The organism is Enterobacter sp. 200527-13 (genome assembly GCF_027924865.1).
Classification (GTDB): domain Bacteria; phylum Pseudomonadota; class Gammaproteobacteria; order Enterobacterales; family Enterobacteriaceae; genus Enterobacter; species Enterobacter ludwigii.
Genome location: NZ_BSCM01000007.1, coordinates 113,268 through 170,938, shown reverse-complemented (window position 1 = coordinate 170,938; position 57,671 = coordinate 113,268). Strand labels below are relative to the sequence as shown.

Genomic DNA, 57,671 nt, shown 5'->3' with positions numbered 1-57,671 from the left:
GACATCGGCGCCATTGCCAATCCACGTGATGACACGCTCTTCGCCCGCAACGGGCAGTTCAAGAGCATACAGCGCCTGGTCTACGGCGCTGGTTAAGCCCGGCGCGCTGTCGACCAGCGTGCCGTCGAGGTCAAATGCGATACCCCGTGTTGCCTGCAATTTATCCATGACTTACCTTCGCCAGTTCACGGCGCATTTCATCAATGACTTTTTTGTAATCCGGTTGGTCGAAAATCGCTGAACCTGCAACGAACATATCCGCGCCCGCTGCCGCAATTTCACCAATGTTATTCACTTTTACGCCACCGTCGACTTCCAGACGAATGTCGTAACCTGACTCATCAATACGACGGCGCACTTCACGCAGTTTATCCAGCGTATGAGGGATAAACGACTGACCGCCAAAGCCCGGGTTAACGGACATCAGCAAAATGACATCCAGCTTATCCATCACATGGTCGAGATAGCTCAGCGGCGTAGCCGGGTTGAAAACCAGACCCGCTTTACAGCCATTCTCTTTGATGAGCTGCAGCGTGCGATCCACATGTTCAGACGCTTCAGGGTGGAAGGTGATGATACTGGCTCCCGCAGCGGCAAAATCAGGCACGATACGGTCAACAGGCTTCACCATCAGATGGACGTCAATCGGCGCGGTAATACCGTAGTTACGCAGCGCTTTAAGCACCATCGGGCCAATGGTCAGATTAGGAACGTAGTGGTTATCCATAACGTCGAAATGGACGACATCCGCGCCCGCCGCGAGTGCTTTTGCAGTGTCTTCACCCAGGCGGGCAAAATCGGCCGACAGAATTGAGGGAGCAATCAAAAACTGTTTCATCCGCATCTCCTTGAAATGTGTTTACCGGCGGGCAAAACGGCTCAGGGGCGATAAAGAGCCAGGAGTTCGTCCACCTTTTTACGTGTGCCGCCGTTGCTGCTTATGCTACGCCGCACTTTGACCTGAAAATGCTTCGCGGCTTTGTACCATTCGCGCGTATCAGGGGTATCGTGATTCGAAATTAACACCGGAATTCTTTTGCTGACCAGCTTTTCCGCCATCTCCGCCAGACGGGCCTGCTCGGCCGGACTGAAGCTGTTGGTGTGATAAGCGGTGAAATTTGCCGTCGCAGACAGCGGTGCGTAAGGCGGGTCGCAATAGACCACCGAGTTTACGCCTGCCAGCTCCATGCACTCTTCATAGGAGAGGCAGTGGAATTCGGCATTCTGCGCTTTTTTAGCAAAGTGATACAACTCATCCTGTGGGAAATACGGACGCTTATAACGGCCAAACGGCACGTTAAATTCACCACGAAGATTATACCGGCACAGGCCGTTGTAGCCGTGTCGATTGAGATAGAGGAACAACAGCGCCCGACGGAACGGATCCTGACTCTGATTAAATTCAGTGCGGAACTGGTAGTAAACGTCCGGATTATTGTGCTCGGGTGTAAACAGCTTCCGAGCCTCTTCCACGTACTCGTCGGTCCGCAGCTTGACGATGTTGTAGAGGCTAATGAGGTCGCTGTTGATATCCGCCAGGATATAACGAGAAAAATCGGTATTCAGGAATACCGATCCAGCGCCCACAAAGGGCTCGATAAGACACTCGCCTTTCGGCAGGTGCTTTTTAATATCATCGAGCAGGGGGTATTTCCCCCCTGCCCATTTCAGAAAAGCGCGATTTTTTTTCATGCTGACTAACTGATTACACCTTCTCCGGCTGTGGAGAAAGCTCCGACAGCATCCTGCGCTTTAAACATTACTTCAGATCAGCCTGAACCTGATGAATTGGCTTAGCCCATGGGTTTTTCGCCTGAACGTCGGCGGGCAGCGTTGCGACAGCACGTTTCGCTTCATCTTTTGAAGCATAAACGCCACTTACCAGCACGTACCACGGCTGACCATTACGGGTCGTCTGATAAACCACATAGTTTTTCAGATTTGTTTTCTTCGCCCAACCGTTGAGGTTGTCATAGTTAGACGAACTGCTCAGCTGCAGCGTGTAATTGCTGGACGGGGCTGACTTCAGTGAACCGACGTTACCTGCAGTCTTGCCTGCTGCGGCGCTGGTTGTTGCCGTTGCTGCAGGTGCAGTTGCAGTTGCAGTAGGTGCAGTTGCAGCTGGTGCCGAAGTGGCAGCCGGTGCCGTGGTGGTCGCCGTTGCTTTCGGTGCAGTCTGCGTAACCGGTGCTTTTGCCGGTTCGCTCACCGTCGTTTCAGTACGTTTTGTCTGAGCCGGCGCTTTCACTTCAGGCGCTTTGACGACTGCCTGAGGTTTGGTTTCACGCTTAGGTTCAATCACAGCCTGCTTACGTTCAGGACGGGTCGCAGGTTGCGTCTGGCGCGGTTTGGTTTCGGTTGCAGCCGTTTGCGGCTGAGCGTTACCACCGCGGATCGGCGCAACGGTCGCAGGTTCAGTTGGCAGCGTAGAGTTAACCACGGCATTGTCCACCTGCGCCTGATTTTGCGGCTGCGTCAGGGCATTGTTCAGGTCGCCCTGAACTTCTACACGCTGCTGGCCTTCCGGCGTGGCAGGTGCCTGACCCTGTGCGGGGGTAGAAGAAACTGGCGGCAGAGAAACATCCTGCGGCTGTGTTGTATTTCCGGCAGTCTGCTCGGCGGAGGTGGTACCCGGCGCTGGCTGCGCACCATTCGCCTGATCGGTCGCATCGTTACCAGAGAGGCTGATGCTCTTCTCAGTGGATGCTGCTTGCTCACCGGAAGGGGTCGAAGGCGCTTTTAGCGCAGAACCAATACCGACAATCAGCAGCACGAGCACCAGAACGCCGAGTCCCATCATGATGTACTGGCGGGAGGCGGGTTTCTGCGCAGCGGCTTTTTTACGTTTACGTGGGCGACGCTCTACAGGCTCTTCGTCCATTGAATCTTCTTCGGACTCATAACCCTCTTCTTCTCGCTCATCACGCGCGTTGCGGCTACGCGAAGGGCGACGATCGTCTGCATCCAGATCAACATCGTCAAAGTTGATCTGCGGCTCGTTATCACGTTCTGAAGATTGACGAGAACGACCAGTACGACGATCGCTGGGATCGGGTTTCAGCTCGTCTTCTGGTTTGAATTCATCCATTTAACACCCCACTCAAAGGCTTATGCTAACGACTTTGCATTTCGCCTGAAGCTAAACGACCACCTGTAACAGTGGCCTGACCTTTCTAGTTGTTACGCCTGCTGACAGTCAGCAATAGCGCCAAGAACCACATCATGCGGCACTCCGCCGCGTACTTCACTCTTCCCTATTGCAAGCGGGAGTACAAGACGCATCTCACCTGCCAATACTTTTTTATCGCGCATCATGTGGGGTAAATACGCTTGTGCCGACATCTCTTTCGGCCCGGTTACCGGCAAGCCCGCACGCTCAAGCAGCGTGATGATGCGTGCCGTCTCTTCCGGTTTAAACTGCCCCAGACGTTCAGAAGTGCGGGCAGCCATTACCATTCCGGCAGCGACTGCTTCACCGTGAAGCCAGTTACCGTAACCCATTTCGGCTTCAATCGCGTGACCAAACGTATGCCCAAGATTCAGTAAAGCACGTAAGCCCGTTTCACGCTCGTCTGCAGCGACAACTTCCGCTTTCAGCTCACAACAACGACGAATGCAGTAAGCCAGTGTCGCCTCATCCAGGCGCAGCAACGCATCCATATTCTCTTCCAGCCAGTCAAAGAACTCGCCATCCAGAATAATGCCGTATTTGATCACTTCAGCCAGGCCAGAAGCCAGCTCGCGTTTCGGTAGGGTTTTCAGACAGTCGAGATCCACCACCACCGATGCCGGCTGGTAGAACGCGCCAATCATATTTTTACCGAGCGGATGGTTAACGGCCGTTTTGCCGCCGACAGAAGAGTCGACCTGAGACAGTAACGTGGTAGGGATTTGAATAAAACGCACACCACGTTGATAACTTGCAGCCGCAAAGCCCGTCAGATCGCCCACAACACCGCCGCCCAGGGCAAGCAGTGTTGTATCGCGACCATGCGGTTTTTGCAGCAATGCGGTAAAGACGGTATCCAGTACCGCCAGGCTTTTATACTGCTCGCCATCGGGCAGAATCACACTGTCGACTTTAACGCCCGCCTGTTCAAGCAGGTGGCGAACGCGGTCGAGATAAAGCGGAGCCAGCGTCTCATTGGTGACCAGCATCGCCTGATCACCCGCTTTCAGTGGTAAAAAGGAAGCTGGGTCGTTAAACAAACCAGCCGCGATGGTGATTGGGTAACTACGTTCCCCGAGAGTAACTGTAATCCTCTCCATGACGCGACATCCACCTTTAATGCTTTTACCCGCAGGCGATTGTATATAAAGCCAGAATCAGTTGCTTTCCAGCATATGAATAATCTGGTTTGCAACCACTTTAGCGCTCTGATCGTCAGTACGAATGGTCACATCAGCAATCTCTTCGTACAGCGGATTGCGTTCATCGGCCAACGCTTCCAGAACTTCGCGTGGTGGCGTTTCAACCTGCAGCAACGGGCGCTTTTTATCGCGCTGCGTACGTGCCAGCTGTTTTTCGATGGTCGTCTCGAGATAGACCACTACGCCACGGGCGGAGAGACGGTTGCGGGTTTCGCGAGATTTGACAGAGCCACCGCCTGTTGCCAGAACAATGCCCTGCTTTTCCGTGAGTTCGTTGATCACTTTTTCTTCTCGGTCACGGAAACCTTCTTCGCCTTCTACGTCGAAAACCCAGCCCACATCAGCTCCGGTTCGTTTCTCAATCTCTTGATCAGAATCGTAAAATTCCATATTGAGTTGTTGAGCTAACTGACGCCCAATAGTGCTTTTGCCGGCACCCATAGGCCCAACCAGAAAGATATTGCGTTTCTCTGCCATTTTATCGGTACTACTAAGACTATTCGTTAATGGTAATCCCCGCTTCGCAGACACCCGGCGTAGCAGGACATGAACTGAAACCTCATATGCAATAGAGCGAGAGTCAGACTAAAAATTATCTCAATACTCCGGCTTGTTTGGCAACTGATTAAATCACCGCACCAGACGCATAAGGCAATAAGACGTAAGTCCAACTCAAATCGGTACTCCTTGTATGCTAATTCATGCCCCACGTCAAACATCTGCAACAATCTGAATGCAAAATCATTGGGAGGATCGTGACTCTTCAGCGAATACCGACCAGTCGTGGTGTAATAAACACCACTAACTCCCGTCGTTCATTGTCCTTTCCGTCATGGCGAAAAAGCTGTCCAAGCCACGGGATGTTGCCCAGCCCAGGCACGCGATCGCTTCCGGTTTTATTCTTTTGCGAAAAAATTCCGCCCAGCGCCAGCGTTTCTCCACTTTTTACTTCCACCTGGGTTTCAATTTCTTGTTTATCGATGGCGAGCGTTTCACCATCGGCCTGCTGCAGCACCTGTCCTGGCATATTTTCACTGATGTGCAGCTTCAGGCGTACGCGACCGCCGGGCAGCACCACCGGCGTCACCTCCATGCCTAACACCGCCTCTTTGAATTCCACGGAGGTCGCCCCGCTGTCACCGCTGGAGACCTGATATGGGATCTCACTGCCCTGCTTAATACTGGCCGGTTGCATATGCGAGGCCAGCAGTCGTGGGCTAGCGATGATATCGACCTGCTGCTTTTGCTCCAGCGCCGACAACTCCAGATCCAGCAGCCTGCCGTTAATCCGCCCAATGTTAAAACCCACATGGGTGGTGGCGTTTGCCACGGACAGATCGCTGCCAAGCGTTGTGAGTTGCCCGACCTTGCCCGCCTCCGTTGCGTCGGCGAGATTCCACTTCACCCCCAGCTCACGCAGGCTTTTTTCATTGATGGTCACGATATGCGCCGCCAGTTCCACCTGCTCGACAGGGATATCCATCTGTGTCGCCCAGTGCTGCAGCGTATCAAGCACCGCCTGGTTATCCCGTATCAGCAGACGGTTGGTACGCTTGTCGACAGACAAACTCCCTTTTGGACTGAGCAGTTTTTCCGCCGCTTTTTGCAGCTCCCCGGCGTCAGCGTAAGAAAAAGGTATGCTGTGCGAGACCAGCGGCGCATCAAGCTGTCGGCGTGCCCGCTCCTGCTCTTTGCGTTCCAGCTGTTCACGCTGCCAGGCTGCGGTGTGAATATAAAAAATCCCCCCTTCTTCATGCAGAACAAGCCCGGCGCTGCTGACGACCGTCTGTAGCGCCTGTCGCCAGGGGACGCGTGTCAGATTGAGCGACAGCGTGCCGCTGATATCTGGCGATACCACCAGATTACGGTTCTCCTGTGCGACCAGCGCCTGTAGCACCTGCACCACCGGTACCTCATCCACCACCAGCGTGACCGGCTTTGGCGCGGCGGCCCAAAGCGGATGACTGAACGCCAGCAACCACAGCGTTATCCTTATGTTCATTCTTTTTCGTTCCTTCTCGTTGCCACGTCCATTGTCTGGGTTCACATGCATCCCCCACATCGACGACCAGTTCCCTTTCATTGAGGGCCGTTACCCGCCAGCCCACCGGGAGACGCTGTTGCGGTGTCAGGCGATGCCAGCGCTTTTGCCCGTCCTGTAAAATGCCAGTGTCCTGAGTGCCGCCCACCATCCCGTGGTAATGCCACTGCGCCAGCTGCCCTACCGCACAAGGGTCATCCGGCGGGCGAAAAGGATCCCGCATCCCGGTCACTAACAGGGCGCAACTCACCAGCAGGCAACGCGCGCTATTTCGCATGCGGCTCCTCCAGCTCCACCCGCAGGCGTAATGCCGAACCCTGTGCAGAGAGAGCAAAGGCGGCAACCTGAACATCCCGCTGCGCCAGCCGAGTGAAAACAGTCGGGATGGCCTGCCATTCAGCATCCAGCGTCAGTTCCCCTCCGTTTTGCGACGGCTTCCAGTGAACCAGTCTTGTACCCGCCCCCTGAAACTCGAGTGGTGAAAAAGGCGTCATTACCGTGGCTTCACGGGGTGCGTGACGCCGCGGCACCTGACTGGCGGCGGGCCATAGCGAGACATTAGCCTGTGCGGCCTCGCTGACCTGCCGCTGAAGTTCAGCCACCTGCTTTGCAACCGGTCGAAGCACCATGCCCCATGTCGTACTCCCCAGAAAGAGAACGCTCAGACACCAGCACAGCACCCGCCATCGGGGGCTGCTTTCGCACCAGCGTTCGAACAAGGTTTCCACGCATTAGCCCTCGCTTCGCAGATGAAAGGTGAACATCCAGCGCCCCAGGTCATCCTGCTGTAATTCCCCCGTCGGCCCGGGGGTAAACCCCGCCATCTTTCCGAGCCCATCCCGCAGAGCAGAGAGCGCGGGGAGTGTTGCGGCATATCCGGTTAACATCAGTGAAGGGGGCTGATAGCGCAGTTCGGTCAGCCAGACCTGGGATGGCATCACCCCGGCAAAGGACTCCAGCACCGGCTGCCAGGCGCGTCGTTGAGGCGCTGGCGCGGGCATTGGCGTCTCCGTGCCTGACCTTGTACGAGACACCAGCGCCTGCTGCACGGACTGCATGCCCGCCAGTTGAATATGCAGCGCACGCGTCATCACGAGAGGATTCATCCGCAGGCTGAAAACCCCCATCAGTATCAGCAGCCACGTAGCGACAAACAGTACGCCCCAGAATCGCAGGCAGCGCATGCGTCGCTGCCGCCGCCACGGCAGAAAGTTCGTCATGCTCATTCCGGCACCTCACTCATGGCCAGCGCCAGCGCGACGGTATAATCAGCGCCGCATGCCGGCAGAGGAGCATGGCAACGAATCAGCGCGTCCCAGGGGTCTCGCTGGCTATCAAAGAGGGCAATGTCCTGCGGCGTGAGGGCCAGCAGTGCCGCGAGATCGGCCACGTTTTCCGCTTCCGTGGTAAAACGCCGTCCCCACTGATGGCGCATCGCCCACAGCCACTGATGCCCATCCCGCCAGGCGACACACTGCGCCGGCGCTACCGCAGGGAGAAGGTTCGCCAGCGCACTGGCATCCGGGGTGATCGTCACGAGCCGTAAACGCAATATCTTTGCCAGCGTCAGCAGGGGGTGAATCTCGTTGTTTTGTGCAGCGGTGACATGGAATGTATTGCTGAACGTATCCTGCGCATAATCAAAACAGAGCGTGTCAGCAGCCATCTCCAGTTCACGCGCGAGCGTCGCCCCCAGCCAGGAGAGCTGTTCGCTGTCGCGCAGCGCCACGCCCGGACGGGGAAGCGATCGTTGCAACGTGCGTGCCGCCGGAAATGAGAGAAACACCCGGTGGGAGTGGGGCAACGTTTTCCGCCAGTCGCGCAGGGCGTCAACCAATTGTTCAGGCTGGCAAATTTTGCCATCCCGGATAATCCCGTCGGCCAGAGTGATAGCCCACCAGCGGCACAAACGCCAGCCCGACCGCTCCCGGGCCAGCGCCACTATCTGCACCCTATCCTGTTGAATATGAACGCCTGTTTGCCATGTTTTGAAAGCCATGCTTCACGATCTCCTTATCGCCCGTCAGGTGACGGCTATATCAATGAATCAGGCTTGCCTTTATACTACCGCGCGATTGTTTAGAAACTGCCCAAGTGAAACCAAATGGGAAATCTCCGGTGAAGTTCGTAAAGTATTTATTAATCCTTGCAGTCTGTTGCATTCTGCTGGGAGCAGGCTCGATTTATGGTTTGTACAAATATATTGAGCCGCAGCTGCCTGATGTCGCTACGCTTCGCGATGTGCGACTCCAGATCCCGATGCAGGTCTACAGCGCCGATGGCGAGTTAATGGCGCAGTACGGCGAAAAGCGTCGTATCCCGCTGACCTTAAATCAAATTCCGCCCGTGATGGTCAAAGCCTTTATCGCTACCGAGGACAGCCGTTTTTACGAGCACCACGGTGTCGATCCGGTGGGGATTTTCCGTGCTGCAAGTATTGCGCTGTTCTCCGGTCATGCCTCTCAGGGGGCAAGTACCATTACACAGCAGCTGGCGCGTAACTTCTTCCTTAGCCCAGAAAAGACCCTGACCCGTAAGATCAAAGAGGTGTTCCTTGCGATCCGTATTGAGCAGTTGTTGAGCAAAGACGAGATCCTTGAGCTGTACCTCAATAAAATCTACCTCGGCTACCGCGCCTACGGTGTTGGTGCGGCCGCGCAGGTGTACTTTGGTAAACCTGTCGAGCAGCTGACGTTAAGCGAAATGGCGACCATTGCCGGTCTGCCTAAAGCGCCATCGACCTTCAACCCGCTCTACTCGCTTGAACGCGCTACGGCGCGTCGTAACGTCGTTCTGTCACGTATGCTGAGCGAAGGCTATATCAGCCAGAGCGAGTACGAACAGGCGCGCAACGATGTCATCGATGCCAACTACCATGCGCCGGAGATTGCCTTCTCTGCCCCTTATCTCACCGAAATGGTGCGTCAGGAGATGGTGAGCCGCTACGGCGATAAAGCCTACGAAGATGGCTACCGCGTTTACACCACCGTGACCCGCAACGTTCAGCAGGCGGCTCAGGAAGCGGTGCGTAACAACGTGATGGATTACGACATGCGCCACGGTTATCGCGGCCCGTCGAATGTGCTGTGGAAAGTCGGCGAAAGCGCCTGGGACAGCAAAAAAATCACCAGTACGCTGAAAGCGCTGCCCACCTATGGCCCGCTCCTTCCTGCCGTGGTGACTCAGGCCGATCCGCAGGAAGCGGTGGCAACGCTGGCGGATGGAACGTCTGTCTCCCTGCGAATGGACGGGATCCGTTGGGCTCGCCCGTACCGCTCAGACACCCTGCAAGGCCCGACGCCGCGTAAAGTGACGGATGTCGTCCAGACCGGACAGCAAATCTGGGTACGCAAGGTGGGCGACAGCTGGTGGCTGGCGCAGGTGCCAGACGTTAACTCGGCCCTGGTGTCCATCAATCCGCAGAACGGTGCCGTGCTGGCCCTGGTCGGTGGGTTCGATTTCAACCAGAGCAAATTTAACCGCGCCACCCAGGCGTTACGTCAGGTTGGCTCTAACATCAAGCCGTTCCTCTACACCGCAGCCATGGATAAGGGACTGACTCTCGCCAGTATCCTGAACGACGTGCCTATCTCCCGCTGGGATGCCGGTGCCGGTTCTGACTGGCAGCCGAAGAACTCACCGGCGGAATATTCAGGCCCTATTCGTCTTCGTCAGGGTCTTGGGCAGTCGAAAAACGTGGTGATGGTGCGCGCAATGCGTGCGATGGGTGTCGACTATGCCGCGGAATATCTGCAACGCTTCGGTTTCCCGGCTCAGAACATCGTGCGCACCGAATCGCTGGCGTTAGGCTCTGCGTCCTTTACGCCGCTTCAGGTGGCGCGGGGGTACTCGGTGATGGCTAACGGCGGCTTCCTGATTGACCCGTACTTCATCAGTAAAATCGAGAACGACCAGGGTGGCGTGCTGTTTGAAGCGAAGCCGAAAATTGCCTGCCCTGACTGCGATATTCCGGTCATTTACGGCAATACGCCAAAATCTGAGGTGATTGAAAACAAGGACATGGAAGACGTTGCCGTGTCTCAGGAGCAGACGAACCCTGTGTTGCCGCAGCCGCAGCTGGAACAGGCTAACCAGTCGCTGGTGGCGCAGAGCGGGGCGCAGGAGTATGCACCGCATGTCATCAACACGCCGCTGTCGTTCCTGATAAAGAGCGCGCTGAACACCAACATCTTCGGCGAACCTGGCTGGCAAGGGACCGGCTGGCGGGCAGGACGTGATTTACAACGCCATGATATCGGCGGTAAAACGGGGACAACAAACAGCTCGAAAGATGCGTGGTTCTCCGGTTACGGCCCGGGCGTGGTGACGTCAGTCTGGATCGGTTTTGACGATCATCGCCGTGATTTAGGCCGCACCACGGCTTCAGGCGCGATTAAAGATCAGATTTCTGGCTACGAAGGCGGCGCGAAGAGTGCGCAACCGGCCTGGGATGCCTATATGAAATCCGTGCTGGAAGGCGTTCCGGAGCAACCGCTGACGCCACCACCGGGTGTGGTTACCGTCAATATCGACCGCAGCACCGGGCAGCTCGCCAATGGCGGCAATAGCCGTGCAGAGTATTTCATCGAGGGCACGCAGCCGACCACACAGGCGGTGCATGAGGTGGGTACAGAAATCATTGATAACGGCGAAACGCACGAGTTGTTCTAACGGGCAACGTAAAAACGGCAACCTCAGGTTGCCGTTTTTTTTGTTCTCTCACACGTTCCGGACATCAGGCTGTTATAACCGCCCCTGCCCCTTCAGCCATTCGCGTACCAGGAACAGCGCGCTCACGTTGCGGGCCTCGTTAAAGTCAGGGTCTTCGAGCAGGTCCATCATATGGGCCAGCGGCCAGCGAACCTGGGGCAGTGGCTCCGGCTCGTCCCCCTCCAGCGATTCTGGATAGAGATCCTCAGCAACCACAATGTTCATTTTGCTGGAAAAATAGGAGGGTGCCATGCTCAGTTTTTTCAGGAACGTCAGTTCGTTCGCGCCAAAACCGACCTCTTCTTTCAGCTCGCGATTGGCCGCCTCAAAGACCGTTTCACCCGGATCGATGAGCCCTTTCGAGAACCCAAGTTCGTAAGATTCGGTTCCCACGGCATACTCGCGGATTAAGATCAGATGGTCGTCGACGACAGGAACAATCATCACCGCTTCGCGCGAAGAAGGGCGCATACGTTCGTAAACGCGACGCACACCGTTGCTGAACTCCAGATCCACACTTTCGACATTAAACAGGCGCGATTTTGCGACTGTTTCAACATTCAGAATGGTGGGTTTTTGTAGTGGTTTGCTCATCGTGATGGGGTCTTAGCAGTGGGAACTGGCTTTATTGTGCGATACGCCGCACGGTTTCGGCAATGTCAATTGTTCTGTATTTACATTTATGCAACGTAACAGGAATCAATCCTCAATTCAAAACAAATGTCAAGAGGTTGAAATGTTTCCAGGAATTTGCTGATATCGCGCCATAACAGGCTTTGCTATCATCATCGGTCACTGGGATGCGCTTCAGAATGCTCAAGTTCGACTCCATACTTGCCGATAGCCAACCACAGACTCTCATTCAATGTTAAAGGTGCTACTGACTACACCTGTAAGAAGATAAGTAAGATGGGGAAAGCATGAGCACCATTTTGATTGTTCTCGCTGCTATGCTGGCCGGCGCATTGGTTGCAGGGTGGGTATACAGGCGTCGCGTAAGGCGTCGTTACCGGCTGCCCTTTTTAAACGCCTTTGCCGGTGCGACGACGCGTAAACTGACGCAAGAAGAGCGCGATGCAGTAGAAAACTATCTCGAAACACTGAACCGTTCTCAGTTAACACCTGGGCCGACGGGGGCAACTGCTGCGCCGGTGGCGCTCAAGTTAAATGCGCAAAGTGACACAGTGCTCAGTGTGACGCGCTCCATCACCCGCTATGGCATCACCACAGACGATCCCAATAAATGGCGCTATTACCTGGATTCGGTTGAAGTGCATCTGCCCCCGTCCTGGGAGCAGTACATTAATGACGAAAACAGCGTAGAGCTGATCCATACCGATTCGTTGCCGCTGGTTATCTCACTCAACGGCCATACGTTGAATGAATATCTTCAGGAAGCCCCGCGTTTTGCGCTGGAACGCGCAAGCTCAACGCAGGCCTCCATTCGTGGCGAAGAGACAGAGCAGATCGAGCTGCTGAACATTCGCCAGGAGACGCATGAAGAGTACGCCCTGAGCCGCCCTGACGGGATTCGCGAAGCGATTCTGATCGTGGCCGCGTTCCTGCTCTTTTTCATCTGCCTGCTGACGCCGGATGTGTTTGTCCCCTGGCTGGCTGGCGGTGCGGTGCTGTTGCTGGCAGCCGGGCTGTGGGGGCTCTTTGCCCCGCCGGCAAAAACCTCGCTACGTGAGATCCACTGCCTGCGCGGTACTCCTAAGCGCTGGGGTCTGTTCGGTGAGAGTGACCAGGAGCACCTCAATAATATCTCGCTCGGTATTATCGATCTTATCTACCCGCGCCACTGGCAGCCGTGGATTGCCCAGGATTTAGGGCAGAAAACCGATATCGATATCTACCTTGACCGCCATGTGGTGCGCCAGGGGCGCTTTTTATCCCTGCATGATGAAGTAAAAAATTTCCCGCTTCAGCACTGGTTACGCAGTGCGGTCATTGCCGGGGGGGCAGCGCTGGTCTTTATCATGCTTCTGCTGTTTGTCCCGCTGGATATGCCCATTAAATTTACCCTGTCATGGATAAAAGGGGCGCAAACCATTGAGGCAACCAGCGTCAACCAACTGGACGAGGCTGGCGTGCGGGTCGGTGATACGCTGCGCCTGAAGGGCACCGGGATGTGTAACATTCATACGCCTGGCGCATGGAATACGCGTCAGAGCTCGCCGTTCATGCCGTTCGATTGCTCGCAAATTATCTGGAATGATGCGCCGCCGCTGCCGCTGCCTGAATCTGAGGTTGTTAATAAAGCCACGTCGCTTACCCAGACGGTCAACCGCCAGCTGCACCCAAAACCCGATGACGACTCACGCGTGAGCCCTGCCCTGCGCTCGGCCATTCAGAAATCGGGGATGGTGCTTCTGGACGACTTTGGTGACATCGTTCTGAAAACGCAGGATTTGTGTTCCGCTCAGGACGAATGCGTACGTCTCAAAAACGCCCTTGTGAACCTGGGTAACAGTAAAGACTGGGATTCGCTGGTGAAACGCGCGGAAGCGGGACGGCTGGATGGCGTTAACGTGCTGCTGCGTCCGGTCAGCGCCGAGTCGCTGGATAATCTGGTCGCCACGTCAACCGCACCCTTCGTGATGCGCGAAACCACCCGCGCGGCGCAGGCGTTGAACAGCCCGGCACCGGGTGGCTTTGTGATCGTCAGTGATGAAGGGAGCGACCTGGTCGATCAGCCATACCCGCAGGTCGCACTTTATGACTACCCGGCTCAGGAACAGTGGGGCCAGTTCCAGCGCCTGGCGCAGATGCTGATGCAGACGCCGTTTAGCGCTGAAGGGATTGTGACGAGTATCTTTACCGATGCCAACGGCACGCGCCACATCGGCCTGCACCGCATGCCGGACAGCGCTGGCCTGTGGCGCTACATCGGCACCTCGCTGCTGATGATTGCGATGCTGGTATGCATTTGCTGGAACGGTTTTATGGCGCTGCGTCGCTATCAGCGCTCACGCACCAGGCTTGCCGACATCCAGCAGTATTACGAAAATTGCCTTAACCCTAAGCTGATCCCCTCCTCTGAGAGCCTGATCTGATAACGTCGATGCGCGACAAGATGTGCTACCCTGTCGCGCACGTTTCTTCAGGCTGGAGTTCCCCCTTATGCATCTTGATATCGCCTGGCAGGAGGTTGATACCGTTCTGCTGGATATGGACGGCACGCTGCTCGATCTCGCCTTTGATAACTATTTCTGGCAAAAGCTGGTTCCGGAAACCTATGGTGAACAGCAGGGGATCTCCCCGGCAGAAGCGCAGGAATTCATTCGTTCGCAATATAGCGCGGTGCAGCATACGCTAAACTGGTACTGTCTTGACTACTGGAGCGAGCGCCTCGGTTTGGATATTTGTGCCATGACCACCGCCCAGGGCCCGCGCGCCGTACTGCGTGAGGATACCGTGCCTTTTCTGGATGCACTGAAAGCGAGCGGCAAGCGCCGTATCTTGCTGACCAACGCCCATCCTCACAATCTGGCCGTGAAGCTGGAGCATACGGGTCTTGCTTCGCACCTTGATTTATTACTTTCCACCCACACATTTGGTTATCCGAAAGAGGATCAGCGGTTGTGGCATGCGGTGGCGGAAGAGACCGGTTTGCAGCCGGAACGCACGCTGTTTATTGATGACAGCGAGCCTATTCTGGATTCCGCGGCCAGGTTTGGCATTCGCTATTGTCTGGGCGTTACCAATCCTGACTCTGGCCTGGCTGAAAAAAGCTATCTGCGCCATCCGGGGCTGAACGACTATCGCCAGATGATCCCCTCACTGACCGTGAAGGAGAGGCCATGAAAGAAAAACCCTCTGAAGGGGTAAGACTGGATAAATGGCTGTGGGCGGCCCGTTTTTATAAAACGCGCGCCCTTGCCCGCGACATGATTGACGGCGGTAAAGTGCATTACAACGGCCAGCGCAGCAAACCGAGCAAGCTGGTCGAACTGAATGCCACCTTAACGCTGCGTCAGGGCAACGATGAACGTACCGTGGTGATTAAAGCCATTACTGAACAACGACGGCCCGCAACCGAAGCCGTCCTGCTGTATGAAGAGACGGCTGAGAGCATTGAAAAACGCGAGAAGACCGCGCTGGCGCGCAAAATGAATGCGCTGACAATGCCCCACCCGGACCGGCGTCCAGATAAAAAAGAGCGCCGCGATCTGATGAAATTTAAACACGGTGAGACCGAGTAACCCTCACCTGCACGAGAGACTATTATGGCCCAACACGACCAATTACACCGCTATCTGTTTGAACAATTCGCCGTGCGCGGCGAGCTGGTCACCGTATCCGAAACCTGGAAACAGATTCTGGAAAACCACAACTACCCGCTGCCGGTGAAAACCCTGTTGGGCGAACTGCTGGTTGCCACCAGCCTGCTGACTGCCACCCTGAAATTTGCCGGGGATATCACCGTGCAGTTGCAGGGTGATGGCCCTATGACCCTGGCGGTCATCAACGGTAATAACCAGCAGCAGATGCGCGGCGTGGCGCGCGTACAGGGCGATGTTCCTGAAAACGCGGACCTGAAAACGCTGGTGGGTAATGGCTATCTGGTCATCACCATCTCCCCGGAGGAAGGTGAGCGCTATCAGGGCGTGGTTGGCCTCGAAGGCGATACGCTGGCGGCCTGCCTGGAAGATTACTTCATGCGTTCAGAACAGCTGCCGACGCGTCTGTTCATCCGCACCGGTGAAGTAGACGGTCAGCCTGCTGCTGGCGGTATGCTACTGCAGGTTCTGCCTGCGCAGGACGCGCAGACCAACGACTTCGAGCACCTCGCGACCCTGACGGAAACCGTCAAAGCAGAAGAGCTGTTCACCCTGTCGGCGACCGATGTCCTGTGGCGTCTTTATCACGAAGAAGAAGTGACGGTTTACGACCCACAGTCGGTGGAATTTAAGTGCACCTGTTCACGTGAACGCTGCGCTGGCGCGCTGAAGACCCTGCCGGATGAAGAGATCGACAGCATCATGGCGGAAGACGGCGAAATCGATATGCACTGTGACTACTGCGGTACGCACTACGTGTTCAATTCGATGGATATTGCTGAGATCCGCAACAACGCCTCCCCGGCGGATCCTCAGGTCCACTAAGCAAAGCCTGCCCTCACCTTGCCCTCTCCCTTTTGCGAGAGGGCAAAGTGCAAAAAAGCCCTCTCTGGCTGAATCGTTTTTAACACTGTAACTCTTACGTAATTTTCTTACGTGTATGCGATTACATTCACATTCCTTCCGATAAAATCACCAGCCATTAACCTTTTCGGAACATTTTCCCCAACCAAAAAGCGATTCCTGCGATAATCCGCCTGCCCTGTGACTGGAGTCGCAGCGTTTTCCGTTAGTAAGGGTTTTGTCCAGATGCGTAAATCTATGAGCCCCGTCGCGGTTAACAACCTCACAAAAACCCTACAATTTCAGACAGTACATATTGGCTAAGGAGCAGTGATATGCGTGTTACTGGTTTAACCCCGCAAGATCTCAAGGCTTATGGTATTCACGACGTCCAGGAAATCGTCTACAACCCCGATTACGATACGCTGTATCAGGAAGAGCTCAATCCAGCACTGGAAGGATACGAGCGAGGTGTGTTGACTAACCTTGGTGCTATCGCCGTCGATACCGGTATCTTTACCGGTCGTTCGCCGAAAGATAAATACATCGTCCGAGACGAGACCACCCGCGACACACTGTGGTGGGCTGATAAAGGCAAAGGGAAGAACGATAACAAACCGCTCTCTCCGGAAACCTGGCAGCATCTGAAAGGGCTCGTTACCCATCAACTTTCCGGCAAGCGTCTGTTTATCGTTGATGCTTTCTGCGGCGCTAACGCCGACACTCGCCTTTCCGTGCGGTTTATCACTGAAGTGGCCTGGCAGGCGCATTTCGTGAAAAACATGTTTATTCGTCCTGACGACAAAGAGCTGCAGGATTTCACCCCTGACTTCATCGTGATGAACGGGGCGAAATGCACGAACCCACAGTGGAAAGAGCAGGGTCTTAACTCCGAGAACTTCATCGCCTTCAACCTGACCGAGCGTATTCAGCTGATCGGCGGTACCTGGTACGGCGGCGAAATGAAGAAAGGGATGTTCTCGGTGATGAACTACCTGCTGCCGCTGCGCGGTATCGCCTCCATGCACTGTTCGGCAAACGTCGGTGAAAAAGGGGATGTGGCGGTGTTCTTCGGCCTGTCCGGCACCGGTAAAACCACCCTTTCTACCGATCCGAAACGTCGTCTGATTGGCGATGACGAGCACGGCTGGGATGATGACGGCGTGTTTAACTTCGAAGGGGGCTGCTACGCGAAGACCATTCGCCTGTCTGAAGAAGCGGAGCCAGATATCTTCCATGCCATCCGCCGCGATGCGCTGCTGGAAAACGTCACCGTGCGTGCCGATGGAACGATCGACTTCGACGATGCTTCGAAAACCGAAAACACCCGCGTGTCTTACCCTATCTACCACATCGACAACATCGTGAAGCCGGTGTCAAAAGCGGGCCACGCGACGAAGGTGATTTTCCTGACGGCAGATGCGTTCGGCGTGTTGCCTCCAGTGTCCCGCCTGACCGCCAGCCAGACGCAGTACCACTTCCTGTCTGGTTTTACCGCCAAACTGGCCGGTACCGAGCGCGGCGTGACGGAGCCAACGCCAACCTTCTCCGCCTGCTTCGGCGCAGCGTTCCTGTCGCTGCACCCGACGCAGTACGCGGAAGTGCTGGTCAAACGCATGCAGGCGTCCGGTGCACAGGCGTACCTGGTGAATACCGGCTGGAACGGCACCGGCAAACGTATCTCCATCAAAGATACCCGCGCCATTATCGACGCCATTCTGGATGGTTCACTCGATAACGCCGAAACCTTCACGCTGCCGATGTTTGATCTGGCAATCCCGACGGCGCTGCCGGGCGTAGAGACCCGTATTCTCGACCCACGCAATACCTACGGTTCACCGGAGCAGTGGAGTGAGAAAGCAGAATCGCTGGCGAAACTGTTTATTGAGAACTTCGAGAAGTATACCGATACCCCGGCAGGTGAAGCGCTGGTGAGTGCGGGTCCGAAGCTGTAACAGCTGACACGACCTGCAAAAAAAAGGGTGGCTTTTGCCACCCTTTTTTAACTCTCTCTCACCTGCCCGCGCGTCACCGGCACCGGTAACCATGCGCGAATGCTTAAACCGCCCCGCTCACTGGTCCCAATCTCCAGCAAGCCGTTATGGTTATCTACAATACGCTGCACAATCGCCAGGCCTAAGCCGGTTCCGCTGGTACTGCGCGCGCTATCGCCCCGCACAAACGGCTGGAACAGATGCTTACGCTGCTCTGGCTTAATGCCCGGACCGTCATCTTCCACCTGGAACCAGGCGCGGTTGAGCTCAGACCCGCTGCTGACTTTAATCCAGCCATTGCCATAACGGGCCGCGTTAACCACCATATTGGCCACCGCACGTTTAATGGAAAGCGGGTGCATCCGCACCTGAATTTCACCGGCCTGCAGGTCGGTATCGATTTCCCGCTCGTAGCCGCTTTCCGCCGCGACCACTTCACCGAGTACCGCATTCAGATCGGCCATCTCCATCGGCATCTCCTGCCCGGTACGCAGGTAGTCAATGAACTGCTCGATGATGGCGTTACACTCTTCGATGTCCTTGTTAATGGACTCCGCAAGATAACCATCCTCTTCGCCCATCATCTCCGTCGCCAGACGGATACGCGTGAGCGGCGTGCGCAGGTCATGACTCACGCCCGCCATCAGCAGCGTACGGTCGTCTGCCAGTTGCTTCACGCCGGCCGCCATATGGTTAAAGGCCCGCGTCACGGAACGCACTTCTGAGGCGCCGTACTCACGCAGTGGCGGAGGAATAATCCCTTTACCGACCTGCAGCGCAGCGTGCTCCAGGTCGACCAGCGGTCGGTTCTGTATACGAATAAACAGCCACGCGCCGCCTATCGCCAGCAGCATAATGGCAAGGGTGTAGCGGAACAGCGGTGAGAAGTCACCCTGGTGAATTTCGGTCAGCGGGACGCGCACCCAGATATTGGGTGACAGCCAGGTTTTCAGCCAGACGACCGGCGAGCTTTTGTTGACCTCAACACGCACTTCCGTCGGGCCACCTAACTGCTGCGCCATCTGCTGGCTGAGGAACTCATAATGCTGCGCCCAGCGCAGGCCAGCGTCTTCTGCCGCTTCGTTGGAGTAAAGCGAAATACCCAGCTCACGGTAGATTTCACGGCGAAACGCCGGGGGAACAACTAACTGCGTGCCGTCCTCCAGTTGCAGTTTATCGGTCATCAGCATACGCACTTCGTATGCCAGAACCTTATTGAACTGCTGGAGGCTCGGCAGGATCGCAAAGTTCAGCACCACCAGATAGGTTGTCACCAGGCTGACGAACAGCAGGGTGACAATCAGTAACAGCGTACGGGCAAATGAGCTTCGCGGAGAGAAGCGCATTCGCCTCATGCTTTAGCGCCGTCCGGGACAAACACGTAGCCCAGACCCCATACGGTCTGAATATAACGAGGATGCGCCGGATCTTCTTCCACCATGCGGCGCAGACGGGAGATCTGCACGTCAATGGAACGTTCCATTGCGGAGTATTCACGGCCGCGCGCCAGGTTCATCAGCTTGTCACGTGAAAGCGGCTCACGCGGGTGGCTGACCAGCGCTTTCAGCACCGCGAACTCACCGCTGGTGAGCGGCATAGGTTCATCTTCACGGAACATCTCACGGGTACCGAGATTCAGCTTGAACTTACCAAACGCAATCACCGCTTCTTCCTGCGACGGTGCGCCAGGCAGTTCGTTCGCCTGACGGCGCAGCACGGCGCGAATACGGGCCAGCAGTTCACGCGGGTTGAACGGTTTTGGAATGTAGTCGTCAGCGCCGATTTCCAGACCAACGATGCGGTCAACCTCTTCCCCTTTCGCCGTCACCATGATGATCGGCATAGGGTTGCTCTGGCTACGCAGACGGCGGCAGATGGAAAGCCCGTCTTCACCAGGCAGCATCAGGTCGAGTACCATAAGATGGAATGATTCGCGGGTCAGCAGACGGTCCATCTGCTCAGCGTTGGCCACGCTACGAACCTGGAAGCCCTGCTCGGTCAGATAACGCTCAAGCAGCGCACGCAGGCGCATGTCGTCATCCACGACCAGAATTTTGTAGTTCTCTTGCATTGTGTGTACTCCCAAAGGTTCGGATAGTCTAATAACAGCGTATTCTAAAAAAGTGCACGTGTTCGACCAGCTAATTCTGGTATAAATTCTAGTCGAAATTGTTACAAAGCATATTTAACAGCAGCTTATCTGCACATTTCATCACATAAATCATTATTAACGTTGTCTGTTAGACTACGTGATACGTAATGTGCGCAAAGAATGCAATGATGTCGAGTCTTAAGGTCACCCCATGAAAACGCCCCTGATCACCCGCGAAGGGTATGAGAAACTCAAAAAAGAGATGGATTACCTGTGGCGCGAAGAGCGTCCTGAAGTGACCAAGAAAGTGACCTGGGCCGCAAGCCTGGGCGATCGCAGTGAAAATGCTGACTACCAGTACAACAAAAAACGGTTACGTGAAATCGACCGGCGGGTCCGCTATCTGACCAAATGCCTTGAGAACCTCAAAATAGTGGATTACTCCCCACAGCAGGAAGGCAAAGTGTTTTTCGGCGCGTGGGTCGAGATTGAGAACGACGATGGCGACACCCTGCGTTTTCGTATCGTCGGCTATGACGAAATTTTTGGTCGTAAGGATTACATCTCTATCGACTCACCAATGGCCCGTGCGCTGCTGAAAAAGGAAGTGGGCGATTTGGCCGTCGTGCAGACCCCTGGCGGCGAAGCCAGCTGGTACGTCAACGAAATTACGTACGTTAAATAGTCCGAGAGCGCCCTCCGCGGCTGGCATTTTGCCGTGTCAGCCCGTATAACTATCCCCTGATTTTTTCGACTCAACAGATGATAAAGCCATGATGAAAGATTCGCTCTGCCGCATTATTGCGGGTGAACTTCAGGCCAGAGCCGAACAGGTAGAAGCTGCCGTTCGCCTGCTTGATGAAGGGAACACCGTGCCGTTTATTGCACGTTATCGTAAGGAAGTCACCGGCGGTCTGGATGACACGCAGCTGCGTAACCTGGAGACCCGTCTCGGTTACCTGCGCGAACTGGAAGACCGTCGTCAGGCGATCCTCAAATCCATCGGCGAACAGGGAAAACTGACCAGCGAGCTGGAAACCGCAATCAACGGCACCCTGAGCAAAACCGAACTCGAAGACCTTTATCTGCCGTACAAACCGAAGCGCCGCACCCGTGGACAGATTGCCATTGAGGCAGGCCTGGAGCCGCTGGCCGAACTGCTGTGGAACGAACCGTCCCACGACCCGGAAACCGAAGCCGCGAAGTTTATCGATGCCGATAAAGGGGTCGCAGACACCAAAGCCGCACTCGACGGCGCGCGCTACATTCTGATGGAGCGCTTCTCCGAAGATGCCGCCCTGCTCGCGAAAGTGCGTGACTATCTGTGGAAAAACGCCCACATCGTCTCTACCGTGGTCAGCGGGAAAGAGGAAGAAGGCGCCAAGTTCCGCGATTATTTCGATCATCACGAACCCATCTCTACCACCCCTTCACACCGCGCGCTGGCGATGTTCCGCGGCCGCAACGAAGGCGTGCTCCAGCTCTCCCTGAATGCCGACCCACAGTTTGACGAGCCACCAAAAGAGAGCCACTGCGAGCAGATCATTATCGACCACCTCGGCCTTCGCCTGAACAACGCGCCGGCAGACAGCTGGCGCAAAGGCGTGGTGAGCTGGACGTGGCGCATCAAGGTGTTGATGCACCTCGAAACCGAACTGATGGGCACCGTGCGTGAACGCGCCGAAGACGAAGCAATCAACGTCTTCGCCCGTAACCTGCACGACCTGCTGATGGCCGCACCTGCCGGCCTGCGCGCCACCATGGGGCTCGATCCGGGTCTGCGTACCGGCGTGAAAGTGGCCGTGGTTGACGGTACCGGCAAGCTGGTGGCTACCGACACCATTTATCCGCATACCGGCCAGGCGGCGAAGGCTGCCGTCGTGGTTGCGGCGCTGTGCGAGAAATACAACGTGGAGCTGGTGGCCATCGGCAACGGTACGGCCTCCCGTGAAACCGAGCGTTTCTACCTCGACGTGCAGAAACAGTTCCCGAAAGTCACCGCACAGAAAGTGATTGTCAGCGAGGCGGGCGCTTCCGTCTATTCGGCGTCTGAACTGGCCGCACTGGAGTTCCCGGACCTGGACGTTTCCCTGCGCGGTGCAGTTTCTATCGCCCGTCGTCTGCAGGATCCGCTGGCGGAGCTGGTTAAGATCGACCCGAAATCCATCGGCGTCGGCCAGTATCAGCATGACGTGAGCCAGACTCAGCTGGCCCGTAAGCTGGATGCGGTCGTGGAGGACTGCGTAAACGCCGTCGGCGTTGACCTGAACACGGCCTCTGTTCCCCTGCTGACCCGCGTGGCGGGCTTAACCCGCATGATGGCGCAAAACATCGTTGCCTGGCGTGATGAAAACGGCCAGTTCCAGAACCGCCAGCAGTTGCTGAAGGTGAGCCGTCTGGGGCCAAAAGCGTTTGAGCAGTGCGCGGGCTTCCTGCGCATCAACCACGGCGATAACCCGCTGGATGCCTCAACCGTTCACCCGGAAGCGTACCCGGTAGTGGAACGCATTCTGGCCGCAACCCAGCAGGCGCTGAAAGACCTGATGGGCGACAGCAGCGCGCTGCGTAACCTGAAGGCGGTCGATTTTACCGACGAGCAGTTCGGGGTGCCGACGGTCACGGACATCATCAAAGAGCTGGAAAAACCGGGCCGCGATCCGCGTCCTGAGTTTAAAACCGCGACCTTCGCCGACGGCGTTGAAACCATGAATGACCTGCTTCCAGGCATGGTACTCGAAGGGGCGGTCACTAACGTCACCAACTTTGGCGCGTTTGTCGATATCGGCGTGCACCAGGATGGTCTGGTCCACATCTCTTCCCTTGCCGATAAATTCGTTGAAGATCCGCATACCGTGGTCAAAGCGGGCGACATCGTGAAGGTGAAGGTGATGGAAGTGGATCTGCAGCGTAAGCGTATCGCCCTGACGATGCGTCTGGACGAGCAGCCAGGTGAAACCAATGCGCGCCGCGGCAGTAACGGCGGCGGACGCGAGCAGCAGCGCCCGGCCGCAAAAGCGGCGAAGCCACGCGGACGTGACGCCCAGCCTGCGGGCAACAGCGCCATGATGGATGCGCTGGCGGCAGCAATGGGTAAGAAACGCTAACCGCATAAAAAAGGCCCGGTGATGCGTCACTCACCGGGCCGATATCCCGCCGAAATTAATGGTAAAATATGAAACCGGTTGTATATCTATATTTCAACTATCAGTGATCACACTATTAACAAATAAGCCTTTCCTCTCCCTGCCGCAGAATCCGTAAATATTGAGCAAGGTCAAACAGGCCGTAAATTAATACCGCAAACAACATTCCGTCACAGTTTTATTATTGCTGATAAAAACTATTCTCATTATCATCCCATAGTAGATATTTTAACCTCTCGTGGAATCAGGCATTATGCAATTCACTCCAGACAGTGCATGGAAAATTACCGGTTTTACCCACGAAATTAGCCCGGCCTACCGACAAAAGCTGCTGTCGCTGGGCATGCTGCCCGGCTCGTCATTTCAGGTCGTGCGCGTCGCCCCGTTAGGTGATCCGGTGCATATCGAAACCCGACGCGTAAATCTGGTATTGCGTAAAAAAGATCTCGCATTAATAGAAGTCGAAGCCTTATCCCGATAACAAGCCAGCGGTTTCAGTGAGTCCAGAAAAATGAAAAAATTAACTATTGGCTTAATTGGCAATCCTAATTCCGGCAAGACAACGCTATTTAACCAGCTCACGGGTGCGCGCCAGCGCGTCGGTAACTGGGCTGGCGTAACGGTTGAACGTAAAGAAGGCCTGTTCTCAACAACAGATCACCAGGTCACGCTGGTTGACCTACCCGGCACGTACTCCTTAACCACGATCTCCTCGCAAACTTCGCTCGATGAGCAGATTGCCTGCCACTATATTCTTAGCGGCGACGCGGATCTGCTCATCAACGTGGTTGATGCCTCAAACCTTGAGCGTAACCTCTACCTGACGCTGCAGCTGCTGGAGCTGGGCATTCCCTGCATCGTGGCGCTCAACATGCTCGACATTGCAGAGAAACAGAAACTGCGTATCGACGTCGATGCCCTCTCCGCACGGCTGGGGTGCCCGGTCGTTCCGCTGGTGTCGACGCGCGCCCGCGGTATTGATGCCCTGAAACTGGCTATCGATCGTCACGCGGGCAATCGTAACGTTGAGCTGGTGCACTACGCCCAGCCGCTCCTGCGCGAAGCGGATCTGCTGGCGCAAGAGATGGACAAAAGCATGCCCGCAAAACAGCGCCTGTGGCTCGGCCTGCAAATGCTGGAAGGGGATATCTACAGCCGCGCCTATGCTGGTCATGCGGCAGATAAACTGGACGTGGTCCTCGCCCGTCTGAGCGACGAGCTGGATGACCCGGCCCTGCATATCGCTGATGCTCGCTATCAGGCCATCGCCGCGATTTGCGACGTGGTCAGTAACGCCCTGACGGCGGAACCGAGCCGCTTCACCGCGGCCGTGGATAAGGTTGTGCTTAACCGCTTCCTCGGTTTGCCGGTCTTCTTGCTGGTGATGTACCTGATGTTCTTGCTCGCCATTAACATTGGTGGCGCACTCCAGCCGATTTTCGATGCCGGTTCCGTTGCTATCTTTGTTCATGGCATTCAGTGGGTGGGTTACACCCTGCATTTCCCGGAATGGCTGACCATCTTCCTTGCCCAGGGGATTGGCGGTGGTATCAACACCGTACTGCCTCTGGTGCCGCAAATCGGCATGATGTATCTGTTCCTCTCCTTCCTTGAGGATTCCGGTTACATGGCGCGCGCCGCCTTCGTCATGGATCGCCTGATGCAGGCGCTCGGTCTGCCAGGCAAATCCTTCGTGCCGCTGATCGTGGGCTTCGGCTGTAACGTGCCCTCGGTTATGGGTGCCCGTACGCTGGATGCACCGCGTGAGCGTCTGATGACCATTATGATGGCACCGTTTATGTCCTGCGGTGCGCGACTGGCTATCTTCGCGGTCTTTGCCGCGGCCTTCTTTGGGCAGCAGGGGGCGCTGGCGGTCTTCTCGCTGTACGTGCTGGGTATCGTCATGGCCATTCTCACGGGGCTGATGCTGAAACACACCATCATGCGCGGCGAAGCGTCGCCGTTCGTTATGGAACTGCCGGTCTACCACGTCCCCCATCTTAAAAGCCTGGTGATCCAGACCTGGCAGCGCCTGAAAGGCTTCGTCCTGCGTGCCGGTAAAGTGATTGTTATCGTGAGTATTTTCCTGAGCGCGCTGAACAGCTTCACCCTGAGCGGACAGGCTGCGGATAACATCAACGACTCCGCCCTCGCCTCCGTCAGCCGCGTCATAACCCCGGTCTTCAAACCGATCGGCGTCCATGACGATAACTGGCAGGCGACCGTCGGTCTGTTCACCGGTGCGATGGCGAAAGAGGTGGTCGTCGGGACCCTGAATACGCTCTACACCGCGGAGAACATCCAGGAGCAAGCGTTCAATCCGGCAGAGTTTCATCTCGGTAACGAACTGCTGGGCGCCGTCGAAGAGACATGGCAGAGCCTGAAAGACACCTTCAGCCTGAGCGTGCTGGCGAACCCTATCGAGGCCAGTAAAGGTGACGGCGAAATGGCAACGGGTGCCATGGGCGTGATGAGCGAGAAATTTGGCAGCGCCTCTGCGGCCTACAGCTACCTCATCTTTGTTCTGCTCTATATTCCGTGCATCTCCGTCATGGGCGCGATTGCCCGCGAGTCCAGCCGTGGCTGGATGGGCTTCTCCATTCTGTGGGGGCTCAACATCGCGTACTCGCTGGCGACGCTCTTTTATCAGACCGTTAACTTTAGCCAGCACCCGCGTTATAGCCTGGTGTGCATCCTGGCGGTTGTGCTGTTTAACGTGCTCGTTCTCGGCCTGCTACGCCGGGCACGCAGCCGGGTTGATATCAACCTGCTGGCAAACCGCAAAACGGCTGCCACCTGTTGCAACAGCCCGGCGGGCGACTGTCACTAAGGGGTAAGCCATGGCATCGTTGATTCAGGTACGTGATCTGCTGGCGTTACAAGGGCGAATGGAGGCGAAACAGCTGAGCCTCACCCTGCATACGCCACAGCCGATGATCGATGCCATGCTGGAAAGACTGGAAGCCATGGGAAAAGCGGTGCGTATTCAGGAAGAGGCGGAGGGCTGCCTGTCCGGCAGTTGTAAAAGCTGCCCGGAAGGAAAAGCCTGCCTCAGAGAGTGGTGGGCACTGCGCGCATAAAGCCGGGCATCGCTGCCCGGCATTAACGTATTACTTATAGACGTCCGCCGTTGCGCGCACGTTTTTGGTCTGTTTTTCGGCACTGGTGACGACGTAGTACTTCCCACCCAGCTCATCCGCTTTCTTAGACAGCTCTCTTTTGGCGTCCATCGGCGCGGTCGTGTCAGACGTAGAAATCTCACCAACTTTGGTCAGATTCATCCCGGCAACTTTATCTTTTTCCAGCTCTTGTGCCGCAAAGGCGCCAAATGAAAGTGACCCAATAACCAGAGAAGTGACGATACCTGTAACAAGTTTCATAGCCTGACTCTCCATAGGATTGTTGTTTTGATTATCGTAGGCAGAACAACCGCAACGACATCTGGAGTATGGTTGCGGTGTGAAACTTTTTCCAGGCTGGATAGAAAATAATCAGTCTAAACGTTGACTTAACGCAACGAGCGCTGAACAAAACTCCGCCGGATGAGAGATAAACGGCGCATGCGCGGCTTTGTTTATCACCAGAGACTCACTTTGTGGCCAGAGTGAATCCAGCACTGGAACCACTTTACGCGGCACCAGCCCGTCGAGGTAGCCGTAGATACGCAGGTGCGGCATCGCCAGCGCGGCCAGCGGCTCACGCAAATCGACGGTTTTGAGGATCTCAAGCCCCCCGTTAAGCACCTCAACGTCCGGCATCGGCAGGGAAAGCACGGTCTGCTTCAGCGCTCTGGCATCCTGACGCGCGGTGTCGGTTCCCATTGTCTGCAGGGCCAGGAAACGCTCAACGGTCCGCTGGAAGTCTTCGCTCAGCTGTTTCTGGAACCCGGCCAGCACATCCGGTTTTATGCCCGGCCAGTCGTCCTGCGCACTGAAGCACGGTGACGAGGCTACCGTGACCAGCGCACGCACGCGCTCGGGATGGGTCAAGGCAATCTGGCTCGCCACCAGCCCACCCAGGCTCCAGCCCAGCCAGATGGCGTGTTGCGGCGCAGCGTCCAGCACCTGCTGCGCCATCTCCTCAACCGACATTGCCCCAAAGCCGCGACTGCGGCCAAAGCCCGGTAAATCCACCAGATGCAGGGTAAATTGCGAGGTGAGTTCCCCGGTTATGCAATTCCATACTTCGGCATTCAGGCCCCATCCGTGCAGCAGCACAAGATGGCAATTTCCCGTCCCTACGGTCTGCCACCACAGCGTCTTCATCAGTTACTGTTCTCTTTTTTCACATGGAGGTTGCACATGTTAACAGTGCCTGGCTTGTGCTGGCTATGCCGGATGCCGCTTGCCCTCAGCACATGGGGCGTCTGCTCCGTTTGCACCCGCTCGCTGAAAAGGCAGGCGATGACGTGTCCGCAGTGTGGGCTAAATGCCACCGGCCGGGACGTTCCCTGCGGCCGCTGCCTAAAAAAAGCGCCGCCGTGGTGTGCCCTGGTGGCTGTGGATGATTATGTTGCGCCGTTAAGCGGCCTTATTCATGCGCTGAAGTTTGCCGGCCAGAGTGTGCTGGCGCGTCCCCTCGCCCGCCTGTTACTGCTGGCCGTTTTACAGGCGCGACGCACCCGCGGCCTGCCGAACATCGACATGGTGGTCAACGTGCCTTTATACCGTCGCCGACACTGGCGACGCGGCTACAACCAAAGTGACCTGCTCTGCCGCCCGCTCGCGCGATGGCTCGGTTGCCGGTACGACGCCCGTGCGCTCAAACGCGTCCATAATACGGCTATCCAGCATCAGCTCACGGCCCGGCTTCGCAAAATGAACCTCAAAAATGCCTTTCGTCTTGAATTCCCGGTCAAAGGCCTCCATATCGCGATTGTGGATGATGTCGTCACCACAGGCAGTACCGTTGCTGAACTTTCCCGACTGCTTTTGCAAAGCGGCGCCGCGTCGGTTCAGGTATGGTGTCTGTGCCGTACCTTGTAGCCCTTCTTCAATGGGCGTATGATTATACCCAGGTAATTTAGTCAACTATTAGGCCAAAGCTATGATCCGTATTTCCGATTCTGCACAAGCGCACTTTGCCAAACTGCTGGCAAATCAGGAAGAAGGGACGCAGATCCGCGTGTTTGTGATCAATCCAGGCACTCCGAATGCAGAATGTGGTGTCTCTTATTGTCCTCCGGACGCAGTGGAAGCGACTGACACTGCCCTTAAATTTGAACAGCTCACGGCTTACGTTGATGAGCTGAGCGCACCGTATCTTGAAGATGCGGAGATCGATTTCGTCACCGATCAGCTGGGTTCTCAGCTGACCCTGAAAGCGCCAAACGCCAAAATGCGTAAAGTGTCTGACGATGCCCCACTGATGGAGCGCGTCGAGTACCTGCTGCAGTCTCAGATCAACCCGCAGCTGGCGGGCCACGGCGGGCGTGTTTCCCTGATGGAAATCACTGAAGACGGCCTGGCGATCCTGCAGTTCGGCGGCGGCTGTAACGGTTGTTCAATGGTTGATGTCACGCTGAAAGAAGGGATCGAGAAGCAGCTGCTGAACGAATTCCCGGAACTGAAAGGTGTGCGCGATCTGACCGAACACCAGCGCGGCGAGCACTCTTACTACTAAGCGTCCGCCTGCTTTTGCCCGGTGGCGCTATGCTTACCGGGCCTGCTTTCCCCTCCCTGCCTTGCCTCCCCATATGTTGACCTGCGTCTCATAATTCAAATTTAGCCCCCCAGGGTGATTCTCAACCACGACATGTTACCCGTATCATTCTCGTGGGCACTAAGCACCTTCATAACAGCCGACTAAACTTAATAGTTTCCAAGGCAACAGTATTAGTGCCGTTAACACTCTGTTCCCAGTTGGGACAATCGGAATTTGTCGTTGAAACAATGACGTTACCCATAACAATTCAAAGGCCAGGTAAATCATGCCATTAGTCATCGTTGCTATCGGTGTTGTGTTATTACTGCTCTTGATGATCCGGTTCAAAATGAACGGGTTTATCGCTCTGGTTCTGGTGGCACTTGCAGTCGGTCTGATGCAAGGGATGCCGCTGGTGAAAGTCATCAGCTCCATTAAAGCCGGTGTCGGCGGCACGCTCGGTAGCCTGGCACTGATCATGGGCTTTGGCGCTATGCTCGGCAAAATGCTGGCGGACTGTGGGGGCGCCCAGCGTATTGCCACCACGCTGATTGCCAAATTTGGTAAGAAGAATATTCAGTGGGCGGTCGTGTTAACCGGGTTTACCGTCGGTTTCGCACTGTTCTATGAAGTGGGCTTCGTGCTGATGCTGCCACTGGTGTTCACCATCGCAGCGGCAGCGAACATTCCACTGCTGTATGTCGGTGTACCGATGGCCGCCGCGCTATCCGTTACGCACGGTTTCCTGCCACCACACCCGGGTCCAACCGCGATCGCCACCATCTTCCATGCCGATATGGGTAAAACCCTGCTGTTCGGTACGATTCTGGCAATCCCGACGGTGATCCTGGCCGGCCCGGTTTATGCCCGCTTCCTGAAAGGGATTGATAAGCCTATCCCGGAAGGTCTGTACAGCGCGAAAACCTTCACGGAAGAAGAGATGCCTGGTTTTGGCGTCAGCGTCTGGACCTCTCTGGTACCGGTCATCCTGATGGCGATGCGTGCCGTGGCGGAAATGATCTTGCCAAAAGGCCACCCGTTCCTGTCCGTTGCCGAATTCCTGGGCGACCCGGTGATGGCGACGCTGATTGCGGTGCTGATTGCGATGTTCACCTTCGGCCTGAACCGTGGTCGTTCAATGGATCAGATTAACGACACCCTGACCTCTTCCATCAAAATCATTGCCATGATGCTGCTGATTATCGGTGGTGGCGGTGCGTTCAAGCAGGTGCTGGTCGACAGCGGCGTGGATAAATACATCGCGGCCATGATGCATGAAACCAATGTATCACCGCTGCTGATGGCGTGGTCTATCGCTGCGGTGCTGCGTATCGCGCTCGGCTCTGCAACCGTTGCAGCAATCACCGCCGGTGGTATCGTTGCGCCGCTGATTGCGACGACGGGCGTGAGCCCTGAGCTGATGGTTATCGCGGTAGGTTCCGGTAGCGTGATTTTCTCTCACGTGAACGATCCGGGCTTCTGGCTGTTCAAGGAATATTTCAACCTGACTATCGGTGAAACCATCAAGTCCTGGTCTGCACTGGAAACCATTATTTCGGTATGTGGTCTGGTCGGGGTTCTGCTGTTGAACATGGTTATCTGATATCAAAAAGCCGGGTAGCTTGCGCTTACCCGGCTTTCTTCTCTCTGTGAGACTACCGCGTTTTACCCACCGCTTTTCTGCGCTTATCCAAATCCTTAATCAGCCTGTTCACCCCGTCATCGGCAAACATCTTCTCAAGCGTGATGGACAATTTGCGACGCCAGTTCTTGTACTGATAGCTGGTACCCGGAATGTTCACCGGCTCCGCCATATCAATCCAGTCTTCCGGCTGCAGACCCAGCAGGGCACTGTTGCTGTCGGCGATATAGCGCTGCAATCCGCGGTTGAGCGTAGGCGTCATCGACATCAGTGATGCCTTATGCCCGGCGCGTTTCGGCAGGCAACCATGCTTGTGTAACGCATCAAGCAACCCTTGCTTCGCCAGTTCGCGATCCTGATACAGCCCACGTAAGACCTCTTCATCCGGATACAGGCCCAGCGTTTTACCGAGCGTCAGATCGCCGCTTTCCCAATAGCCACGAAGCGTAGGAAGGTCATGCGTCGTCGCGACTGCCATTGACTGTTCAGGGTACGCTTTCGGCGCGCGGAAGGTTTTCTCATGGTCGTTTTCAAAATAGAGCACTTTATAGGAGTAAACACCGCTGTCGCGGAGCTTACTGACAATCTCAACCGGCACGGTACCGAGATCTTCGCCGATCACCATGCACTGATGACGTTTACTCTCCAGCGCCAGGATCGAGAGCAGATCGTCAACCGGATACTGTACATACGCGCCGTGGTCAGCCGTTTCACCATAAGGGATCCACCACAGACGCAGAACGGACATCACGTGGTCAATTCGCAGCGCGCCGCAGTTTTGCATGTTGGCGCGCAGCAGGTCGATAAACGGCTCGTAAGCCCGCGCAGCCATGACGTGTGGATCCATCGGCGGCAAGCCCCAGTTCTGGCCGAGCGGGCCAAGAATATCCGGCGGTGCGCCCACGGAGGCCTTCAGGCAATAAAGCTCGCGGTCACACCAGGTTTCCGCCCCGCCTTCTGCCACGCCAACGGCCAGATCGCGGTACAGGCCGATCGGCATTTTATAGCCCTGGCTCACCTGCCAGCAGGCGGCAAACTGGCTGTAAGCCAGCCACTGCAGCCAGAGGAAGAAATCCACCTCGTCAGCATATTTTTTGCAGAACGCCTGCACTTCGGGCGTATCGACAGATTGATACGCTTCCGGCCATACCGGCCAGCCCCAGCGCATTTCGTCCTCTTTTACCTGATAAGCGTGCAATGCATCGTACGCCGCCTGCCAGTAAAGGCTCTCGCCTTCCTGGGCCACAAACTGGCGGAAAGCCGACATCTGCTCGTCATCACGCTGCGAAAAACCTTTCCACGCCAGACGTAACGCGGCCATTTTCAGTGCGGTGACGGTGGCATAGTCTACCCAGTCCGTCTCGCGCGCCTGCTTCAGCGCCTGCTGAGTGGTCGTGAGGTTCCACCACGCCTGCGCCTCTTTGCTGCTTTTGAAATCGTCTAAGGCATTCACGTCAATGTAAATCACGTTCAGCCAGCGACGGGATGACGGGCTGTACGGACTGGCACTTTCCGGGTTCGCCGGATAGAGCGCATGAATGGGGTTGAGGCCGATAAACGCACCGCCGCGCTCGCCCACATCCGCCAGCATCTTTTTCAGGTCGCCAAAATCGCCGATACCCCAGTTGCTGTCAGAGCGCAGCGTGTAGAGCTGCACGCAGGCCCCCCACAGCTTTTTACCCTCGAGCAACGCCTGCGGCTCATAGCAGCGTTTTGGCGCAACAATCACCCGACAATGAAAACGCTGGTCGTCCTGCGTGAGGGTTAACGTGTGATAGCCCTCCGGCAGTTTTGCCGGAAGGTTAAGCGCTTTGCCACCGGTGGCGTGGCCTTTGTGCTGTTGCCCCTCTTCGGTCGTGAGCAGCCAGCTAAATTCGCCGCGCCCGTTTACCGTTAGCGGCATCTTTTTACCGGCGGTAAACACCTTCACGTTCGGCACCGGAGCAACCGACGCTTTCGCGTCGGTCTTGTGCATGGCATCCAGCAAACGTCTTTTGGTGTCGGCGCCAATAGACTGTGGTTTGCCGTGAGCATTAATGTAACTGAGGCTGATCCCCGCCGCCTGCGCGGCACTGTCCAGACGTTTACTCTCCATCGCGCTTCCTTAGCGTTTTGCCTGCCAGATACGAGCCTGATAATCACGGATTGAGCGGTCAGAACTGAACATCCCGCAGCGGGCGGTGTTCAGAATGCACGCCCGGGTCCACGCTTCCTGGTCGCGATACAGCACGTCGACCTGTTTTTGCGCGTCCACATAGGCCGTAAAGTCCGCCATGACCAGATACGGGTCACCGCCGTGTTTGTCCATGCTGTGCAGCATCTGGTCAAAGGCATGTTTATCGCCATCGCTGTACTTGCCGCTTTCCAGCTCTTTCAGAACCGCATCAAGAACTTTGTCTTTCTTACGCCATTTCACCGGGTCGTAACCTTTGGCTTTGAGGGCTTTCACTTCTTCGACGGTATGGCCGAAGATAAAGATGTTCTCTTCCCCCACCTTTTCGGCGATCTCGACGTTCGCGCCGTCGAGCGTACCGACGGTCAGCGCACCGTTCAGCGCCAGCTTCATGTTGCCGGTACCGGAAGCTTCTTTCCCTGCCGTGGAGATCTGCTCGGAGATATCCGCCGCCGGGATCAGCATCTCAGCTGCAGAGACGCAGTAGTCCGGCAGGAACACCACCTTCAGTTTGTCACCCACTTTCGGATCGTTATTGATGGCCGCGGCCACTTTATTAATGGCGAGGATAATGTTTTTCGCCAGGTAGTAGCCCGGTGCGGCTTTCGCCCCAAACAGGAACACGCGCGGTACGCGGTCAGCCTGCGGGTTCTCGCGGATCTCTTTATACAGCGCCAGAATATGCAGCAGGTTCAGGTGCTGGCGTTTGTACTCATGCAGACGTTTGATCTGAATATCGAAAATGGCGTTCGGGTTGATCTCAATCCCGGTACGCGCTTTGACAAAATGCGCCAGACGCACTTTGTTTTCGAGCTTAATGGCGCGGTACTGCTCGCGGAATGCCGCGTCGTCGGCATACTTTTCCAGATTGATCAGCTGGTCCAGATCGTTGGCCCACTCTTTCTTCAGGGTTTTGTCCAGCAGGCCAGCCAGCAGCGGGTTGCACTGCTTAATCCAGCGACGCGGCGTGATGCCGTTAGTCACGTTATGGAATTTGGTCGGCCACAGCTGGTGGTATTCCGGGAACAGGTCTTTCACCACCAGATCCGAGTGCAGCGCCGCCACACCGTTCACCGCAAAACCGCTTACCACGCACATGTTCGCCATGCGCACCTGTTTGTCATGTACCACAGCCAGCTTCGCCCACACCGCTTTGTCGCCCGGCCAGGTTTTATCCACTTGCTTTTTAAACGCGTCGTTAATCTTGTTGATGATCTGCATATGACGCGGCAGCAGGGCTTTCACCAGCTTCTCATCCCAGCACTCCAGCGCTTCAGGCATCAGGGTGTGGTTGGTGTAGGCAAACGTACGGCTGGTGATCGCCCACGCGTCATCCCAGCTCAGCTGGTGCTCGTCAATCAGCACGCGCAGCAGTTCAGGAATCGCAATCGTCGGGTGCGTATCGTTAAGCTGGATCACTTCGAAGTCCGGCAGCTGCGCCAGCTTGCGGCCCGCCAGGTGATGACGACGCAGAATATCCGCAATGGAACAGGCACACTGGAAGTACTGCTGCATCAGACGCAGTTTCTTGCCCGCCAGATGGTTGTCGTTCGGGTAAAGGACTTTGGTCAGTTTCTCGGCGTCGATCCCCTGCTGCTCGGCACGCAGGAAATCGCCGTCGTTGAATTTGGTCAGGTTGAAGGGATGAGCATGCTTTGCCTGCCACAGACGCAGCGGTTGCGCCACGCCGTTACGGTAGCCCAGCACCGGCAGATCCCAGGCTTCGCCGGTCAGGGTAAACGCAGGCTCCCACAGCCCCTGCTTCGTGACTTTACCACCAATGCCCACCTGCACATCAAGCTGTGCATTGTGGCGGAACCAGGGGTAAGTATTGCGGTGCCAGTCATCCGGCGCTTCCATCTGATGACCATCAGCAAACGACTGACGGAACAGGCCGTACTGGTAGTTCAGACCGTAGCCAATGGCCGACTGACCGACGGTGGCCATCGAGTCAAGGAAACAGGCCGCCAGACGTCCCAGACCACCGTTACCCAGCGCCGGGTCAATCTCTTCTTCCAGCAGGTCGGTCAGGTTAATGTCATGCTCTTTCAGCACATCACCCACCTCCTGATACCAGCCGAGGTTCAACAGGTTGTTACCTGTCAGACGGCCAATCAGGAACTCCATTGAGATGTAGTTAACGTGGCGCTGGTCTTTCGCCGGTTTTGCCAACGGTTGAGCATCCAGCTGCTCCGCGAGCGCACCGCTCACTGCCTGCCACCACTGGTGAGGCGTCATCTCGTTTGCAGCGTGAAGGCCAAAACGCTGCCACTGACGCGTCAGGGCAGCCTGGAATTGAGCTTTGTTAAAGGTAGGCTGTGACATAGGGAATTGGCATCCTGTAGAGAGAAAACACATGTTGGCGCTAGTGTGCCAGGCTCATTTCGCCTCTTCCTCATCCCGCAGGGGATTAGGCAGGGAGGAGTAGCGGGGATGAGCATAAAAGTGTGATCAAGGCCACTCTGAGAGCATAGTGTGAGTGTGCCAGGAAGAAAAAAAGATAACCGGGGAGAATGTCAAAAAAATGAAATACAGTTTCGGATGAAATTAATCCGCGCCGAAATGATTACTTACGCAGAATAATATTTCTGCAATGGGGCCTTACCTAAGGGGATTATTAATCTCACTCAACTTTACCCGAACTTTATTAAATTTGACGTCACTATACCTTTCTGAAACCAGTTTCAGCGTAACCGTGTGACACTGGGACAAGCCAGCGCTGACGCGGTGTTAAAGCCATTCTGGAAAAGTTCCGGTACTCGCCTGAATGTTTTGTGACAGAGTGCAAATTCAGAGCCACAAAACCCAGACATAACTTGCAATAGTTCTCTTTCTGGCCGACCTTATAGCTATTAATTACGAAGCGCAAAAAAAATAAATTCTCTCGTTCCCCACAGTGAAGTGAAAACTATGTTGATTCCGTCTAAATTAAGTCGCCCGGTTCGTCTTGACCATACAGTGGTCCGCGAGCGTCTGCTGGCTAAACTTTCCGGCGCGCATAATTTCCGACTGGCGCTGGTTACGAGCCCTGCAGGTTATGGAAAAACAACGCTCATTTCGCAATGGGCCGCAGGTAAGAGCGACCTTGGCTGGTACTCCCTTGATGAGGGCGATAACCAGCAAGAGCGTTTTGCCAGCTATCTGATTGCCGCCATTCAGCAGGCAACCAACGGACACTGCGTCGCCAGTGAGGTCATGGTGCAAAAGCGCCAGTACGCCAGCCTGTCTTCCCTTTTCTCGCAGCTGTTTATCGAACTGGCCGAATGGCATCGCCCGCTGTACGTGGTGATTGATGATTATCATCTCATCACTAACCCGGTTATCCATGAATCGATGCGTTTCTTCCTGCGTCATCAGCCGGAAAACCTGACCCTGGTCGTGCTGTCGCGTAACCTGCCGCAACTGGGCATCGCCAACCTGCGCGTGCGCGATCAGCTGCTGGAAGTCGGCAGCCAGCAGCTGGCCTTTACCCATCAGGAAGCCAAACAGTTCTTTGACTGTCGACTGAACTCGCCAATTGAGGCCTCCGAAAGCAGCCGCCTGTGTGATGATGTCGCCGGCTGGGCGACGGCGCTGCAGCTGATTGCCCTCTCTGCCCGGCAAAATAACAGCCCGACGCACCAGTCTGCGCGTCGCCTGGCGGGGATTAACGCGAGCCATCTTTCTGATTATCTCGTCGACGAAGTGCTGAACAGCGTTGATCCGTCGACCCGAAATTTCCTGCTCAAAAGTTCTCTGCTGCGTTCCATGAACGACGCGCTGATCGTGCGCGTGACCGGCTGTGAAAACGGTCAGCTGCAGCTGGAAGAGATTGAACGCCAGGGCCTGTTCCTGACCCGAATGGACGATCCCGGCGAGTGGTTCAGCTATCACCCACTGTTCGGCAGCTTCCTGCGCCAGCGCTGTCAGTGGGAGCTTGCGACGGAACTGCCGGAAATCCATCGCGCCGCCGCCGAAAGCTGGATGGCCCAAGGTTTCCCGAGCGAGGCGATTCACCACGCGCTTGCCGCCGGTGATGCCGGCATGCTGCGCGATATCCTCCTTAACCACGCATGGGGCTTGTTTAACCACAGCGAGCTGACGTTGCTTGAAGAGTCACTGAAAGCCCTGCCGTGGGAGAGCCTGCTGGAGAATCCGCGCCTGGTGCTGCTGCAGGCCTGGCTGATGCAGAGCCAGCATCGCTACAGTGAAGTAAATACCCTGCTGGCACGTGCCGAGCAGGAGATGGAAAGCGATATGGATGCCACCCTGCACGGCGAATTCAACGCCCTGCGGGCGCAGGTGGCGATTAACGACGGTGACCCGGAAGAGGCAGAGCGCCTGGCGATGGTTGCGCTGGATGAACTGCCGCTGGCCAATTTCTACAGCCGTATTGTTGCCACCTCGGTACACGGTGAAGTTCTGCACTGCAAAGGCGAGCTGACGCGCTCCCTTTCGCTCATGCAACAAACTGAACAGATGGCCCGCCGCCACGATGTCTGGCATTACGCGCTGTGGAGCCTGATCCAGCAAAGTGAAATTTTGTTTGCGCAGGGGTTCCTGCAGGCCGCCTGGGAAAATCAGGAAAAGGCCTTCCAGCTGATTCGTGAGCAGCATCTGGAACAGCTGCCGATGCACGAGTTCCTGCTGCGCATTCGTGCACAGCTCCTTTGGGCATGGTCGCGTCTGGATGAAGCGGAAAGCTGCGCCCGTCAGGGTGTGGACGTTCTCTCCAGCTTCCAGCCACAGCAGCAATTGCAGTGTCTGGCGCTGCTGGTTCAGTGCTCGCTGGCGCGTGGCGATCTCGATAACGCCCGCAACCACCTTAACCGTCTGGAAAACCTGCTCGGTAACGGTCAGTACCACAGCGACTGGGTGTCCAACGCCGATAAGGTGCGGGTGATTTACTGGCAGATGACCGGCGACAAAAAATCCGCCGCCAACTGGTTACGTCAGACCCCTAAACCGGAATTTGCCAACAACCACTTCCTGCAGAGCCAGTGGCGCAACATTGCCCGCGTCCAGATCCTGCTCGGTGAATTAGAACCTGCCGAAATCGTGCTGGAAGAGCTTAATGAAAACGCCCGCAGCCTGCGGCTGATGAGCGATCTCAACCGCAACCTGCTTCTGCTGAACCAGCTTTACTGGCAGGCGGGCCGCAAAAACGATGCCCAGCGCGTCCTGCTGGAAGCGCTGCAGCTGGCGAACCGCACCGGGTTTATCAGCCACTTTGTCATTGAAGGTGAAGTGATGGCCCAGCAGCTGCGACAGTTGATTCAACTCAATACGCTGCCAGAGCTGGATCAGCATCGTGCCCAGCGTATTCTGCGCGAGATTAACCAGCACCATCGCCATAAGTTTGCGCACTTTGATGAGAACTTCGTTGAACGTCTGCTGAACCATCCGGAAGTACCGGAACTGATCCGCACCAGCCCGCTCACTCAGCGCGAATGGCAGGTGCTGGGGCTGATCTACTCAGGCTACAGCAACGAGCAGATCGCCGGTGAACTGGCGGTGGCGGCGACGACCATCAAAACCCATATCCGTAATCTCTATCAGAAGCTTGGCGTCGCCCATCGTCAGGATGCGGTGCAGCATGCACAGCAGCTGCTGAAGATGATGGGGTACGGCGTGTAATTCCGGTGCGCGTGGGTGCCCTCACCCGGGCCTGTTTTGCAGAAACTAAAAACGGCAACCTTCGGTTGCCGTTTTGCTTTTACGTCAGCACAGTTCCAGCTGCAGATTATTATCCTTAATCACCTGCATCACGCCTGCCGGCGGCATCACGTCGGTATAAACCGCATCAACCATGCTGATGCTGCCCATATTCACCATCGCGTTACGGCCAAACTTGGAGTGGTCCACCACGAGCATAACGTGGCGTGAATTCTCAATAATCGCGCGCTTGGTGCGGACTTCATGATAATCAAACTCCAGCAGGGAGCCATCGCTGTCGATACCGCTGATCCCGAGAATGCCGAAATCGAGACGGAACTGAGAGATAAAGTCGAGCGTCGCTTCACCGATGATGCCGCCGTCGCGGCTGCGCAACTCGCCGCCCGCAAGGATGATGCGGAAATCGTCTTTCTGCATCAGGGTATTCGCGACATTCAGGTTATTGGTCACAACGCGCAGGTTTTCATGATCCAGCAGCGCATGGGCGACCGCTTCCGGCGTGGTGCCGATATCAATAAACAGCGTCGCCCCGTTAGGGATCTGGCTGGCGACTTTCCGCGCAATGCGCTCTTTTTCCGCCGTTTGCGTGGCTTTACGGTCATGCCATGAGGTGTTGACCGAGCTGGACGGCAGCGCCGCCCCGCCGTGGTGGCGCAGAATACGGTTTTGATCGGCAAGGTCGTTCAGGTCACGACGAATGGTCTGCGGGCTGACGGCAAACTGCTCGACCAGCTCTTCGGTACTGACATATCCCTGTTTTTTAACCAGTTCGATAATGGCGTCATGACGTTGTGTTTGTTTCATCAATTATCCCTGAGAATTATGTTCGTTTTCGCGCATGGAGCGTGTCGGCAAACGCCATCGCCAGCCCAACGGCCAGCCCGGTGACGTGTGCACCATTGGCGATAGACATACCAAACAGATCAAACCATCCGGCAATTAGCCATATTAATGCAAAGGTTATTAACCCGCGTTGCAGATAGATGCCACTTTCAGGATCGCGCTCACCTCTGAGCCAGACATAGCCCATCAGGGCATACACAACACCTGATAATCCGCCAAACCACGGGCCGCTGAATTTGTGCTGCACATAGCCACTCAACAGGGCACTGATGACGGTGATCACAATCAGCTTCCCGCTGCCCAGACGCTTCTCGACGGCACCGCCAAGGTACCACCACCACAGCAGGTTAAAGAGAATATGCATCACCGAGAAGTGCATCAGCGCATGGGTAAAATAGCGCCAGACGTCAACGTCCAGTGAAGGATCATAGGGCCATGCCAGGGCGATCATGACGCTCTGGTCGCCGACCACGTTCATCATAATGAACACGATAATGCAGGCGGCCATCAGCAGCAGCGTAAACGGACCCGCGCGTTCGCGCACGGTGGCAAAGAAGGGAAAACGACGATAGTGCAGCCCGCTGCCCGTCTGGCCTGATTGCCAGCTTGCGGCCAGATAGCGCGGGTCGCCGGGGTTCTCAAGGAATCGCGCCAGCTCCTCATTTACCCTCGCGGCCTGGCTCTCGTCGGCCAGCCACACATCGGTCTGATGATGTTGCTGGATGGTCAGAATAACGCCCTGCGTCGCCATATAGTCGACAAACGCCTGGGCGACGCGCGGGTTGGTAAAAGAGGTGATCATCAACATGGGCAGCCGTCGCTTATTTCCACACAAAAGGGGACAGTATAGCGGTATCAGCGCTCAAACGCGTATTCAACTTCTGCCGGGAAATGACGATGCCAGGCATCGAAGCCGCCATCGACGCTGTAAACCGCATCGTAGCCCTGCTGAAGCAGGTACTGCGCTGCACCTTTACTGCTGTTGCCGTGGTAGCACATGACCATCACCGGCGTGTCGAAGTCGTTATCGCGCATAAACGCGCCCAGGGAGTCGTTGGTCAGGTGGAACGCGCCTGGCGTGTGGCCCATCGCAAAGCTCTGTGGATCGCGGATGTCCACCAGCACAGCCGTTCCCTGGTGCATTTTCTGATGGGCTTCTTCTACGTTAATACATTCAAACTGATCCATGGTGCTCTCATCTTATATTCAGGTGTGGTGCGCTTCCTCTCACCCCCACTCTCTCCTGAAGTGAGAAGGTTGGGCGAGGGCATCAAGCGGCACTATTTTACCCCGTAGTGTACGTCCTGGCGGCGGGTAAACGCCATTATGTTATCCATATCACTCTAAATTGTTTTTTTGATGTTACCAAAAGCGCGTTCCTTTGCTATTATGAGCGATATCGAACATTTCTGAGCTTTAACGAAAGTGCGTGAGGGTGTTATGGAAACCAAAGATCTGATTGTGATAGGCGGTGGCATCAACGGTGCCGGGATTGCGGCCGATGCTGCAGGACGCGGTTTATCCGTGCTGATGCTGGAAGCTAACGATCTCGCCTGCGCGACCTCGTCCGCCAGCTCCAAACTGATCCACGGTGGCCTGCGCTACCTGGAACACTACGAATTCCGCCTGGTCAGCGAAGCCCTGGCCGAACGTGAAGTGCTGCTGAAAATGGCCCCGCATCTGGCGATTCCGATGCGCTTTCGCCTGCCCCACCGCCCGCATCTGCGTCCGGCGTGGATGATTCGAATCGGTCTGTTTATGTACGATCATCTGGGCAAACGTACCAGCCTGCCAGGATCGACCGGTTTGCGTTTTGGCTCAGAATCGGTCCTTAAACCTGAAATCGTGCGCGGATTCGAATATTCCGACTGCTGGGTAGACGATGCGCGTCTGGTCCTTGCCAATGCGCAGATGGTGGTGAAAAAAGGCGGCGAGGTGAAAACCCGCACCCGCGCCACGGCTGCCCGTCGTGAAAACGGCCTGTGGATTGTTGAAGCGGAAGACGTGGATACCGGCGAGAAGTTCAGCTGGAAAGCGCGCGGCCTGGTAAACGCCACCGGTCCGTGGGTGAAACAGTTCTTTGATGAGGGAATGCACCTGCCTTCGCCGTACGGCATCCGCCTGATCAAAGGCAGCCACATTGTCGTGCCACGCGTGCATACCCAGAAGCAGGCCTATATCCTGCAAAACGAAGATAAACGTATCGTGTTTGTGATCCCGTGGATGGATGAGTTCTCCATCATCGGCACCACCGACGTGGAGTACAAAGGCGATCCGAAAAATGTCGAGATCGACGAAAGTGAAGTCAGCTACCTGCTGAAAGTGTATAACGCGCACTTCAAAAAACAGCTGGCACGCGATGACGTGGTCTGGACCTACTCCGGCGTGCGTCCGCTGTGTGATGACGAATCGGACTCACCGCAGGCCATCACTCGCGACTATACGCTGGATATTCATGACGTGGACGGCCAGGCACCGCTGCTGTCGGTCTTTGGCGGCAAGCTCACTACCTATCGTAAGCTTGCCGAACACGCGCTGGAAAAACTGGTGCCGTACTACAAAGGCATTGGCCCGGCCTGGACTAAAGGTGCCGTATTGCCTGGCGGCGATATCGGGGATAACCGCGATGATTATGCCGCGAAACTGCGCCGTCGCTACCCGTTCATCACCGAAGGGATGGCGCGTCACTACGCCCGTACCTACGGCAGTAATACGGAATGGATCCTGGGTGAAGCCAAAACGCTTGCCGACCTGGGTGAACATTTCGGTCACGAACTCTACGAAGCCGAACTGCGCTATCTGGTTGAGAACGAGTGGGTGCGCCGCCTGGATGATGCCATCTGGCGTCGTACCAAAGAAGGGATGTGGCTGGATGCCGAGCAGCAGTCGCGCGTGGCGCAGTGGCTGGCGCAGAACGCGGGAAAGCGTGAGCTGTCATTAGCATCGTGATGTAAAAAAGCCCGGTGGCGTTACGCTTCCCGGGCCAGCAGATCGCATAAGCCGGGTCAGGCGAAGCCGCCACCCGGCTCTGTTTTTTTATAACCGCACGGGATCGATATGCCAGATAGTTTCAGCATATTCTTTGATAGTACGGTCTGATGAGAAATACCCCATATTGGCGATGTTATGCATCGCGGCGCTGGTCCACTTCTCCTGCTGACGGTACAACTCGTCCACGTTGTCCTGACAGTCGACATAGCTGCGGTAATCCGCCAGCACCTGATAGTGGTCACCAAAGTTAATCAGTGAATCGACCAGATCGCGATAGCGGCTCGGCTCTTCAGGGTTAAACACGCCGGTGGCGATTTGCGTCAACACCTGGCGCAGCTCTTCATCTTCTTCGTAGTACTCGCGCGGCGAGTAGCCCTTCCTGCGAAGCGCCTCCACCTCCTCCGTCGTGTTACCGAAGATAAAGATATTTTCTGCCCCGACATGTTCCAGCATCTCAACGTTCGCGCCATCCAGCGTACCGATGGTCAGTGCGCCATTCAGGGCAAACTTCATATTACTGGTGCCAGAGGCTTCCGTACCGGCCGTGGAAATCTGCTCAGACAGGTCCGCCGCCGGAATGATCAGCTGCGCCAGACTCACACTGTAGTTCGGGACAAAGACCACCTTCAGCTTGTCACCGATATCCGGATCGTTGTTGACCACCTTCGCCACATCATTGATGAGATGAATAATGTGCTTCGCCATGTAGTATGCCGACGCCGCCTTACCGGCAAAGATTTTCACCCGTGGCACCCAGTCGGCCGTTGGGTCGGCTTTGATGCGATTGTAGTGCGTGATGACGTGCAGCACGTTCATAAGCTGTCGCTTGTACTCATGGATACGCTTGATTTGCACATCAAACAACGCTTTCGGGTTGGCCACCACGTTCAGGTGCAGCGCAAGATACACCGACAGCCGCTTCTTGTTCAGAAGCTTGGCTTCACGCACGGCTTTGTTCACCGCCGGGAAATCCAGGTGCTGTTCAAGCTCGCCCAGCTGACTCAAATCGGTACGCCAGGTGCGGCCAATATGTTCGTCCAGGACGTCGGAGAGCGGCTGGTTAGCCAGCGCCAGCCAGCGACGCGGGGTAACACCGTTCGTCACGTTGCAAAAACGCGTCGGGAAGATCTTCGCGAAATCAGCAAACAGCGACTGCACCATCAGGTTCGAGTGCAGTCCGGAAACCCCGTTCACCTTGTGACTGATCACCACCGCCAGCCAGGCCATACGCACGCGGCGACCGTTGGATTCATCAATGATTGAAGCCCGGCTCAGCAGGCCAGTATCGTTCGGATACTGCTCCTGCAGCGTCTTCAGGAAGTAGTCGTTAATCTCAAAGATAATCTGCAGATGGCGTGGCAAAATTTTACCGAGCATGTCGACCGGCCAGGTTTCCAGCGCTTCGCTCATCAGGGTGTGGTTGGTGTACGAGAAGACCTGGCAGGTCACTTCAAACGCATCATCCCAGCTGAATTTGTGCTCGTCGATCAGCAGACGCATAAGCTCGGGGATCGAAAGCACCGGGTGGGTGTCGTTGAGGTGAATGGCGGTTTTTTCCGCCAGGTTACTGTAGGTTTTGTGCAGCTGATAATGACGGCTCAGGATGTCCTGAATCGTCGCGGACACAAGGAAATACTCCTGACGCAGACGCAGTTCGCGTCCGGAATAGGTCGAGTCATCCGGATAAAGTACGCGGGAGACGTTTTCAGAGTGGTTTTTATCTTCCACCGCCGCAAAATAGTCGCCCTGGTTGAATTTACCGAGGTTGATTTCGCTACTGGCCTGGGCGCTCCACAGGCGCAGGGTATTGGTGGCATCGGTGTCGTAGCCGGGGATAATCTGGTCATAGGCCACGGCCAGGATCTCTTCCGTCTCAACCCAGCGGGATTTTTTTCCCTCCTGCTGAATACGGCCACCAAAGCGCACTTTGTAGCGCGTGTTGTGTCGTTTGAATTCCCACGGGTTGCCGTACTCAAGCCAGTAGTCCGGAGACTCTTTCTGTCGGCCTTCCACAATGTTCTGCTTGAACATGCCGTAGTCGTAGCGAATCCCGTAGCCGCGGCCCGGCAGGGCCAGCGTCGCCAGCGAGTCCAGGAAACAGGCGGCCAGACGCCCCAGGCCGCCGTTACCGAGGCCCGGGTCATTCTCTTCGTCAATCAGCTCTTCTAAATCTAACCCCATCTCTTCCAGTGCGGTTTTGACGTCGTCATAGATACCGAGCGACAACAGCGCATTGGACAGCGTGCGGCCAATCAAAAATTCCATCGACAGGTAATAAACCTGCCGCGTTTCCTGCGAGAGCTGGGCGCGGTTAGAGCGCAGCCAGCGTTCCACTAAGCGGTCACGCACGGCAAACAGCGTGGCGTTCAGCCACTCGTGTTTGTTGGCGATGACCGGGTCTTTCCCGATGGTGAACATCAGCTTATAGGCGATAGAGTGCTTTAACGCCTCAACGCTGAGCGTGGGTGAAGAATAGCTAAAAGGAGCATTCATATCAGTAACTTCGCCTCGTTACATCAAGCGTTGATAAAGGTCGCGGTATGACTGCGCCGCAACGTGCCAGCCAAAGTCCAGAGACATCGCCTGACGCTGAACGTAACGCCACAGAGATGGACGGGACCACAAGACGAAAGCACGCCGAATCGCCCGCAGCAGCGACCAGGCATTACTGTCCTCAAAGACAAACCCGCTGGCGATACCGTCCGCAAGGTTTTCCAGAGAACTGTCCGATACGGTATCCGCCAGCCCGCCAGTACGACGTACCAGCGGCAGCGTGCCGTATTTCAGGCCATAGAGCTGCGTCAGGCCACACGGTTCGAAACGACTCGGCACCAGAATGACGTCAGCACCGCCCATAATCCGGTGCGAAAACGCTTCGTGATAGCCAATCTGCACCCCTACCTGCCCGGGGTGTTCCGCCGCTGCCGCAAGGAAACCTTCCTGCAGCACCGGGTCGCCGGCACCGAGCAGCGCCAGTTGTCCCCCCTGCTCCAGTAAGCCCGGCAGCGCCTCCAGCACTAAATCCAGCCCTTTCTGGCTGGTCAGACGGCTGACGACGGCGAACAGCGGCACTTTATCGTTCACCTTCAGCCCCATCGCAATCTGCAGCTGGCGTTTGTTTTCCGCTTTGTCTTCCACGGAATCGCGGCCATAGCGTGCCGCCAGCAGAAGATCGGTCTCCGGATTCCAGATCTGCTCATCAACACCGTTGAGGATCCCCGACAGGCGGCCCTCACGATGGCGCTGTCGCAGCAACCCTTCCAGACCGTTACCAAACTCCGGCTGGGTAATTTCCCGGGCGTAGGTCGGGCTCACGGCCGTAATGTGATCGGCGTAGTAGATGCCGGCTTTCAGGAACGAAATCTGCCCGTTAAACTCCAGCCCGTGCATGTTATAGAACGACCATGGCAGATCGATGTCATTCATGTGATGGGCATAGTACATGCCCTGATACGCCAGGTTGTGAACGGTAAAGACCGATTTCGCCGGGTGGCCGCGCGCCGCCAGATACGCCGGTGCAAGCCCGGCGTGCCAGTCGTGAGCGTGTACCACATTCGGGCGCCAGAACGGATCCAGCCCGGTTGCCATTTCAGCACCGACCCAGCCGAGCAGTGCGAAACGCAGCACGTTGTCGGTATAGGCGAACAGGTTCGTATCGTGATACGGGCTACCCGGTCGATCGTATAAATGCGGCGCATCAATCAGGTAAATGCCTACGCCATTGTAATGTCCAAACAGCAGGGTGATGCGTCCGGCGAAGGTTTCACGACGAGTGACCACCTTTGCATCTGGAATACCACGCCGGATATCCGGAAAAGCGGGCAACAGAACTCGGGTATCTACACCCCCGGCGATTTGCGCCGCAGGCAATGCGCCAAGAACATCCGCCAGACCGCCCGTTTTTAACAACGGGAACATCTCAGAACATACATGTAAAACCTGCATTATCGCTCCTGTTTGACCTGCAGCTTCCGCAACATTTCCCGTGTTACTAACACGATCCCCTCTTCCGAACGGTAGAAACGACGCGCGTCTTCTTCCGCATTTTCACCAATCACCATGCCTTCAGGTATGACGCAGGCACGGTCGATAACGCAACGGCGCAGACGGCATGAGCGTCCGACCCAGACATCCGGCAGCAGCACCGCCGAATCAATATTACAGAATGAGTTCACGCGCACGCGGGGGAACAGCACCGACTGCACCACCACCGACCCCGAGATAATGCATCCGCCGGACACCAGCGAGTTCAGCGTCATGCCGTGACTGCCGGAGCGGTCCTGAACGAATTTCGCCGGCGGCAGCGATTCCATGTGGGTACGGATTGGCCAGTTCTGGTCGTACATATCCAGTTCAGGCGTCACCGACGCGAGATCGAGGTTTGCCTTCCAGTAGGCCTCCAGCGTTCCGACGTCGCGCCAGTAAGGTTCAGCATTCGGATCAGACTGCACGCAGGACAACGGGAAGGGATGTGCATACGCCATGCCAGCTTTGGTAATTTTCGGAATGATGTCTTTGCCGAAGTCGTGGCTGGAGTTTTCGTCTTTGTCGTCTTCTTCCAGCAGCGCGTAAAGATAATCGGCATCAAAGACATAGATCCCCATGCTGGCGAGCGATTTGGTATCGTCCCCTGGCATTGTCGGTGGGTTCGCCGGTTTTTCGACAAAATCGATAATCTTGTCGTCGGCGTCGACGTGCATCACCCCAAATGCCGTCGCCTCAGCAACAGGCACGGGCAGGCATGCCACGGTGCAACGCGCCCCTTTTTCGACGTGGTCGATCAGCATGTGGGAGTAGTCTTGCTTGTAGATATGATCGCCCGCGAGGATCACAATGTATTCCGCGTTATAACGGCGAATAATGTCGAGGTTTTGCGTCACCGCATCCGCCGTCCCGCGATACCAGTTCTCACCGTGAACGCGCTGCTGGGCAGGCAGAAGATCGACAAACTCATTCATCTCTTCACTGAAGAATGACCAGCCGCGCTGGATGTGCTGCACCAGAGTATGTGACTGATACTGCGTAATGACGCCAATGCGGCGAATGCCTGAGTTCAGGCAGTTGGAGAGCGCAAAGTCGATAATACGGAACTTACCACCAAAGTGGACGGCAGGTTTGGCGCGTTTGATGGTCAAATCTTTCAGACGAGTACCACGCCCGCCTGCGAGTATCAGGGCAACAGTTTTTAATGGTAGCTGGCGTGCCAACATTAAGGGATCGTTCTTCTCTAATCTAACCATGACTAACTCCTTTTTTATCATCTTTGGAATACGCACACTCCGTGCGCAGGCCCGTGCCAGACAGCCATTACTACCGGATTATCCGCTCCGGCAAATGGGGGAACAGCGCGCCATTCCCCGTCAGGTAAAACAATCTCAGCGACGTCATCCGTCGCGTTCAGCGTGACCAGCCACCTCTCCGAAAGCAGGATTTGCAGGCGTGGTACGCCGTGTTGCCACTCTTGCGCGCTTAAGGGTTGCGCGTCTTGATTCAGCCAGCGGACATTACCGTCGCCCTCTTCCCACCAGCGATCGGCGGTGAGCGCGGGAATTTGCTGGCGAAGATGGATCAGCGCAGCGGTAAAGTGAATCAACCCGCTGTTCGCTTCACCCCAGTCGAGCCAGGTCAACGTGTTGTCCTGGCAATACGCATTGTTGTTACCATGCTGACTGTGACCATGTTCATCGCCTGCCAGCAGCATCGGCGTGCCCTGCGACAATAACAGCGTTGTCAGCAGCGCATGCACGCTGGCGCGTCGCCGCTCGATAACATCAAGGCTTCCGCCTAACCCTTCTATACCATGATTGAAGCTATGGTTATTGTTAGTGCCATCGCGATTCTCCTCGCCGTTCGCTTCATTGTGTTTCTGATTGAAACAAACGCAGTCCCGGAGCGTAAAACCGTCGTGCGCCGTCAGCAGGTTGATCGTCGCAGACGGTCGTTTGCCATCGCGCTTAAAAAGATCGCTGGACCCGGCAAAGCGTCCGGCGAACTCCCCCAGCGACAGATTCCGTTCCAGCCAGAAGCGGCGCGCGGCATCGCGATAGTGATCGTTCCACTCGGCAAACAGGGGCGGGAAATTCCCGACCTGATACCCCCCTTCACCGATGTCCCACGGCTCGGCAATGAGCTTCACCTGTGACAGCACCGGACAGTTTTTGATCGCTTCAAACAGCGGCGCCTGCTGGCTGAAGGCCGGCGTACGCCCCATAACGGGTGCCAGATCAAAACGAAAACCGTCGACGTGGAACGTGTCCACCCAGTACTTCAGGCATTCATACGCGAAATGCATGACCACCGGGTGGCTGAGATTGAGCGTGTTACCGCAACCGGTCCAGTTGAAGTAATCGCCATCGTCCCTGATCCAATAATAGCTACGGTTATCAATTCCGCGCATGGAGAGCGTCGGTCCATCGAGATCGCTTTCCGCACTGTGGTTCAGTACCACGTCCAGAATGACCTCAATACCTGCCGTATGAAGCGCCTTTACCGCATCACGAAACTCGTCCCGCGCCTTGTCCGGATGAGCGGCATAGCGGGGTTCGAGCGCAAACATCGCCAGCGGGTTGTAGCCCCAGTAGTTACTGAGCCCCAGCCGCTGCAGACGAGGTTCACTGGCAAAATGCGCGACGGGCAACAGCTCCAGGGCCGTGATCCCGAGGTGCTTAAGGTAGGCAATCATGGTCGGATGACCGAGCGCCTTGTAGGTGCCGCGCATCTCTTTCGGGATCGACGGATGCAGATACGTCAGCCCTTTGACATGCGCCTCGTAGATAACGGTGTTGCCCCACGGCGTGCGCGGCGGGGCATCGTCTTCCCAGTCGTAGAGATCGTTCACCACCACGCTTTTAGGCGCCACGGGGGCGCTGTCGCGGTGGTCGGGTTCACCGTAGCCGACATGGAAAATAGGGTCGTCTTTAAACTCGCCATCCACGCGGTGCGCACACGGATCGATCAGCAGCTTCGCCGGGTTAAACCAGTGCCCCTGCGCAGGTGCCCACGGGCCGTGTACGCGATAGCCGTAGTGCATTCCTGGCCGTCCCCCGGCCAGGTAGCCATGCCAGGTATCTCCTGTGCGAGACGGCAGGTCGTAACGATGTTCATTACCCTCGCCGTCAAATACGCACAGTTCAACCCGCTCCGCATGGGCAGAAAAGAGCGTGAAATTCACCCCCTTTCCATCAAAACGTGCCCCGAGCGGTTCGGGTTTACCTGCCGTAAGCTGGGTCATTCCCCCTCCCGGATCAGCCAGATGGTGCTGAGCGGCGGTAGCGTAAGGCTCAGGGAATTCGGTCGCCCGTGGCTTTCAATGGCATCGCTTTGCACCAGACCACCGTTACCGGCATTGCTGCCGTGGTAGTGCGTGGAATCGGTATTCAGGATTTCACGCCACTTGCCGGCCTGGTTAATCCCGAAGCGATAATGATGGCGCGGTACAGGGGTAAAGTTGCTGGCGACGATAATTTCGTTGCCGGCTTTATCCCGCCGCACAAAGACAAACACCGAGCGCTCATGGTCATCCACCACCAGCCACTCGAAACCGTACGGGTCAAAATCAAGCTCATGCAGGGCTTTGTGGTGACGGTAGGTCAGGTTCAGGTCCCGCACCAGACGCTGCACGCCGTGGTGCCAGTTGTCGCCACCTTCCAGCAGATGCCAGTCGAGGCTGGTGTCGTGGTTCCACTCGCGCCCCTGGGCGAACTCATTGCCCATAAACAGCAGTTTTTTACCCGGGAAGGCGAACATCCAGCCGTAGTAGGCGCGCAGGTTGGCGAACTTCTGCCATGCATCGCCCGGCATGCGGTCGAGAATGGATTTTTTGCCATGCACCACTTCGTCATGCGACAGCGGCAGCATGAAGTTCTCGGTGTAGTTGTAGAGCAGCCCGAAGGTGAGTTTGTCATGGTGATACTGACGGTAGACAGGATCCAGCTTCATGTAGTCGAGCGTGTCGTGCATCCACCCCAGGTTCCATTTGTACCAGAACCCCAGTCCGCCGGTTGACGGTGGACGGGAGACGCCAGGGAAGTCGGTGGACTCTTCCGCCATCGTCACCGCACCGTCTACCTGCTCGCCGATAATACGGTTGGTGTTGCGCAGAAACTCAATCGCTTCCAGGTTTTCACGGCCGCCATACTCGTTCGGGATCCACTCGCCTTCTTTGCGGCTGTAGTCGCGGTAGATCATCGACGCCACGGCATCAACGCGCAGGGCATCAATGCCAAAGCGCTCAATCCAGTACAGCGCATTGCCCACGAGGTAGTTTGCCACTTCACGACGACCGTAGTTGTAGATCAGCGTGTTCCAGTCCTGGTGATAGCCTTCGCGCGGGTCGCTGTGCTCGTACAGCTTAGTGCCGTCAAACTCTGAAAGACTAAAATCATCGGACGGGAAATGGCCCGGCACCCAGTCGAGGATCACGTTTAACCCGGCGGCGTGCGCGGCATTGATAAAATAGCGGAAGTCATCGCGCGTGCCGAAGCGACGCGTCGGGGCATACATCCCGGTCGGCTGATAACCCCAGCTTCCGTCGAACGGGTGTTCATTAATTGGCAGCAGCTCAAGGTGGGTAAAGCCCATCCATTTCGCGTACGGAACCAGCTGGTCGGCAAGCTCCCGGTAGCTGAGCCAGAAGTTGTTATCGGTATGGCGACGCCAGGAACCGAGATGCACTTCGTAGACGGAGATTGGCGCATCAAAGCGGTTGGCCTGCTTGCGTTCTTCACTCTGGACAACTTTTTCCGGCAGGCCGCAAATCATTGACGCGGTTTCCGGACGCATTTGCGCTTCGAAGGCGTACGGGTCGGACTTAATACGCAGCTTGCCGTGCGCATCGATCATCTCGAATTTATACAGCTGGCCGTTGTGCGCGCCGGGGATAAACAGCTCCCAGATACCGCTTTCACGGCGCAGACGCATCGGGTGACGACGGCCATCCCAGTAGTTGAACTGGCCGACAACGGAGACTCGCTGGGCGTTAGGCGCCCACACGGCAAACCGCGTGCCGGTGATGCCATCCATCGTATCGGCATGGGCACCCAGCGTTTCATAAGGTCGCAGGTGGGTACCTTCAGACAGCAGCCACGCGTCCATCTCCTGTAAAAGAGGCCCAAAGCTGTAGGGATCATCGATGAGATTTTGCTGACCATGCCAGATAACGGCAAGCTGATAACGAAAAGGGTTTTTACGTCGGGGCATTACGCCCGAAAAGAAGCCACGAGAATCGAGGCATTCCAGATTGCCGACCTTGCGGCCGGTTTTGGGTTCGATAACCCACACTTCTGTGGCATCCGGTAACAGTGCCCGGACTTCCAGCCCGGCCTCGGTACGGTGCATCCCCAGTACGGAAAAGGGGTCGGCAAAATGACCCGCAATAAGCGCATTAATCACGTCTCTATCCACACGATCGGACATGGTATTCATCCTGTTTTTTATGTCGTCCTTTTTTAGCACCTGGGACGACTTTAATGTGACCTGAACGGGCATCCTCTCAGCCCCGTCCTAACCTCAGGTAAGAAATAACTCTTCCTTAAAGCATAGCCAACGCTCTAAATGACTCCTGATAAAAAATAAGACATATGCGTTTTACTCCATGTAGTACGCGGAAAAGGGGGTGAAAATCACCCCCCGGGGTTTAACAAATTATTACGCCAGCTGGCGCAGCATGCGACGCAGCGGCTCGGCTGCGCCCCACAGAAGCTGGTCGCCGACGGTGAATGCAGAAAGGAACTCCGGCCCCATGTTCAGCTTACGCAGACGACCCACCGGGGTGGTCAGCGTGCCGGTGACGGCAGCCGGGGTCAATTCACGCATGGTGATGTCGCGATCGTTTGGAACCACTTTCGCCCACGGGTTGTGTGCAGCCAGCAGCTCTTCCACGGTCGGAATCGACACATCTTTTTTCAGTTTAATCGTGAAGGCCTGGCTGTGGCAGCGCAGCGCGCCGATACGTACGCACAGACCGTCAACCGGAATGGTGTTCGCGGTATTGAGTATTTTGTTGGTCTCAGCCTGACCTTTCCACTCTTCGCGGGTCTGGCCGTTATCCAGCTGTTTGTCGATCCACGGGATCAGACCACCGGCCAGCGGTACACCAAAGTTATCCACCGGCAGCTCGCCGCTGCGGGTCAGCTCGGTGACTTTACGCTCGATATCGAGAATAGCGGAGGCCGGATTTGCCAGCTCGGTCGCAACGCTGTGGTGCAACTGGCCCATCTGCGTCAGCAGTTCACGCATATGTCGCGCACCGCCGCCGGACGCGGCCTGGTAAGTCGCCACGGAGACCCACTCCACCAGGTCCTGCGCGAACAGGCCGCCGAGGGACATCAGCATCAGGCTGACGGTGCAGTTACCGCCGACAAAGGTTTTTACGCCGTTGTTCAGACCGTCGGTGATGACGTCCTGGTTGACCGGGTCGAGAATGATGATGGCATCGTCTTTCATGCGCAGTGAAGACGCCGCATCAATCCAGTAGCCCTGCCAGCCGCTTTCACGCAGCTTTGGATAAATTTCGTTGGTATAATCGCCGCCCTGGCAAGTGACAATAATGTCGAGTGCCTTCAGCGCTTCCAGATCGAAAGCATCCTGCAACGTACCGGTGCTGCCGCCAAAAGAAGGTGCAGCCTGGCCGAGCTGGGAAGTGGAGAAGAAGACCGGGCGGATGGCGTCAAAATCGCGCTCTTCAACCATGCGTTGCATGAGAACAGAGCCGACCATACCGCGCCAGCCGATAAAACCAACGTTTTTCATAGCATTTTTTTCCTGCAGAGGGTGTGTGCTGATTGTGCAAACCAGTATTCAACTGGGATATGCTTCACATTACAAAATGCTGCCAAAGTCGCAAGCGAAATTAATCGATGATGGCCCGCCAATCAGAAATAGCGCTAATCATCATAATAACCATAGAGAGTTTCAGGGATAATTTTAATGAGTGAAATCATATCCGCGGCGGTTTTATTGATCCTGATAATGGATCCTCTGGGCAACCTGCCTATCTTCATGTCGGTGCTGAAGCACACCGAACCCAAACGCCGTCGGGCGATCATGATCCGCGAGCTGCTTATCGCGCTGCTGGTGATGTTCATCTTCCTGTTTGCCGGTGAGAAAATCCTCGCCTTCCTGAATCTGCGTGCCGAAACGGTTTCGATTTCCGGTGGGATTATCCTGTTCCTGATAGCGATTAAGATGATTTTCCCGAGCGCCGAAGGCAGCAGCAGCGGCCTGCCCGCGGGGGAAGAGCCGTTTATTGTGCCGCTGGCGATTCCCCTTGTCGCCGGACCGACGATTCTGGCAACGCTGATGCTGCTGTCGCATCAGTACCCCAATCAGATGAGCCATCTGGTGATTGCCTTGCTGATTGCCTGGGGCGGGACGTTTATCATTCTGCTGCAGTCGTCGTTGTTCCTGCGCCTGCTGGGTGAGAAAGGCGTAAACGCGCTGGAGCGCCTGATGGGGTTGATTCTGGTGATGATGGCGACGCAGATGTTCCTGGACGGGATCCGCGCGTGGATGAAGGGCTAGGTAAAAACAAAAAAGGACAACTCACGTTGTCCTTTTGCTTTTAGCCGGGTTTAACTCAGCAGCGTAAACGCAATCATCCCGACAATGGCACCCGTCGTGCCGAGGATGGTTTCCATCAGCGTCCAGGTTTTCAGGGTTTGCGCTTCGGTCGCACCGGTAAATTTACCGAACAGCCAGAAGCCGGCGTCGTTGACGTGTGACACCACAATCGAACCGCCCGCAATACAGATTGAGAGCGCGGCCATCTGGGCACCGGAGTAGTTAAGCTGTTCAATCACCGGCATCACCAGACCCACGGCGGTTAAACATGCCACCGTCGCAGAGCCCTGGATGATACGCACCGCCGCAGCCAGTACGAAACAGGTCACCGCAATGGGCAGCCCCATGCCGGTCAGGGCTTCGCCCAGCGCCGGACCCACGCCGGAATCCACCAGCACCTGTTTGAACACGCCACCGGCACCGATCACCAGCAGAATGATACCCGCAGGCTGCAGCGCATGGCCGCAGATTTCCATCACTTTGTCTTTCGGCATGCCCTGGCGCATCGCCAGGCCGTACATCGCCACCAGACACGCCACCAGGATCGCGGTGAACGGGTGGCCGATAAACTCAAACCATTCGTACGCGGTAGACCCTACCGGCACGAAACGCGCGGCGATGGTTTTCAGCCCCACCAGCACCAGCGGCAGCAGGATCAGCGCCAGGCTGAAGCCGAAGGACGGCATTTTGCCTTCGCCAAGGTGCGGCTCGGTGACGTCATCCGGAATGTGAAGCTCAACGTAACGGCTGATGAAGTTGCCCCACAGCGGGCCGGCAATAATCATTCCCGGGATCGCTGCACACAGGCCAATCAGGATCATCCAGCCAAAATCGGCGTGCATCTGAGAAGCCAGCAGCATCGGCGCAGGCCCAGGCAGCAGGAACGCCGCCGCTGCCGCCACGCCCGCAAACAGCGGAATCACCAGCTTCACGAGGTTAGTGCCGGTATGGCGCGCCATCGAGAACGCCACGCTAATCAGCAGCACCACGGCCACTTCGAAGAACAGCGGCAGCGCACAAATCAGACCGGCGAGGCCAATCGCGTAGTGCGCACGGCTGTGTCCGAAGGATTTGAGCATTTTGACGGCAATCTGGTCGACTGCGCCCGTCTCATGCAGGATCTTGCCAAACATCGCGCCCAGCGCGACCACAATAGCCAGGAAACCCAGCGTGCCTCCCATCCCTTTTTCCATCGTCGCTGCGATCTTATCGAGCGGCATACCGGAAAAGAGACCTGCACCAATAGACACCACCATTAAGGCAACGAAAGCATGCATACGCGCTTTCATCACTAAAAACAGCAGCAGCAATACGGAACCAACTGCTGTTAAAACTAGCGTTAATGTACTCAAAACTTACTGCCTTTTATTAATGACCTCGATGGTGCTGGCAACAACACCCTCCAGTGACTGATCGATATCAACCACTAAGACGTCTTTCTCATCGTCGCCCGGCTCCTGCAGCGCTTCGAACTGCGTCACCAGCATCTGGGTTTTGAAGAAGTGGCCTTTACGCGCCTTCAGACGGCTCTCAATCACCTCGAAATCGCCTTTCAGGTAGATGAAAGAGAGGTTCGGGTTGCCGTCACGCAGCAGGTCGCGGTAGGTTTTTTTCAGCGCGGAGCAGACGATCAGGGAGACCTTGTTGGTACGCTGCATCGCGAACGCGGCGTCATTCAGCGCCTGCAACCACGGTTTGCGGTCGTCATCGTTCAGCGGCTCGCCGGAGGCCATTTTCATGATATTGCTGCGCGGATGGAGGAAGTCGCCATCAAGAAACGCCGCATGAAGTTGATGCGCCACTTCGCTGGCCACGGCAGATTTACCGCTACCGGAAACGCCCATCAGGACGTAAACGTGGTGATCATGATTAGTCGTGCTCAAAGGGTGTCCCTCAGTCAATTGTTACGGGTAACAGTTATCGGTAACATTGTCCTGCCGGGGCAAAAGAGAAGCAATATCCAAACGTGCGCGAAGTGAATAAGTGTGACCCACTTCAAATTTGTCAGCTTAAATAGATCCACCCGGTGACAAGGTGAAACCTAAATCTAACATTTTCGGCGTCACCGTCTCGCCACGTATGCGCGCCAGCAGGCGTTCTGCGCCAATACGGCCCATACGTTCACGCGGTGTCAGGACGCTCGCCAGACGGGGTTCCATCACCTGGCCGATATCGTGGCCGTGGAAACCGGCAATCGCCATATCTTCGGGGATCTTCAGCCCCAGACGCTGGCATTCGAACGCTGCACCGACCGCAAGGTCATCGTTGGTACAGAAAATACCATCCAGTTGCGGATACTCGCGTCGTGCCTGACGCATCAGCTCAATACCCGACGTATAGGATGACGACTGCTCAACCATCACGCTGTACGGTGTTAAACCGGCGTCGAGCATTGCCTGCTCGTATCCCTTCTGTTTGATGATAGTACGTTCATCCAGACGTGCACCCAGGTAGGCAATATGCCGATGGCCGCGGGCGATGATGGCCGCCGTCATCTGGCGCGCCGCTTCGAAGTTATCAAAGCCCACCGCAATATCGAGACACGGCGACTGGCTGTCCATCAGCTCCACCACCGGAATGCCTGCCACTTCAATCATTTTTAGCGTACGGGGGGTGTGAGTACGTTCGGTTAAAATCAGACCGTCGATGTTCCAGGAGAGCATGGACTCAAGACGTTCTTCTTCCAGTTCCGGCTTGTACCCATAGTGGGCGAGCATGGTCTGATAGCCAAAGGCATCGGTCACGCTTTCAATGCCGCGCAACACTTCGGCAAAAACCTGGTTGGTTAAGGAAGGCAGGAGGACGCCAACCGCGCGGCTGGTCGCATTCGAAAGAATATCGGGGGCGCGGTTAGGGATATACCCCAGTTCATCGAGGGCAGCGGCAATCTTGCCACGCAACGCCACGGAAACCTGTTCCGGGTTACGTAAAAACCGGCTGACCGTCATTTTGGTCACACCGACGCGATCGGCTACATCCTGAAGTACGGGGCGTTTCTTTTTCATCGTCCTGAGAAATCGTAAGTGATAGATTTGCTCAGTTTATCACGGACAAAGCCCATCCTTCCCCTGTCAAAGGGAAGGATGGGCATTTATTTATGATTTATTACACCGGTGGCAGATCAAACAGCAGAATTTCGCTTTCACTGTCGGCATGCACGGACAGTGCCTGCTCATCCCAGATTGCCAGACCATCCGCCGTGGTAGCTTTCGTGTCGTTAATAGACACCTCGCCTTTCACCACCTGGATCCAGACGCGGCGGTTAGCGGCAATCTGATGGACAGACTGTTCGTCTTTTGCCAGCGCCCAGCGGTACAGTTCCATATCCTGGTGCACTTTCAGCGAACCGTCACGCGCATCCGGAGAGAGCACCAGCTGTTTGCCCTGTTTAGCATCAAAGCGGCGCTGTTCGTAGCGCGGGGTGATGCCGGTTTCTTCCGGAATGATCCAGATTTGATACAGGTGCAGTTTTTCCGTTTTGCTTGGGTTGTATTCAGAGTGACGCACCCCGGTACCCGCACTCATAATCTGGAACTCGCCCGCCGGAACCTGCTCTTTGTTGCCCATGCTGTCCTGGTGCTCAACCGCCCCTTCCAGCACATACGTCAGGATTTCCATGTCTTTGTGCGGGTGAGTACCGAAGCCCTGGCCTGCATCAATCACGTCATCGTTAATGACGCGCAGCGCG

The 57,671-nt window shown here is 56.1% G+C and carries 48 protein-coding genes (2 of these 48 cut by a window edge); 17 read left to right on the top strand and 31 right to left on the bottom strand.

The window, feature by feature from the left end; genetic code table 11:
* From gph to QMG44_RS19560, 11 genes are all read right to left on the bottom strand, one after another.
* Positions 1-168, bottom strand: partial view of a phosphoglycolate phosphatase gene (gene gph, locus QMG44_RS19610; protein WP_063215519.1) — the 5' end (the start) only. The gene continues 594 nt to the left of window position 1, outside the view; only the first 168 of its 762 coding nucleotides appear in the window; the start codon lies at positions 166-168; the stop codon falls past the left edge of the window.
* Positions 161-838, bottom strand: coding sequence for a ribulose-phosphate 3-epimerase (gene rpe / locus QMG44_RS19605; protein ID WP_014885523.1), 678 nt, complete (start codon positions 836-838; stop codon positions 161-163). The genes gph and rpe overlap by 8 nt, the downstream gene beginning before the upstream one ends.
* 41 nt (positions 839-879) lie before the next feature.
* Positions 880-1,692, bottom strand: a complete 813-nt coding sequence (gene dam / locus QMG44_RS19600) for an adenine-specific DNA-methyltransferase (RefSeq protein ID WP_014171946.1) — start codon at positions 1,690-1,692, stop codon at positions 880-882.
* Positions 1,693-1,759: 67 nt separating this feature from the next.
* The gene (gene damX, locus QMG44_RS19595; RefSeq protein ID WP_086532963.1) at positions 1,760-3,088 is read right to left on the bottom strand and encodes a cell division protein DamX; all 1,329 of its coding nucleotides are present in this window, start codon (positions 3,086-3,088) and stop codon (positions 1,760-1,762) included.
* Between the two features lie 92 nt (positions 3,089-3,180).
* On the bottom strand, positions 3,181-4,269 hold the full coding sequence (aroB, locus tag QMG44_RS19590) for a 3-dehydroquinate synthase (protein WP_047355667.1): 1,089 nt from the start codon (positions 4,267-4,269) through the stop codon (positions 3,181-3,183).
* Between the two features lie 57 nt (positions 4,270-4,326).
* Positions 4,327-4,848 carry a shikimate kinase AroK gene (aroK, locus tag QMG44_RS19585; protein WP_003861630.1) on the bottom strand — a complete coding sequence of 174 codons (522 nt, stop codon included), beginning with the start codon at positions 4,846-4,848 and terminating at the stop codon, positions 4,327-4,329.
* A gap of 286 nt (positions 4,849-5,134) precedes the next feature.
* Complete coding sequence (hofQ, locus tag QMG44_RS19580) at positions 5,135-6,373, bottom strand: DNA uptake porin HofQ (protein ID WP_078774745.1); 1,239 nt, start codon at positions 6,371-6,373, stop codon at positions 5,135-5,137.
* Positions 6,285-6,689, bottom strand: coding sequence for a HofP DNA utilization family protein (locus tag QMG44_RS19575; protein WP_281853257.1), 405 nt, complete (start codon positions 6,687-6,689; stop codon positions 6,285-6,287). The genes hofQ and QMG44_RS19575 overlap by 89 nt, the downstream gene beginning before the upstream one ends.
* Positions 6,679-7,140 (bottom strand): HofO, encoded by a 462-nt coding sequence (locus tag QMG44_RS19570; protein WP_086532965.1) that lies wholly within the window; start codon positions 7,138-7,140, stop codon positions 6,679-6,681. The genes QMG44_RS19575 and QMG44_RS19570 overlap by 11 nt, the downstream gene beginning before the upstream one ends.
* A gap of 3 nt (positions 7,141-7,143) precedes the next feature.
* Positions 7,144-7,638 carry a PilN domain-containing protein gene (locus QMG44_RS19565; protein WP_086532966.1) on the bottom strand — a complete coding sequence of 165 codons (495 nt, stop codon included), beginning with the start codon at positions 7,636-7,638 and terminating at the stop codon, positions 7,144-7,146.
* Positions 7,635-8,411 carry a DNA utilization protein HofM gene (locus QMG44_RS19560; RefSeq protein ID WP_086532967.1) on the bottom strand — a complete coding sequence of 259 codons (777 nt, stop codon included), beginning with the start codon at positions 8,409-8,411 and terminating at the stop codon, positions 7,635-7,637. Before QMG44_RS19560 ends, QMG44_RS19565 begins: the two co-directional genes overlap by 4 nt.
* Positions 8,412-8,530: 119 nt before the next feature.
* Here QMG44_RS19560 and mrcA point away from each other — a divergent pair, with 119 nt between their 5' ends.
* Complete coding sequence (gene mrcA / locus QMG44_RS19555; protein ID WP_020884575.1) at positions 8,531-11,083, top strand: peptidoglycan glycosyltransferase/peptidoglycan DD-transpeptidase MrcA; 2,553 nt, start codon at positions 8,531-8,533, stop codon at positions 11,081-11,083.
* Between the two features lie 72 nt (positions 11,084-11,155).
* On the opposite strand, the gene nudE is transcribed toward mrcA, so the two are convergent.
* Positions 11,156-11,716 (bottom strand): ADP compounds hydrolase NudE, encoded by a 561-nt coding sequence (gene nudE, locus QMG44_RS19550; RefSeq protein ID WP_014171956.1) that lies wholly within the window; start codon positions 11,714-11,716, stop codon positions 11,156-11,158.
* Positions 11,717-12,042: 326 nt separating this feature from the next.
* On the opposite strand from nudE, the gene QMG44_RS19545 reads away from it, so the two are divergent.
* From QMG44_RS19545 to pckA, 5 genes are all read left to right on the top strand, one after another.
* The gene (locus tag QMG44_RS19545; protein WP_032679110.1) at positions 12,043-14,178 is read left to right on the top strand and encodes an intracellular growth attenuator family protein; all 2,136 of its coding nucleotides are present in this window, start codon (positions 12,043-12,045) and stop codon (positions 14,176-14,178) included.
* A gap of 67 nt (positions 14,179-14,245) precedes the next feature.
* Positions 14,246-14,929, top strand: coding sequence for a GMP/IMP nucleotidase (gene yrfG, locus QMG44_RS19540; protein WP_025202858.1), 684 nt, complete (start codon positions 14,246-14,248; stop codon positions 14,927-14,929).
* Positions 14,926-15,327, top strand: a complete 402-nt coding sequence (gene hslR, locus QMG44_RS19535; RefSeq protein WP_020884572.1) for a ribosome-associated heat shock protein Hsp15 — start codon at positions 14,926-14,928, stop codon at positions 15,325-15,327. Before yrfG ends, hslR begins: the two co-directional genes overlap by 4 nt.
* A 24-nt stretch (positions 15,328-15,351) precedes the next feature.
* The gene (gene hslO / locus QMG44_RS19530; RefSeq protein ID WP_014171960.1) at positions 15,352-16,230 is read left to right on the top strand and encodes an Hsp33 family molecular chaperone HslO; all 879 of its coding nucleotides are present in this window, start codon (positions 15,352-15,354) and stop codon (positions 16,228-16,230) included.
* Positions 16,231-16,583: 353 nt separating this feature from the next.
* A complete protein-coding gene (pckA, locus tag QMG44_RS19525; RefSeq protein ID WP_086532968.1) occupies positions 16,584-18,203 on the top strand; it encodes a phosphoenolpyruvate carboxykinase (ATP) in 1,620 nt (539 codons plus the stop codon).
* Positions 18,204-18,250: 47 nt separating this feature from the next.
* Here pckA and envZ read toward each other — a convergent pair whose 3' ends face one another.
* Both envZ and ompR read right to left on the bottom strand, forming a co-directional pair.
* Positions 18,251-19,597, bottom strand: coding sequence for a two-component system sensor histidine kinase EnvZ (envZ, locus tag QMG44_RS19520; protein WP_014171962.1), 1,347 nt, complete (start codon positions 19,595-19,597; stop codon positions 18,251-18,253).
* On the bottom strand, positions 19,594-20,313 hold the full coding sequence (gene ompR / locus QMG44_RS19515; RefSeq protein WP_006177890.1) for a two-component system response regulator OmpR: 720 nt from the start codon (positions 20,311-20,313) through the stop codon (positions 19,594-19,596). The genes envZ and ompR overlap by 4 nt, the downstream gene beginning before the upstream one ends.
* A gap of 232 nt (positions 20,314-20,545) precedes the next feature.
* On the opposite strand from ompR, the gene greB reads away from it, so the two are divergent.
* From greB to feoC, 5 genes are all read left to right on the top strand, one after another.
* On the top strand, positions 20,546-21,019 hold the full coding sequence (greB, locus tag QMG44_RS19510) for a transcription elongation factor GreB (protein ID WP_014171964.1): 474 nt from the start codon (positions 20,546-20,548) through the stop codon (positions 21,017-21,019).
* Between the two features lie 88 nt (positions 21,020-21,107).
* On the top strand, positions 21,108-23,438 hold the full coding sequence (locus tag QMG44_RS19505; RefSeq protein WP_025202857.1) for a Tex family protein: 2,331 nt from the start codon (positions 21,108-21,110) through the stop codon (positions 23,436-23,438).
* Positions 23,439-23,730: 292 nt separating this feature from the next.
* Entirely contained in the window at positions 23,731-23,958 is a 228-nt protein-coding gene (gene feoA / locus QMG44_RS19500) for a ferrous iron transporter A (protein ID WP_020884570.1), read from the top strand.
* Between the two features lie 30 nt (positions 23,959-23,988).
* The gene (gene feoB, locus QMG44_RS19495) at positions 23,989-26,307 is read left to right on the top strand and encodes a Fe(2+) transporter permease subunit FeoB (RefSeq protein ID WP_014171967.1); all 2,319 of its coding nucleotides are present in this window, start codon (positions 23,989-23,991) and stop codon (positions 26,305-26,307) included.
* A 10-nt stretch (positions 26,308-26,317) separates the two neighbouring features.
* Positions 26,318-26,557 (top strand): [Fe-S]-dependent transcriptional repressor FeoC, encoded by a 240-nt coding sequence (gene feoC, locus QMG44_RS19490; protein ID WP_014171968.1) that lies wholly within the window; start codon positions 26,318-26,320, stop codon positions 26,555-26,557.
* Positions 26,558-26,587: 30 nt separating this feature from the next.
* Here the strand turns inward: feoC and QMG44_RS19485 are convergent, their stop codons facing one another.
* Both QMG44_RS19485 and bioH read right to left on the bottom strand, forming a co-directional pair.
* Complete coding sequence (locus tag QMG44_RS19485; RefSeq protein WP_020884569.1) at positions 26,588-26,857, bottom strand: YdgH/BhsA/McbA-like domain containing protein; 270 nt, start codon at positions 26,855-26,857, stop codon at positions 26,588-26,590.
* A gap of 111 nt (positions 26,858-26,968) precedes the next feature.
* Positions 26,969-27,742: a pimeloyl-ACP methyl ester esterase BioH gene (gene bioH, locus QMG44_RS19480; protein WP_044867735.1), complete on the bottom strand. Its 774-nt coding sequence runs from the start codon at positions 27,740-27,742 to the stop codon at positions 26,969-26,971.
* A 36-nt stretch (positions 27,743-27,778) separates the two neighbouring features.
* Between bioH and gntX the strand changes: the two genes are divergently transcribed.
* The 3 genes from gntX (at position 27,779) to gntT (ending at position 30,723) form a co-directional block, all read left to right on the top strand.
* Entirely contained in the window at positions 27,779-28,462 is a 684-nt protein-coding gene (gene gntX / locus QMG44_RS19475) for a DNA utilization protein GntX (RefSeq protein WP_086532969.1), read from the top strand.
* A gap of 61 nt (positions 28,463-28,523) precedes the next feature.
* Positions 28,524-29,099 (top strand): Fe-S biogenesis protein NfuA, encoded by a 576-nt coding sequence (gene nfuA / locus QMG44_RS19470; protein ID WP_003861601.1) that lies wholly within the window; start codon positions 28,524-28,526, stop codon positions 29,097-29,099.
* 307 nt (positions 29,100-29,406) lie between these two features.
* Entirely contained in the window at positions 29,407-30,723 is a 1,317-nt protein-coding gene (gene gntT, locus QMG44_RS19465; protein WP_014171973.1) for a gluconate transporter, read from the top strand.
* A 52-nt stretch (positions 30,724-30,775) separates the two neighbouring features.
* Here the strand turns inward: gntT and malQ are convergent, their stop codons facing one another.
* Together malQ and malP are read right to left on the bottom strand one after the other, a co-directional pair.
* The gene (gene malQ, locus QMG44_RS19460) at positions 30,776-32,857 is read right to left on the bottom strand and encodes a 4-alpha-glucanotransferase (RefSeq protein WP_086532970.1); all 2,082 of its coding nucleotides are present in this window, start codon (positions 32,855-32,857) and stop codon (positions 30,776-30,778) included.
* A 9-nt stretch (positions 32,858-32,866) separates the two neighbouring features.
* On the bottom strand, positions 32,867-35,260 hold the full coding sequence (gene malP / locus QMG44_RS19455) for a maltodextrin phosphorylase (protein ID WP_025202851.1): 2,394 nt from the start codon (positions 35,258-35,260) through the stop codon (positions 32,867-32,869).
* A 585-nt stretch (positions 35,261-35,845) separates the two neighbouring features.
* On the opposite strand from malP, the gene malT reads away from it, so the two are divergent.
* On the top strand, positions 35,846-38,551 hold the full coding sequence (malT, locus tag QMG44_RS19450; RefSeq protein ID WP_020884564.1) for an HTH-type transcriptional regulator MalT: 2,706 nt from the start codon (positions 35,846-35,848) through the stop codon (positions 38,549-38,551).
* A gap of 84 nt (positions 38,552-38,635) precedes the next feature.
* Here the strand turns inward: malT and QMG44_RS19445 are convergent, their stop codons facing one another.
* From QMG44_RS19445 to glpE, 3 genes are read right to left on the bottom strand one after another with little or no spacing between them, the layout of a single operon-like run.
* Positions 38,636-39,394 carry a DeoR/GlpR family transcriptional regulator gene (locus tag QMG44_RS19445; protein WP_008503060.1) on the bottom strand — a complete coding sequence of 253 codons (759 nt, stop codon included), beginning with the start codon at positions 39,392-39,394 and terminating at the stop codon, positions 38,636-38,638.
* A 16-nt stretch (positions 39,395-39,410) separates the two neighbouring features.
* The gene (glpG, locus tag QMG44_RS19440) at positions 39,411-40,241 is read right to left on the bottom strand and encodes a rhomboid family intramembrane serine protease GlpG (RefSeq protein WP_032679123.1); all 831 of its coding nucleotides are present in this window, start codon (positions 40,239-40,241) and stop codon (positions 39,411-39,413) included.
* A gap of 47 nt (positions 40,242-40,288) precedes the next feature.
* Positions 40,289-40,621 carry a thiosulfate sulfurtransferase GlpE gene (gene glpE, locus QMG44_RS19435; RefSeq protein WP_020884562.1) on the bottom strand — a complete coding sequence of 111 codons (333 nt, stop codon included), beginning with the start codon at positions 40,619-40,621 and terminating at the stop codon, positions 40,289-40,291.
* 252 nt (positions 40,622-40,873) lie between these two features.
* On the opposite strand from glpE, the gene glpD reads away from it, so the two are divergent.
* Complete coding sequence (gene glpD / locus QMG44_RS19430; protein ID WP_025202849.1) at positions 40,874-42,382, top strand: glycerol-3-phosphate dehydrogenase; 1,509 nt, start codon at positions 40,874-40,876, stop codon at positions 42,380-42,382.
* An 87-nt stretch (positions 42,383-42,469) separates the two neighbouring features.
* Here glpD and glgP read toward each other — a convergent pair whose 3' ends face one another.
* The 6 genes from glgP to asd form a co-directional block, all read right to left on the bottom strand.
* Positions 42,470-44,917, bottom strand: coding sequence for a glycogen phosphorylase (gene glgP / locus QMG44_RS19425; RefSeq protein ID WP_014171981.1), 2,448 nt, complete (start codon positions 44,915-44,917; stop codon positions 42,470-42,472).
* 18 nt (positions 44,918-44,935) lie between these two features.
* The gene (gene glgA / locus QMG44_RS19420) at positions 44,936-46,369 is read right to left on the bottom strand and encodes a glycogen synthase GlgA (RefSeq protein ID WP_014171982.1); all 1,434 of its coding nucleotides are present in this window, start codon (positions 46,367-46,369) and stop codon (positions 44,936-44,938) included.
* The gene (gene glgC / locus QMG44_RS19415) at positions 46,369-47,664 is read right to left on the bottom strand and encodes a glucose-1-phosphate adenylyltransferase (protein ID WP_020884559.1); all 1,296 of its coding nucleotides are present in this window, start codon (positions 47,662-47,664) and stop codon (positions 46,369-46,371) included. Before glgC ends, glgA begins: the two co-directional genes overlap by 1 nt.
* Positions 47,665-47,681: 17 nt before the next feature.
* Positions 47,682-49,655 (bottom strand): glycogen debranching protein GlgX, encoded by a 1,974-nt coding sequence (gene glgX, locus QMG44_RS19410; protein ID WP_281853250.1) that lies wholly within the window; start codon positions 49,653-49,655, stop codon positions 47,682-47,684.
* A complete protein-coding gene (gene glgB, locus QMG44_RS19405) occupies positions 49,652-51,838 on the bottom strand; it encodes a 1,4-alpha-glucan branching enzyme (RefSeq protein ID WP_047954779.1) in 2,187 nt (728 codons plus the stop codon). The genes glgX and glgB overlap by 4 nt, the downstream gene beginning before the upstream one ends.
* Positions 51,839-52,069: 231 nt before the next feature.
* A complete protein-coding gene (gene asd, locus QMG44_RS19400; RefSeq protein WP_014171986.1) occupies positions 52,070-53,173 on the bottom strand; it encodes an aspartate-semialdehyde dehydrogenase in 1,104 nt (367 codons plus the stop codon).
* 177 nt (positions 53,174-53,350) lie between these two features.
* Here asd and yhgN point away from each other — a divergent pair, with 177 nt between their 5' ends.
* The gene (gene yhgN / locus QMG44_RS19395; protein WP_003861574.1) at positions 53,351-53,944 is read left to right on the top strand and encodes an NAAT family transporter YhgN; all 594 of its coding nucleotides are present in this window, start codon (positions 53,351-53,353) and stop codon (positions 53,942-53,944) included.
* A 50-nt stretch (positions 53,945-53,994) separates the two neighbouring features.
* Here the strand turns inward: yhgN and gntU are convergent, their stop codons facing one another.
* The 4 genes from gntU to QMG44_RS19375 form a co-directional block, all read right to left on the bottom strand.
* Positions 53,995-55,335: a gluconate transporter gene (gene gntU, locus QMG44_RS19390; RefSeq protein ID WP_014171987.1), complete on the bottom strand. Its 1,341-nt coding sequence runs from the start codon at positions 55,333-55,335 to the stop codon at positions 53,995-53,997.
* 3 nt (positions 55,336-55,338) lie between these two features.
* On the bottom strand, positions 55,339-55,866 hold the full coding sequence (gntK, locus tag QMG44_RS19385; RefSeq protein ID WP_020884556.1) for a gluconokinase: 528 nt from the start codon (positions 55,864-55,866) through the stop codon (positions 55,339-55,341).
* Positions 55,867-55,992: 126 nt separating this feature from the next.
* Positions 55,993-56,988 carry a gluconate operon transcriptional repressor GntR gene (gene gntR, locus QMG44_RS19380; protein WP_014171989.1) on the bottom strand — a complete coding sequence of 332 codons (996 nt, stop codon included), beginning with the start codon at positions 56,986-56,988 and terminating at the stop codon, positions 55,993-55,995.
* 100 nt (positions 56,989-57,088) lie between these two features.
* Positions 57,089-57,671, bottom strand: the 3' portion of a protein-coding gene (locus QMG44_RS19375; protein WP_086532972.1) for a pirin family protein. Its footprint extends 113 nt past the window's final position; the window shows 583 of its 696 coding nt (coding positions 114-696); its start codon lies beyond the right edge, outside the window; the stop codon is at positions 57,089-57,091.

Coding starts and splice junctions, on each gene's coding strand:
- rpe (WP_014885523.1), bottom strand. CDS start 838: ATGAAACAGTTTTTGATTGCTCCCTCAATTCTGTCGGCCGATTTTGCC.
- dam (WP_014171946.1), bottom strand. CDS start 1,692: ATGAAAAAAAATCGCGCTTTTCTGAAATGGGCAGGGGGGAAATACCCC.
- damX (WP_086532963.1), bottom strand. CDS start 3,088: ATGGATGAATTCAAACCAGAAGACGAGCTGAAACCCGATCCCAGCGAT.
- aroB (WP_047355667.1), bottom strand. CDS start 4,269: ATGGAGAGGATTACAGTTACTCTCGGGGAACGTAGTTACCCAATCACC.
- aroK (WP_003861630.1), bottom strand. CDS start 4,848: ATGGCAGAGAAACGCAATATCTTTCTGGTTGGGCCTATGGGTGCCGGC.
- hofQ (WP_078774745.1), bottom strand. CDS start 6,373: ATGAACATAAGGATAACGCTGTGGTTGCTGGCGTTCAGTCATCCGCTT.
- QMG44_RS19575 (WP_281853257.1), bottom strand. CDS start 6,689: ATGCGAAATAGCGCGCGTTGCCTGCTGGTGAGTTGCGCCCTGTTAGTG.
- QMG44_RS19565 (WP_086532966.1), bottom strand. CDS start 7,638: ATGAGCATGACGAACTTTCTGCCGTGGCGGCGGCAGCGACGCATGCGC.
- QMG44_RS19560 (WP_086532967.1), bottom strand. CDS start 8,411: ATGGCTTTCAAAACATGGCAAACAGGCGTTCATATTCAACAGGATAGG.
- nudE (WP_014171956.1), bottom strand. CDS start 11,716: ATGAGCAAACCACTACAAAAACCCACCATTCTGAATGTTGAAACAGTC.
- QMG44_RS19545 (WP_032679110.1), top strand. CDS start 12,043: ATGAGCACCATTTTGATTGTTCTCGCTGCTATGCTGGCCGGCGCATTG.
- yrfG (WP_025202858.1), top strand. CDS start 14,246: ATGCATCTTGATATCGCCTGGCAGGAGGTTGATACCGTTCTGCTGGAT.
- hslR (WP_020884572.1), top strand. CDS start 14,926: ATGAAAGAAAAACCCTCTGAAGGGGTAAGACTGGATAAATGGCTGTGG.
- hslO (WP_014171960.1), top strand. CDS start 15,352: ATGGCCCAACACGACCAATTACACCGCTATCTGTTTGAACAATTCGCC.
- pckA (WP_086532968.1), top strand. CDS start 16,584: ATGCGTGTTACTGGTTTAACCCCGCAAGATCTCAAGGCTTATGGTATT.
- envZ (WP_014171962.1), bottom strand. CDS start 19,597: ATGAGGCGAATGCGCTTCTCTCCGCGAAGCTCATTTGCCCGTACGCTG.
- ompR (WP_006177890.1), bottom strand. CDS start 20,313: ATGCAAGAGAACTACAAAATTCTGGTCGTGGATGACGACATGCGCCTG.
- greB (WP_014171964.1), top strand. CDS start 20,546: ATGAAAACGCCCCTGATCACCCGCGAAGGGTATGAGAAACTCAAAAAA.
- QMG44_RS19505 (WP_025202857.1), top strand. CDS start 21,108: ATGATGAAAGATTCGCTCTGCCGCATTATTGCGGGTGAACTTCAGGCC.
- feoA (WP_020884570.1), top strand. CDS start 23,731: ATGCAATTCACTCCAGACAGTGCATGGAAAATTACCGGTTTTACCCAC.
- feoB (WP_014171967.1), top strand. CDS start 23,989: ATGAAAAAATTAACTATTGGCTTAATTGGCAATCCTAATTCCGGCAAG.
- feoC (WP_014171968.1), top strand. CDS start 26,318: ATGGCATCGTTGATTCAGGTACGTGATCTGCTGGCGTTACAAGGGCGA.
- QMG44_RS19485 (WP_020884569.1), bottom strand. CDS start 26,857: ATGAAACTTGTTACAGGTATCGTCACTTCTCTGGTTATTGGGTCACTT.
- bioH (WP_044867735.1), bottom strand. CDS start 27,742: ATGAAGACGCTGTGGTGGCAGACCGTAGGGACGGGAAATTGCCATCTT.
- gntX (WP_086532969.1), top strand. CDS start 27,779: ATGTTAACAGTGCCTGGCTTGTGCTGGCTATGCCGGATGCCGCTTGCC.
- nfuA (WP_003861601.1), top strand. CDS start 28,524: ATGATCCGTATTTCCGATTCTGCACAAGCGCACTTTGCCAAACTGCTG.
- gntT (WP_014171973.1), top strand. CDS start 29,407: ATGCCATTAGTCATCGTTGCTATCGGTGTTGTGTTATTACTGCTCTTG.
- malQ (WP_086532970.1), bottom strand. CDS start 32,857: ATGGAGAGTAAACGTCTGGACAGTGCCGCGCAGGCGGCGGGGATCAGC.
- malP (WP_025202851.1), bottom strand. CDS start 35,260: ATGTCACAGCCTACCTTTAACAAAGCTCAATTCCAGGCTGCCCTGACG.
- malT (WP_020884564.1), top strand. CDS start 35,846: ATGTTGATTCCGTCTAAATTAAGTCGCCCGGTTCGTCTTGACCATACA.
- QMG44_RS19445 (WP_008503060.1), bottom strand. CDS start 39,394: ATGAAACAAACACAACGTCATGACGCCATTATCGAACTGGTTAAAAAA.
- glpG (WP_032679123.1), bottom strand. CDS start 40,241: ATGTTGATGATCACCTCTTTTACCAACCCGCGCGTCGCCCAGGCGTTT.
- glpE (WP_020884562.1), bottom strand. CDS start 40,621: ATGGATCAGTTTGAATGTATTAACGTAGAAGAAGCCCATCAGAAAATG.
- glpD (WP_025202849.1), top strand. CDS start 40,874: ATGGAAACCAAAGATCTGATTGTGATAGGCGGTGGCATCAACGGTGCC.
- glgP (WP_014171981.1), bottom strand. CDS start 44,917: ATGAATGCTCCTTTTAGCTATTCTTCACCCACGCTCAGCGTTGAGGCG.
- glgA (WP_014171982.1), bottom strand. CDS start 46,369: ATGCAGGTTTTACATGTATGTTCTGAGATGTTCCCGTTGTTAAAAACG.
- glgC (WP_020884559.1), bottom strand. CDS start 47,664: ATGGTTAGATTAGAGAAGAACGATCCCTTAATGTTGGCACGCCAGCTA.
- glgX (WP_281853250.1), bottom strand. CDS start 49,655: ATGACCCAGCTTACGGCAGGTAAACCCGAACCGCTCGGGGCACGTTTT.
- glgB (WP_047954779.1), bottom strand. CDS start 51,838: ATGTCCGATCGTGTGGATAGAGACGTGATTAATGCGCTTATTGCGGGT.
- asd (WP_014171986.1), bottom strand. CDS start 53,173: ATGAAAAACGTTGGTTTTATCGGCTGGCGCGGTATGGTCGGCTCTGTT.
- yhgN (WP_003861574.1), top strand. CDS start 53,351: ATGAGTGAAATCATATCCGCGGCGGTTTTATTGATCCTGATAATGGAT.
- gntR (WP_014171989.1), bottom strand. CDS start 56,988: ATGAAAAAGAAACGCCCCGTACTTCAGGATGTAGCCGATCGCGTCGGT.